Raw genomic sequence first — 55674 nt, 5'->3', positions numbered from 1 at the left:
TTCGGGTTGATTGTCCAGCGTGGCCTTTCAACGCCGATAACTGTTCCAATTGCATTGAAAGATGGGAGTGACGCTGACGCATGGCATCAAGTTGTTGACCCACACGATCACGCTGTTTTTCTTCCATTTGCTGTAACTTGCCTACGGCTTTTAACTTGGATTTCATTTCAGCCTTGTCACTCCCATTTGATTAAGCACTTTGAAAAAGCTGCGCGAGCTCGGTCAAACTAGTTGGGTAATCTACAGACTCATTGGCAGCTTGTTGTAGATATGCACGCAAGTTTGGATACATAGCAACAGATTGATCTAACTCAGGATCTTGTCCTGGTTGATAACCCCCTAATGGCAGTAACTCTTTAACCTGAAGGTAGTTGGAGTACATTTGACGGAAGTTATTCGCAATCGTGCTGTGTGCGTCCTGCGTACAAGTATTCATACAACGGCTAATAGACGCGTTGATATCTATCGCGGGATAATGCCCTTGCTCAGCTAGTTGACGCGATAAAACAACATGCCCATCTAAGATGGCGCGCGCGGAATCCACGACAGGATCTTGTTGGTCGTCCCCTTCTGCCAATACGGTGTAAATTGCCGTTAAGCTACCATGTTGATTTTCACTGTTACCCGCTCGCTCTAGGAGTTGAGGTAACACGCTGAAGACAGAAGGCGGATAACCACGAGAAGCTGGAGGCTCACCGAGCGAAAGAGCGATTTCGCGCTGTGCCATGGCGTATCGGGTTAGAGAGTCCATCAGAAGTAGAACGTCTTTGCCTTGGTCTCGGAAATACTCTGAAACGCGATGACAAAGTAGTGTCGCTCTTAACCTCATTAGCGGGGATTCATCAGCAGGAGCCGCGATAATGATCGCTTTCTTGCGCGCTTCTGGGGTTAAGTTTCTCTCGATGAACTCACGTACTTCTCTGCCTCGCTCACCGATAAGCCCGACCACAATTACATCGGCCTCCGTGTTTTTGGTGATCATCCCCATTAACACACTTTTACCGACGCCACTGCCAGCCATCAAACCAATACGTTGGCCTTTGCCTACCGTCAATAGTCCATTAATAGCACGCACGCCTACGTTGAGTGGTGTATCAACTGGGCGTCGCTTCAGTGGGTTAATCGGTTTTGGTTCAAGTGAAACTCGATCTCCCCCCTTAAGCGGTGCCCCATCATCTAACGGCTCACCTAAACCATTCAGTACGCGTCCTAACCACTGAGAGCTTAGCTGCACGGTACTGTCACCATCAAGAGGGATGACTTTTGCACCTGCAAACAGACCGCCTAAACGGCGGATAGGCATGAGGTAAGCAATAGTGTGTTCAAAACCCACAACTTGCGCTTCGATCATATCGCCTTCCGCGGTTTCTACGAGACAACGCTGCTCAAGCTTAAACCGACACCCTACGGCTTGTAACATTAGGCCGTTTACTTTTATCAATCGCCCTGTTACGCGAGCAACAGGGATTGAATCGAGCGAAGCCAAGGCTTCGCTCAAACGCTCACTTAATAGTTCATGGCTTAGGGTATTACTCATGCTCAGACTCTACCTGTGGAATACTGACTTCATCCAAAAGGTGTTGCTTTACATTGTCCATACAGGCTTCCAAGCGAGAGTCGCAGCTCGCATCCGCTTCTGCGTCATCAGTCACTAACTGACAGCCACCAATAGGAAGCTCCGTATTAGGGACCAGTTTCCAAGATTGCGGCAAATCAGCATTGATGTGAGTAATGCGCTCTAAATCTTGCGGATTTAAATGCACAGTTACTGTTTCCGCTTTACCAGGCATGGCAGACAATGTCTCGTCCACCAAAGCTAGGATCTGCTGAGGCATTAAAGTGAGCTCGGCACGAATCACTTGCTGAGCTACCTTTTGTACCAGTTCACAAATCATATGACGTTGTTGCTGCTCTTTTTCATCCTGCCAACGAGAAAGGGCGTGAAAAAGTTCATTGACAGGCTTCGCCGCCTCCAAAAAGCCTTGCTTTCCAGACTGCTCACCGGAAACAAAGCCTTTTTGGAAACCTTCTTTTTGGCCTTCCAACAGACCTTGTTGCTTGCCCTGTTCGATACCTTGGCGTAAGCCTTCCTCATGTCCTTGTTGCAAACCTTGTTGAAAACCTTCTTCAAGTTGCTGTTGGATATCAATTTGAGGTTCTTGCCAGCCTTGGTTATCTAGCCCGAATTCGTCTTCGATAGTCTTAGGTTGCGCTAAAGGAGGAAAACGGTGTAAACGATACCCGCTCGGAGGCAATCGCATAGTACTTGATTTTATCTCTAGCATGACCTTACTCCACCGTTGGCTCTTCATAGAGAAGCAGCTGAACTTCACCAGATTCATCCAGCTCACGTACCATTTGCATGATGTCTTGACGTGCTTTTTGAACTCGACTTAACGCAACAGCGCCGCGTGCGTCCATGTCATCTTCTAGCGCTTTCACCATACGTTGCGGCATTGAACGCTTAATAGCTTGTTGTAAGGTAATATCGGAACCTTTTAGCGCAACTGCCCACAACTCTAGCGGGATTTGCTGCACCAACATGTCCATAGTTTCTTCGCGTTGTCGGCCAAGAACCATAAAGTCGAACATGTTTTCTTCAATTGCATTAACAACATCTTCATCATGCAACTTCAGCATTTCCATCAATGAACCACGGTCACCTTCAAAGCGGTTAATGATATCTGCTGCTTGCTTAACACCTGATAACGGCGTGCTTTGACTTGCGGATACTTTTTCGATGCAACGCTCAACGAGTTCATGCAAATCAACGGCAACTTGATGATCGATATCTTGCAATTGAGCAATACGGAACAAGATTTCGTCATGGTAATCTTGTGGCAAGTGCTTCAATACCGCTGAAGAGCTGTCTGCTGGCAAATACGCTAGAAAAATTGCTTGCATTTGTGGGTGCTCGTTCACAATGAAACGAGCGAGAGTTTCTGCTTCCACCCACTGTAAGCGCTGCATATTGTTGCGAATTTCATCGCCATATAAGGTATTCAATAACCCTTTTGCCAAATCGTTACCCAACGCTTTACGCAATGTATTAGATAGGTATTCCTTAGAGGCTCCTCGAATACCGCTGTGCTCACGGAAATCTTCGAAGAAAGCTTGAATAACACCACGAGCAGAATCGCTCTTAATGCCATTTAACTTCGCCATTGCACGAGTCACACGCTGGGTTTCATCACGGCTAAAGTGTTGCAAAACCTTTGCTGCGGCATCCTCGCCCATGCCTAATAGCACGAGCGCGGTTTGTTCAACATAACTAAGCGTCTGCTTTGATAGAACTGTGTTCATTGATGTTTACCCATTGTTTCAGTATTTCGGCTACGCGCTCTGGCTCTTCATTAGCAATAAGCTGTAGGTGTTTCAATTGAATTTCTAATGGCGAACCTGCTGGTGGTAGCATGTCGCTGTTTACATCTAAACCTGAAGAGGCTGAGATGCCTTTTTCTGATAGGCGGCGATCAAGTACTTCTTCATGCTCGCGCTCTTCACGCGTTTGCAAGTTTTCGTAGTCAGGCTCTTCCTGAGGCTCAGCAAAATTTAGCTCAGGCACAGGTTTATCAACGCCAGTTAGGTGCATGATTAATGGACGCAGTACGAAGAAGATCATCGCCAAGCCTAACAAGCCACCAATAACGTAGCGTATTGGCTGCTGTACTGTAGGGTCTTGCCACCACGGCAGTGCAGGAGGAGCATCAATTTCGATTGGGGTGAAGTTGAAACTCATTAAACTTAAGCTGTCACCTCGTGTGGCAGAGATACCAACAGCATCCATGATCATGTTTGAGATTTGCTCTTTATCGGCTTCACTCCACGCCACACCATCTGGCGAAGCTTTGGAGTTCAACAGAACCGAGACACTAAGCTTTTCTATTTGGCCTTGTTGGTATTGAGTACGACGAACACTACTACCTACAGCATATTGACGATTCACTTCAGATCGCGCATTCGTGTTTTGGCTATCGTTCGTTTCCACTTCACCAGATCCTGTCACTGGCGGTTGGTTACTTAGAGAACCAGGAACACCCAATGCAATTTGATCAACCGAGTTGTTATGAATGGTGTGCTCATTACGCACAACCGGCGCGTTATCCAAAATTTCTTGTGTTTCTTCAACTTGGCTAAAGTCCAGATCGGCAGCGACTTGTACGCGGAAGTTACTCGGCCCCACAATCGGCGTAAGCATATCTGCTGCGCGTTGGATGATCTGTTTTTCAACACTCTTCTGGTATTCAAGATATTTCGCGTTTACTTTGCCGGCTTCCGCAGAAGCGACATCCGCACTAAGAAGACGGCCATACTGGTCAATGACAGAAACAAATTCTGGCTTCATTGCCGTGACACTACCGACCACTAGGTTAATGATCGCTTCAACTTGTTCAGGCTTTAAGTCTTCACCAGGTTTGAGCTCAAGCATGACAGATGCTGAAGGATTCTCACTGTTTTGGCGGACGAATAGAGTTTGACGAGGTATTGCTAAATGAACACGCGCGTTCGCTACTGAGTTCAAAGACATGATAGTACGTACTAACTCACCTTCTAAACCATGACGATAACGCGCTGTTTCCATAAATTGGCTCGTACCAAGAGAGCTATCTTCCTTGAGCGAATCCAAACCTGTCGGCAGCTTAGCTTTAACACCTTTTGATGCAAGCAACATGCGTACCTTCGCAACCTCACCTTCTGGTACAAGAACTTGTCCATTTTGCTCTTGCATGCGGTAGCTTACGCCTTCGCTTTCTAATACCGACACAATTTCGCCGATATCAAAACGCTCTTGTTGGCTATATAGCGGACGAAAGCTCTGCGAGGAACTCCATAGTGCAACCACAATAATCGCTGCAACAATCGCAGCTAACACCGCAGATAGCACTAAGTTTCTCTGACTGCTAGACCAGATTTGCTTCAGCTTCGTTGTCACATCGTCCATGCCGTTGGCAGTAGAAAATGTCTGTGCTGTGCCGGTAGCCATAGCTGTGTTTCCGGCGACTTGGGGGGTTAGTTCTGACATGAATTACACCGGCATCTTCATAATATCTTCAAATGAGGTCACGACTTTGTTGCGCACTTGCATCAAAGCATTAAAGGACAAGCTGGCTTTTTGGCTCGCGACCATTGCACCAACTAGGTCATCACTTTTTCCTGTTTCTACGGCCGTCATTTTTTGACTAGCCACTGATTGATGTTGATTCACTGTATCCAACACATTTGTCATCGCTTGTGAGAACGATAAAGGTGCGTTTAGTGATTGTTGATCTAAAGGATTTGCACTCACGATAAACTCTGGCGGCTGCACTTGTGCCTGCATCGCCTGCATTTTTGACAACATAAGTTGCTCTGCCGAGACCGCATGAGTAGGTTGACTTGCCATCTATTTTTTCTCCTATTAGGCAGCCGAGCCTAGTGCCGACTGTAAATCAATACCATGTTCTCGCATTGCTGCGAGCTTGTAGCGTAGCGCTCGAGTAGAGACTCCAAGCGCGTTTGCGGTTTTCGTTCGGTTTCCACCAAACTGACGTAACTTTTCCAAAATAAACTGATATTCAGCTTGCTTCTTCGCTTCTACATGACCAAAACTTGAAGTTGGCTCTGCTGTAGGAACTGACGCGACAAGCTCAATAGGCAGCATCAGGTCATGGGCTGTAATGTAATCACCATGACGCATGACCAAAGCGCGTTGAATGACATTTTCCAACTCACGAATATTGCCCGGCCAGTGATACTGACTCAGCGCACTAATCGCATCTTGGGATAAGTGACAGCGGCTGCTATCTTGATACTTTTCAATAAAGAATTGGCTAATCGGTAGAATGTCCTCTTTTCTTTCACGCAAAGGCGGCCAGTGCAGAGGCAGCACATCTAATCGATAATAAAGATCTTCACGGAACGTGCCTTTTTGAACTTCCTCACGTAAGTCTTTGTTGGTTGCCGCAATAACACGAATATCGAGCTGAACGGCTTTATGGCTACCAACACGTTCTACTTCACGCTCTTGAAGGACGCGTAACAATTTAGCTTGAACCGCAGGTGACATTTCACCAATCTCGTCAAGCAGAATCGTCCCGCCATTTGCTTCTTCAAACTTACCGCTTTGAGAATTTGTCGCTCCGGTGAACGCGCCTTTTACATGACCGAATAGCACAGCCTCTAACATTGACTCTGGAATGGCGGCGCAGTTAACCGCCACAAATGGACCATTGATACGCGGAGAGTGCTCATGCACATATCGCGCCAGCACTTCTTTACCCGTTCCCGATTCACCTGTAATAAGCACACTCGCGTTAGTACATGCTGCACGATGCGCTAATTGCAGAACTTGTTTGCTTCTCCAAGACTCCGCAACAATGTTGGCCATTGGCTTACCTAACGCTTCAACACGTTTAAGCAGATTAACCAACTGATTAGATTCAAATGGGCGTAATAGATAATCAGTAGCGCCCGCTTTCATCGTCTCAGCAGCCAAGATGCCTTGTTCTTGGTCGACAATCGCAATAACGACACCCGAATTTCGCTGCTTTTGGTGACACGCGACAAACTCACGAACACACATATCCGGCAGCGTAGAGCTCACTAAAGTGATTTCTGCTCGCTCTTCAAGCAAAGCGCCTCGACCAGTACGAGTGTGTTTCGCGGTGTAACCTGCATTTTGCAACACATCCAATACTGGTTGAGCAAGAGCTTCATTTGGCTCAACCAACAAAATTTTCGTTTTCGTCATCATTGAACCTTAACTTTCGTTTGTTGATTTTGTGATTGTAGATCTGGGTGGTGTTTCGTAGCCGTATACTCATTGTCCCTCACTAAACGCAGGGTGACACGTCGGTTTTTTGCTTGGCCATTAACCGAGTTATTGCTGGCAATTGGGTAACGCGAACCATGAGCTCGTGTTTCGATCATCGACTCGTCGACCCCAAGCTCAATCAAAGCGTTGGTGACTTGCTCTGCTCGAGTACGTGACACAGAAAGGTTCGTTAAACTTGAACCAACGTTATCGGTGTGACCGTCGATGAGGATTTTGGTCACTCGATCATCCACAGATACATAGCTATACAGCGCTTCTAGTGTTGCTTTCTGTCCACGACTTAACGTCTTCTGACCAAACTCAAATGAGAGCGCCATATCCCTTGCCTCTGAAAAAGACAATTTAGGCAATCGCGCGCGACACGCATTAAATGATTTCAATGCGTTTTGAATTTGAAGAGTAGGAATCACAATCTCTGAAACAGAGGAAGCATTACTTCCTTTAACTGACAGCGTCACCCAACTACCCGAAGCAATTGAATCCATGAATTCTTCAGCGCCTTTATTAAAGATGAAACGCTGAGACGGCTTAGTAAATTCAAGGGAACCAAATTCTTTTCTATAAAGCTCATCACTCCAAGGAGCATTTTGAGTTGTTAAAGCAATCGTTTTCCATTTATTGTTTTCATATTCTATATCGGAAATAAAATAGAATTTATTATTAGGTTCCGCTAGGAAATAAAACTTCCCATAGTCATTATTTGATTGCAACAAGTTGCATTTGAATTTATTTCCCTCATATGTCCATTTAGAGAGGTCCATAGGGATTGTTAAGACTTCTTCTGAATATGACACTTTTGAAAAAATAAAACTGATAACAATAATTGTGTTACAAATTATCAAACGGACATGATTCATGTATATCTTACATTCCCATGACTTAAACCGTTTAATTAAATATGCCACCAAGCCGAGAGAACTGGCATAGCTAATCATTTTAATTACCTATTCTGAATATTAAAATTGGTTACAAAACGCTCAAGAGAGCACGCTTAGCCTCCAATGGAAGCTTTAAGCATAAAAAACAGTATCTTATAATTTATTTATTTGAAGTTGTTGTTACGCCATAAAGGCAATTTAAAAAATCTATAACAACTAAAACGCTCAACATTGTTATTTTATTTATTAAGCGATTTATAAAGAAAACTAACTCTTTTTAAATTTCATTAAAAGATTATGACTATATGAACAAAGCAACATGTGAACTAAAGTCACAATCTTAGAGTTTGGAGCTAAAAGATCATTAAAATTTCTGTGTAGACTACACGCCATTAAGTTAAAACACTTTCGATTGTTAACGCACGGTAAAATATAAATGGAAAATAGAGTTAGCGAGCCTATTTCTGATAGTCAACTACTTGATGTAGAATTATTAGGCAAACCTATTCATATCATTCGTGAGAAGCTCGATAATTTAATTTCAGAATCTTGCTCAAACCTTACGACTGAATTACAAAATTGGCTCAGCACAGGAAAAGTGGAAGCTAGCTTAACCTCAGTAGACTTGCACCGCTTTACATCGGTTGAGATGGACAAAGAACAAACGTCGACCTATCAACATCAGGAAGGCGGCATGGTATTCATCCATGGTAACCCTCACACGCTCATAAAGTTGGCTGATAGATTTTATGGTGCAAGTGCAGAGCGCTCAGCCGCTACTCTGACGGCCAGTGACTTACGTTTACAAGAGCGCATCAGTCGAATCATCATCGGTTGGCTTGCTCCTGGTGAAATGTGGGACACGGGTGAGTATGAGACCCCTAGAGGTATTGGCATTAACGTTCAATTAAACATTGCGTTTGACGATCATCAAGGCTCAATTCATCTCAAGCTAGATGGTCATCTTATTCAAACGCTAATCGAGCAGCTTGAACTGCAGCCTGATACCGATTTGTTTCAACCTTTCTGTCGTTCTTTAGAGACGACCCCCGTTCGACTGAACGTTGTTCTAAGTAAAAAGAAGATGCCTTTAAGTGATGTGGTTGGCTTACAACCCAACGATATTTTACCTATTGAGCTTCTTAACACGGTTCCAGTAAGCATTGGCAACCAATCTCTATTTACAGGTCGTATTGCCGAGCAAGACGGCCAACTTGTTTTGATCTTTAACCCTGATAAGGAACCGCAGCGATGAGCGAAGCGCTAGAAACTAATGCATTCGACGCAGAAGAACTGAACTTTGATGATTTTCAATTAGAAGACTTTGAAGCCGAAGATACGCTCCAACAAGAACCAGCCACTGCGGAACGTGACCTTAGCTTTTTCAAAAGCATTCCTGTCACAGTCACGCTGGAAGTTGCGAGTAAGGAGATCCCACTTGGGGACTTAATGAAAGCGGGTGAAGGCACGGTTATCGAGTTGGAAAAGCTCAATGGCGAGCCTTTAGACGTGAAAGTAAACGGTTCTCTTATGGGCCACGCTGAAGTTGTCGTTGTCAATGATAAGTATGGACTTCGTCTGATCGATGTACATGACTCTGCATTGAGTGGCGTTGGTCAATAATCTTAGGTAGGCATCACAATGAAAAATCTGAGCGCTTGGCACCGTTGGTTACCTCTTTTGGTATTGGTGTCACTTTTGTTTGCTTTCCCAACAATGGCGGCTGACAACGGCTTAACTATCTTGTCCGTTTCTGATGGCGACACACAACAAGAATACAGCGTTAAACTGCAAATTCTGTTGTTGATGACGGCGCTCAGTTTTCTTCCAGCATTTATTTTGATGGCGACGAGCTTTACTCGAATTGTCGTTGTCCTTGCGATTTTGCGCCAAGCTCTTGGTCTTCAACAAAGCCCACCTAACAGAGTGTTGGTCGGGATCGCTCTCGCATTGACGTTACTGATTATGCGCCCTGTCTGGAGCGATATTTATGAAAATGCGTTTCAGCCATACGACAACGGCGAAATCACGCTAATACAGGCTTTTTCTGTTGCAGAGAAACCAGTGAGAGAGTTCATGCTGGCACAGACGCACCAAAGCTCTCTTGAACAAATGTTACGTATTGCCAATGAGCCTCTCGACCAAAACGTTGAGGATATTTCATTTGCCGTTGTCTTGCCTGCATTTGTCATTAGTGAACTAAAAACCGCCTTCCAAATTGGTTTTATGCTTTTCATCCCGTTTTTGGTCATCGACTTGGTTGTCGCCAGTGTCCTGATGGCAATGGGTATGATGATGCTATCACCTTTAATTGTCTCACTTCCCTTTAAGTTGGTGGTATTTGTACTCGTGGATGGTTGGGCAATGACAGTTGGCACCTTATCTGCCAGCTTCGGTTAACTAGGAGCAGTTATGACCCCAGAACTAACCGTAACGTTATTTTCCGATGCAGTATGGCTGATCATTTTGATGGTTGCCGTATTGGTTGTTCCAGGCTTAATTGTCGGTTTGTGTATCGCCGTATTTCAGGCTGCCACACAAATCAACGAGCAAACACTCAGCTTTTTGCCACGTTTGCTCGTTACCTTATTAATGGTGATTTTTGCAGGTCACTGGATGCTACGTAAGATCATGGAACTGTTTGATTTCTTGTTCCACAACATACCAGGGATGATTGGCTAATGGCCATCACATTTGCAGAGCTCTCGGCGATACTCGGTCAACTCTGGTGGCCGTTTTTTCGTGTGGGAGCCGTATTTATTTCAATGCCTTTCTTTGGTGATGCAATTATTCCTGTTTGGGTTCGTACTTTACTGGCCCTCTCGATCGTTGTCATTACTGGACCGTTAATGCCACCCATGCCACAAGTCGAGTTATTCTCTATGACTTCTCTGTTCCTTGCTTTTGAGCAAGCTATTTGGGGAGTAATGTTTGGGTTAATTTTGCACATGCTCTTTAACGTTTTCACCATGCTTGGTCAGGTGATTTCTCTGCAAATGGGCTTAGGTATGGCGATGATGAATGATCCTATTAACGGGCTTTCTGTCGCCATTTTGGGACGCATATTTCTGATTTTCTCAACCTTGTTGTTTCTTGCGCTAGAAGGACACTTACTCGTCATAGATATCGTGATTCAAAGCTTTGTTGTTTGGCCAGTCGGATCTGGTATCACATCGCTTTCTCTGCAAGGTGTTGTCAATATTTTCGGTTGGATGTTTGCCTCTTCACTCGCTTTGGCTTTGCCCGCTATTGTTTCCATGCTTCTAGCCAACATCAGTTTTGGTGTAATGAACCGAGCCGCACCATCACTTAATGTCTATGCGTTAGGTTTTCCTATGACGATGCTGCTGGGTCTATTCAGCGTATTAATCTCAGTTTCTGGTGTTCCTGGTCGCTACACGGCGCTCGTTCACGACACCATTAGACACTTGAGTAACTTTATGTTGGGGGGAGCATGAGCGATCAATCTTCTCAAGACAAAACTGAAAAAGCCTCACCGCAGAAGGTAAAGAAAGCCCGCCAGGAAGGACAAATTCCTCGCGCGAAAGAGTTTACTACTGCGGTAATATTTCTAGCGGTGGCGCTCTACTTTTACTCTCAGCTTAATAGTATTTGGGAAAGCATGTCGGGGATCTTTCGCTACAACATGATGCTGACACGAGCCGACCTAGAAAACCCTAAACAACTTGTCGAGCAATTGGGACAAAGTTTAGCGGTCATCATCGACATGCTATTACCATTGTTTACCGTCATTATTATCGTGACCTGTGGTAGTAGCCTTGTGTTAGGCGGTTGGATGTTCCGTCCAGCGAACGTGATGCCAAAGCTGAGCAAAATTAATCCTTTGAGCGGGATAAAGCGCATTTTTTCGACCCGCTCAGTGGTTGAGCTCTTAAAGTCGACGTTCAAAGTAGCCGTCATCTTCGGCATCTTATATGGCTACTTAGACAACCACTTACAGCCATTACTTGGCATGCAAAATCTCCCGCTCAGCCAAGGTTTTTCTCTAGTAATGTCAATTCTGTTTGAAGGCTTACTCTTAATGGGCTTTGCATTGTTGTTATTTGGGGTTATCGACATTCCTTATCAGCGTTGGGAACACCTAAAAGAACTCCGCATGACGAAACAAGAATTGAAAGAGGAATTTAAAAATAATGAAGGTCGTCCGGAAGTAAAGCAACGTATTCGTCAAATACAGCAACAGTTTGCGCGCCGTAAGATCGATAAAATGGTGCCGACGGCTGACGTGATCATCACAAACCCAACGCACTACGCAGTCGCACTGAAGTACGAGCCTTCGCTTTCTGACGCGCCCTTTGTCGTCGCAAAAGGTGTAGACGAAACCGCTATGCACATTCAACGTATCGCCCGAGAAAACAAAGTGGAAATCATTAACTCCCCGCCACTTACCCGTTCGATTTATCACACGACGGCGATTGAACAAGCAATCCCAAGCCAACTGTACATCGCAGTGGCACATATTCTTACTTACGTTTTGCAATTGAAAGCCTTTCGTAAAGGTGAGGGAAAAGAGCCAATTCCTTTACCTCATTTTTCGATTCCAAAACATTTGCAGCACTGATTAACCCGCGTTTATCCAAGGACACGAAAGTATGCTTAACCGGTTAAAACAACTTCAAACATCAACCAAAGGCTACGTTGGCATTCCAATCGTCTTGCTAATGATATTAGCAATGGTGATTCTTCCTTTGCCTCCTCTGCTACTGGATGCGCTGTTTACCTTTAATATCGTCTTAGCAATCCTAGTATTGCTGGTCAGCACAACCGCAAAGCGACCATTAGATTTCTCTGTTTTTCCAACTATTTTGCTGGTCGCAACATTATTACGTCTCACATTGAACGTGGCTTCTACGCGAATTGTACTCCTAGAAGGACATAATGGTGGTGACGCAGCGGGTAAGGTCATTCAAGCATTCGGTGAAGTCGTCATTGGCGGTAACTACGTCGTTGGTATGGTGGTGTTCGTCATCTTGATGATCATCAACTTCGTCGTAATCACCAAAGGTGGTGAACGTATTTCTGAGGTTTCAGCCCGCTTTACGTTGGATGCTTTACCAGGCAAACAAATGGCAATTGATGCCGACTTAAACGCTGGCCTTATCGATCAGGAAACGGCTCGCTTACGCCGTAAAGAAGTCGCCAACGAAGCCGATTTTCATGGTTCGATGGATGGTGCATCAAAGTTTGTGCGTGGCGATGCCATCGCAGGTTTGTTGATTCTGTTTATCAATATCATTGGTGGTATTAGTATTGGTGTCTTCGAGCATGGACTCGCTGCGTCTGACGCCTTTAAAACTTATGCCCTACTCACAATCGGTGATGGTCTAGTTGCTCAAATTCCTTCACTACTATTGGCAACGGCTGCCGCGATTATCGTTACGCGAATTAATGATAGCGATAATGGCATGTCGGAAACCATGCAAAAGCAATTACTGGCAACTCCTGCAACGCTATTTACTGTCGCAGGTATTATGGCGGTAATCGGTATGGTACCGGGTATGCCACACCTAGCCTTTTTTGCGTTTTCTGGCGCATTAGCGTTCGCAGGGTGGCGTCAAACCAAGAAGCCAGTGCAAGACTCCCAGATTGAAGAGGTCGAAGCACTTTCACAAGCGATGCAAGACGATGATACACCGCTGACATGGGATGATATTCCTCACGTCCAAACATTATCACTTGCGCTTGGTTACCGACTCGTCCATCTAGTCAACAAAGAACAAGGGGCACCTTTATCACAACGAATTCGCGGTGTGCGTCGAAACCTTTCTGAACAAGTTGGCTTTTTATTACCTGAAGTTCGTATTCGTGACAATCTGATCCTCAAGCCAAACCAATACACAATTTCTCTAAATGGCGAAGTCATTGAGCAAGGTTTTATTGAACCAGAGCGTTTAATGGCGATAGCGGTTGGCGAAACTTACGGTGAGGTAGATGGCATTTTGGGTAGCGATCCTGCTTATCAGTTGCCAGCTGTGTGGATTGAGCATCAAGATAAAGCAAAAGCACTTAATATGGGTTACCAAGTTGTCGATGATGGCACTGTTATTGCCACTCATATTAGTAAAATCATGAAGACAAACCTTGCAGAATTGTTTACGCACGACGATGTGGAAGCAATAACCCAGCGTTTGACACAACAAGCCCCGAAACTAGCAGAAGCATTAGCAGCAGCACTTAATCCAGCACAGCAGCTGAAAGTATATCGCCAGCTTTTATTGGACCAAGTGCCACTAAAAGATATTCGCACGATTGCCAACACAATGTTGGAATCCGCGGAAAATACAAAGGACCCGATCCTACTTGCATCTGATGTACGCTGTGCACTAAAGCGTACGCTTGTTAACTTAATTGCAGGACAAAAGAACGAATTAAATGTCTACGCACTGTCTGATGAGTTAGAACAAATGCTACTAACTTCACTGCAACAAGCACAATCTTCTGGTACGGTAACACTAGATAGCTTCCCAATTGAGCCAAACATTCTTGGTCAGTTCCAACAAAACTTGCCATTGATTAGACAACAGCTTAAACAACAGGGGCTACCTCCGATCCTTCTCGTTATGCCACAGCTGCGCCCTCTTCTAGCGCGTTACGCTCGCACATTTACACAAGGGCTGGCAGTATTGTCTTACAACGAAATCCCAGAAAACAAACAAATCAATGTGGTAGGAAACCTTGGTTAATCTTATTTCAACACATGCGATGTACGAACATTTGGTTGGTCTCGCAGTACAACACATCGTCACGGATGACGATCAATTAGTCTTTGATGCTTTAAAACACAATGATGTCCAACACGCATGCCAAGCAATTAGGGAAGCTCAATCAGGGGAAGTAGAATTCCAACACCTGACGTTGAGATTTGGTATGCGTGGAGAACAAAGTGTCTATCAATTCAAACTCTCTGAACAAATGCAGTACTGCCTGGATTTGTTCAGTCTTTACCTTGCACTAAGACAAACACAATTTCAGTTAGAAGCCTTTCATCACGACTTGATTAGTAATGTTGTCGTGCCGATTCGCGTGGATGCATTACTTTGGGAGCCTGGGGTTTATTTTCTCGAACAGACGATTCAATTCCACTCTTCTGCTTTTCAACATGTGATTCCTTCTCTTCAAGCTGATGAAACGTTATGTGATAGTGATAAAGTCGCCACACTCACCAAAAAGTTAAAAGAGAATGCATATTCACTTTGGTTTGAAGTCGCGACATCGCAAGTGAACTTCGAGCGCGTCGCAGACTTTAGTCCCGATATGATCAAATTGTCAGTCACACTAGAGGATAAAGAAGAAAGACACGCTTTCCTACCTATTGCTAAGTTCTTAAGAAAGCATAAATATACTTGGGTTGCCGGACGTGTAGCGAGTCAAACGGAACTTAACCGCTATCGTTTATTGGGTGCCAGTTATTATTTTGGTTATTTCAGCGATATCCCAACCTCTCTCTCCTTTCAGTCTTTTGATGAGGAATAGTTGAAACTCAACCATTTATATTTAAAACAGCACGATTTATTCGTGCTGTTTTTTTATTTATAACGGATAACCACAAGATCATTGGGCAATAGTTTCTTTAACTTAACTAAAAAATTTAGGCTTATATGATGATTTTCCCGGTTTTCATGGAATACAAATCACTAAAAATCATCAATTTTTATCTTTTTTAGAAATTTTTTAATTTTCAAATTAATCATTAAAGCCGACCGACCGCCTCTAGTTAGTGACAAGGGAATATCCCGAGGCCTGAAAGATATAGTGACTAACTAAGGAGACTAAGATGGCTTTATCAATGCACACTAACTACGCTTCGCTTGTAACTCAAAACACAATGAACACAACAAGCGGACTTCTAAACACAGCAATGGAACGTCTAAGCACAGGCTACCGTGTGAACTCAGCTGCTGATGACGCTGCTGGTCTTCAAATTGCTAACCGTCTAGAAGCGCAAACACGCGGCATGTCAGTAGCAATGCGTAACGCACAAGACGGCATCTCTATGATGCAAACTGCTGAAGGTGCGATGGATGAAATGACAAACATCGTTTACCGTATGAACGACCTTGCTACACAATCGTTGAACGGTTCAAACAGTGCAACAGACCGTGCGTCTCTTAACAAAGAGTTCACACAGCTTACTGCAGAACTAAACAACATCGTAGACAACACTAAGTTCGGTGGTCAAAACCTTCTTAAAGGCGGCGGCTTCGGTGCAGGTGACGTAACATTCCAAATCGGTGCATCTTCTGCTGAAACATTGACTGTAAGCGCAAGCGCAGGTATCGGTGAAATCACTACTATTCTTGCTGATGCAGCAATTACAGATGGTATCGATGACGCGACTAAAGCAAAAGCAGCACTAGACAAAATCAGCGGCGCTGACGGTCTAGTAGAAAAAATTGGTAGCTCTCGTGCAGACTTCGGTGCGAACATCAACCGTCTTGAGCACACTATGGCTAACCTTGGTAACATGGTAGAAAACGTTACAGCATCTAAAGGTCGTATCATGGATACAGACTTTGCAGTAGAGTCTTCAAACATGACTAAGAACCAAATGTTGATGCAAGCAGGTACAACTGTTCTGTCTCAAACTAACCAGCTTCCAAGCATGGCAATGTCACTACTACGCTAATTACTTAGTTAATAGTGCGCTTAATTTAAATCGTCTTAATTATAAAGCCTTCCTATGGAAGGCTTTATTTTTATCTACGAATATAAATAGAGCTCGTATTATCTTTGTGAGATTCAGGCACTCTGAATCCGAATTTCAACATAATATTAAATAAAACCTTATTAAACAGTTCTAATTCTATCGTCTCTAATTTGCTTCCTATTTTACTATCTCTAAGTTCAGGAAAATTGAACTTAGCTTCCTTTAAGATACTAGCTATCTCATCAGAATTGATGCTCTGTTTACTTAATAGTTTTTTGTTAATGAACTCTTCATATGCACGAGCACATTTCATCAATCGCAACGCAAATTCATTCATAACTGACATTCTTTGAAACGTAAAAAATTTAATTTTTAGTGAGAACACTTGCACTTCGCACTATCAAAAATAATATCAGAACGCAATTAATGCACTCTGTAAGAATTATCTGAATCAAGCTGAAGTAAAGGCTGAATATAACGTCCAATTAAAACATCTCTCCTAATTAGAACCGTCAATACAATTAAATATTTTCTTTGTTTAGGTCGCCTTTTCTTATAAGGAAATTACTTTTTCCATGGAGGAAGGCGGAACAAACAAGGTGGAAACACCACTTCCTCCCAAGAAAACAAAATAGCTTTAAACCTTTGTTTTAATTGAATTTAATATACGGCACGTATCTTGCCACTGATAATTAAACTAAGGCGTAGCATTCAAAGTATTCAAGCCAATAAGAGATGAGAGGAGCACACCTCATGAGTTCTTTAGACCCAGTAAAAATGGCAACCCAATTCGCACAATTGGACACAAACCCATTCAAAAACCGTTACCAAGCGCAAGCTAATGTGTACCAGTCACAACTGTCAGCTTTTAATAAAGTTGAAAGCGCACTACGTGATTTTCGTACTGCAATGAAAGAGATGAATAACAGTACAAACAGCATCATCAAAAACAGTGCGACACTCTCTCAAGAAGGTAACTTTACTGCAAACGCGGATGCTAAAGCGCTAACGGGTAACTATCAGATTTTTGTAGAAAAAGTGGCAACGGCGCATCAAGTATCTACAGGTATGCCTGCAGACCTTGAGGCAACGACAGAAGTACCAACAACTGGATCTTTAGAATTCACCATCAACGGTGAAACAATGACTCTAGACTTGTCCTCCGTTGATGTTAATGGTGACGGCACTGCAACGATCAGCGATTTAGCCAGTGCGATTAACAATCACACGGATAACCCTGGCGTTAACGCCACTCTAGTTCGCTCGAATGGTCAAACACACTTTATGCTATCGAGCACTGAGACTGGTGTCGAAAATAAGATCAACGTATCTGCATCGGGTACTGGCCAAGCGTGGTTTGAAGACGCCTTCACCAACCTCAAGCAAATCAACGCTCCGCAAGATGCGGTTATGTGGCTAGGTGCAAAAGACTCAGGCCTGAAACTAACCAACGCAAGTAATACTTTTGAAGGTGTCATCGACGGTGTTGACATTACCGTATCTAAACCGCAAGCCGCGGGAGATTCGCCAATCGGTTTAAAAATTGGAGCTGATAGCGAAGGCACTAAAGAACAACTAGATAAGTTTGTGGAAACCTACAATGCCCTTGTTTCGACTATCGATCAGTACACCCAAATTGGCGGTGAAGATCAGAAACGCGGCGTGCTCGCTAGCGACTCGACATTGCGTTCTATTGAGAGTCAGTTAACGGGGTTAATCCGAGGTGAACACAATGGTATGCGCCTAAGCGAAATCGGCGTGAGCCTAGACCGCAACGGTAAAATGAAAGTTGATCAAGAAAAGTTCAAAGAAGCTCAACAAACAAACAGCGCAGGCTTAGAGGCGTTGTTTAATGGGGATGACGCTTTGCTAGATTCTCTTGACGCGATGGTAGAGCCTTTCTTGAAGTTCTCATCAGGTACCTTCAGCACGCGTAAAGACGCAATACAGTCAAGCTTAGACCGAATCAAAGATAAACAAACCAATTTAGAGCGTAAGTACGAAATGTCGTACAACCGCTATCTCAAACAATTCACTCAAATGAATTCAATTATGACCCAAATGAACCAAACCATGTCCATGTTTAATGCTCAAAAATAAGACATTTGGTTCCAAATTTAGGAGAAATATTCATGCTTATGGATTCTGGTTACGATTCGTACCAACAAGTCGATCTCGACGCTCAAGCGGCAGCAGCAAATCCACACCAATTGGTCATCATGTTAATCGATGGCCTACTCGATGAAGTTGAACGTATTCGCGGCCACCTAGCCGCAAATCGTTTGGCCGAGAAAGGGAATGGAATCAACAAATGCATGAACATCTTGATTGGACTAACAAGTGCTCTAGATGATGAAAACGGCGGTGAAATTGCGGAAAACCTACGCCAGCTGTATGACTTCTGCCAAGTCGAACTTTATTACGCTAGCGTGCAAAACGATGCAAATCGCTTGGTTAACGTTGAGCGTGTAATGGGTAACATTCGTGAAGGTTGGATGAATTTTGGACAACAAGCATAAAGTATCGCCAGAGCGATTCCGTCATTTATCTCAGCTCATCCAGTTCGCCGCAAAAACGGCCGATTGGCATGCGCTCAAGCGGTACGACTTGCAGTTGCGAGAGCTTTTGATCAGTCACAAGCCTTTTTTGAAAGATCCTAAGCTTGCACCTGAAATCCAGCGAGCGAAAACAGTGCACGCTAATGCCTTCGCAGTATTAGAGAAGTCGACCAACGAGTTGAAAAAAGAGATGAACATGGTCAATGACCATCAAGAACGCGCTATGGCCTATCAATTAGCAATGACCATGGAGCTAACTCAATGATCATACCTTCTTCAACTCAGCACTCGGGTAATTCGCCAGCTAACAATGAGGGTCACATCAAGCAAGCGAACTCGGTACACGGCTTTTCTCATGGTTTTAAATCAGGGAACAAGCAGAATGGTGAGCAAGACTTTAACTCTGCGTCAGAGGTACCGAGTTTTCACCTTACGGCCTCTACTTTGAACAGCGCAAACAAAGTACAAAGTCATGGTTTTGATACTGATGACCGCTCAGCTTCAGATCCGGATGCCAACTTGACCAGTACACTAGGGTTAACAGAATCGACTGATCTTGCAGCGCAAGCTCAAGCTTTAACCCAGGGTATGATTACCATGGCAGAGAAGCAGGCTGAGAAACTAGGAAAAGCGTCATCTTTAATGACTGCGAGCGAAGTTAAGTCTGTTACTCAAGATTCGTCTAACGCTATGTTAAACACATCTTCAAAACAAGATGTGAAGCAAAGTCTGCCGACTTCATCGAGTTCGCGTTTGCCTATCTCCGGTGCTGAGTTTCAAACTCTTTTGAATCAACCTGTTCAAGGGCAACCAACCGCATCTCTACTTCAAGCACAAGCTCCTACAACACAACCTGCACATTCACCGGTTGCGACGAGTCATATTCAAGCTCAAGGCTCTGAGTGGGCAGCGGTGCGTGTTGATACCACTGCCGGAAAGTGGGGGGAGCAAATGATGCAAGTATTACATGATCGCGTGACGCTCCAAGCTCAACAAAATGTACAAGAAGCAAAAATCCGCCTAGACCCACCAGACTTAGGGAAATTGGATTTACTTGTACGTGTTGAAGGTGACCGATTGAGTGTCCACATCAACGCCAATGCCGCAGCAACACGAGAAGCTTTAATGCAAGTTTCGGAACGATTGCGTACTGAGTTACAAGAGCAAAACTTCGTTCATGTCGATGTCAATGTTGGCTCTGATCAAAACCGAGGTCGAAATGACCCACATGCAAACGAAGAAGACGCCAATATTTTCGCCGCACGAGAATCTGGTGCATTCCAAACCACGACAACAACTAACTATTCAGAACACTGGCTAAGCACTCAAGCTTAGTGAATCTTCGAGGAAAAAGGTTATGACCAAACAACAAATGATCGCCCTGTTTATCGCCATGATCATCACCAGTGCCCTCGTTTCGGCCGTCACAATTATGGGCGGAATCTGGTACTTAAACAAACACGCTCAAGAGTCACCTGACTCTGGTTCACTGATCGAAGACTCTCCACTGTCTTTTTTGGTCACAGAACAACCGACAAGTAAAGGTCCTAGCTTCCATCCTTTGGACAAAGTCGTTTTGACCGTTAAAGGCAAGAAACAGACTCACTTTGTGATGCTAGAACTGGCAATTGAGACACGCCGTCCAGAGCGTATCAAAGAGATCGATGAATACATGCCTATGGTACAAAACTCTCTATTAAAACTGTTTAGCGACAAAACGTTTGATCAGTTACAGCAAGCGGGTGCCATCGATATTCTGCAAGACGAAGTGAAGCAAACGCTTCTACTCGCTTTTGCTAAAACAGACATCGTCCGAGAAATCGACGATGTTTTGTTGACTAAATATGTTGTGCAATAACGGAGCACAACCATGTTAGACATGAATGTACAAGACACTTACACCACAGAAGAGGAAGTGACAACACCGTCACGACCAATTGATGAAAACGCATTGCTACAACGTCATCAGGTCATGGTAAAACGCGTAGTTAACCAGCTGCGCGTTCATGCCACTTCTCACTGTAGTATTGAAGATATGCAGCAGATAGGCCTTATCGCTCTAGTCGAGGCTGGACGCCGATATGGCGATGTTGACGATCCTCACTTTCCTGCTTTCGCCGTTTGTCGAGTTCGGGGAGCTATTTTAGACGAATTACGCCGACTAGATTGGCGTTCACGTAAGACTCGTCAACAAGCCCACGAGCTCAACGACGTGACTCGAGATCTCACTCGAACGTTAGGTCGAATGCCAACGGATGCCGAAATCATCCAGGCTTTAGGGACGAATGAGCAAGATTATTACAACCGCCAAAATGCCGCTCTCGCAGGCGAGATGCAAAGCCTTGACCAACTGATGGAGAGCAGCGGTGATAGCTACATTGGCGGGCAATACGATGGCATGGAACATGAACATATTCGTCGTAGTTTAGACAGTGCTTTGGGTAAGTTACCTAAGCGCGATCAACTGCTCCTGACTCTGTTCTATCAACATGAACTCAACTTACACGAAATAGCTCTGGTATTGGATCTGACACCACCTCGTATATGTCAGCTTCACAAACAAGCGCTGAAACAACTCAACCAATTAATGTCCTCTTAGGAGTCACAAGATGCAAAAGTTTTTTGGAGTGCTCACTATCCTGGTGTGCGTCTTCGGTGGATATATGTGGGCCGGTGGTAGCTTAGGTGCTATCTGGCAGCCAGCCGAATTCCTTATCATTATTGGCGCCGCTGCTGGTTCTTTGATCATCGGTAATCCGCCTCATGTACTGAAAGAAATGCGTCGCCAAGTGCCAGCGACCATTAAAGGTCCAACAGAAGAGCATGAGTACTACATGGAATTAATGGCACTACTCAACAACTTGCTAGAGACAGCGAGAAACCGCGGATACAAGTTTCTGGATTCTCATATTGAGGCTCCGGAGCAAAGCTCTATGTTCCTCGCTTACCCGACGATCGCCGAAGATCATCGCCTAATTTCTTTCATTACTGACAATTTACGTTTAATGGCAATGGGACAGATGTCGCCTCATGAATTAGAGGGACTGCTAGAGCAAGAAATCGAAGCAATACAGAACGAAATGCTTTTACCTTCACGCTCACTACAGCGTACAGCAGAAGCACTACCTGGCTTCGGTATTCTTGCAGCAGTTGGTGGCATCATTATCACCATGCAAGCTATTGATGGCTCAATCGCTATGATTGGTTATCACGTTGCGGCAGCTCTCGTTGGTACATTCATTGGTATTTTCGGTTGTTACTGTGGCTTAGATCCACTAAGTAACGCCATGGCTCAGCGAGTAAAACGTAATATGACTGCTTTTGAGTGCGTTCGTGCAACCTTGGTTGCCTACGTAGCGAAAAAGCCGACATTGCTCGCCATTGACGCTGGTCGTAAACATATTCAGCTAGACATCAAACCAACATTCAACCAAATGGAGAAGTGGTTAGCTGAACAGGAGGGATAATGCAAAAACAAGAGCATGTAGTGTTCAAACGTGCCAAAGTATACAGCCATGATGAGTCGTCTCATGGCGGCGCGTGGAAAGTCGCGTTTGCTGACTTCATGATCGCCCTAATGGCGCTGTTTCTTGTACTTTGGGTTATGCAGGTGGTAGACAAAGAAGAGCGTAAAGCGATTGTTGCCCACTTGCATAGTTCAAGCGTATTCGACAAGAGTTACGGCAACCCATTTGATACATCACAAAGTATTTCTCCTATCGACTTGGCACAGGACTCTTCTGTGCCAAGTAAACACAACTCCAACCATGTGGTAAGCTCTTACTTCAAAGGTGATGGGGATGGACCAGAAATTGATTCTTTGATTCCTGGTAACTTCGATACTCAAGAGCAACTTGCCGCACTAGCGAAAGTAATTGAGCAAATGACTGCCCAAATTAATGCGCAGGGAAATGTAAACGTCACGGTGACACCACAAGGTTTGCGTATCGTCCTTCAAGATGATTACAAACAGCACATGTTCAGCCGTGGTGGTGCAGAACTTACTCCTTTTTTTGAAGATTTACTGCTCGCACTAGCACCTGTATTTCATCGTGTTAACAACCCTCTGATCATCAGCGGACACACAGATGCAATTCCATTTAAAAAGCGTTTTGGTCGTCAATCTAACTGGGCGTTATCAGCCTCTCGAGCAGACGTAGCAAGAAATACGTTAGTTGAAGGCGGTATGCCGGATGATAGAGTAATGCAGGTAACGGGTATGTCAGATAGAGCGCTGCTTAATCCTGATGAGCCAGATTCTAGCGAAAACCGTCGTATTGAGCTGTTTGTTTTAACGACTCCTGCCGCTAAAGTGCTTGAGACCCTTTTTGGCAACCACCAAGAAAGTGAACTGCAAAAAGCGAAAGATAAGGCTGAATTCAACCAACCAGTCATTCGTCAAGAAGTCATCAATTACTCCGGCGATACCGCCACCAGCGAAGTAAAAATTCAAGAATTATAATCTTAAAAGGTCACCACTCTGATGGTGACCTCTCTAACCAAAGCCTCTGTTACTGTGACTTTTTAGTTGAGTTCTATATGCACATAACATCATCCGAAAAAAGAAAAAGCGACTTACTGAAGAAAGCCTTTTTATGGCTCATTGTCTTCGATTACCTTTTATTGGCGTTTTTCTTAACTCAGCTATCAAGTATGACACTAAACAGCGGAACCATGATCAGCTTGTTACTTGTTGTTTATAACGTCTTACTTGTTTCGCTATGTTTTCAACGAACCAACAAGCAGGACTCTTACATTATCTACCCTGTTTTGTCCGCAACGTTATTAGCATTTGTCTGCTTTCTTTACTTCTTTTTTTTAATTTAGCTCCCCGACTCGACCATTGATTTTATTTTTACTGCTTTTTCGAAGTGGTCGAGCTGATGAGTCTGAATCCACCACGTAGCCGCTTCCATCAACAGCTCTGGGTCGTCATTTTTATTAGCGAAAAACGCATAAAATGAGAGACCAACCAATTCACCTTTACTCGCGATCTTTTTGTCACAGACCTCTATAATTTTGTCTCTCAGCGAAGCTCTCATTTCTAATCCCTTAACCTAGTACATACTCACTAACCATACGGTTGAAAGAAATCAAATCAAACGAGCCTTTAATTTCAAAACGCACTCTTCCCACCTCACTCATGAAGAACTCGATTTCACAATCCAAATCAAAAGTACCAGAGGTCTCGATAGAAAATGCATTGATCTTACTGTAAGGCAAAGAAGTGTAATCCACTTTTGAGCCGGTAATCCCTTGCACATTTGCCGCTATCACTCGCTTGTTCGTAAACACCACTTGGTCACGAACTGTTTTAAAAGCAGCGAAAATAGTCTCACCATCAATCAAGAACTTAAGGAAGTCTTCTCTGGCATTAGAAACGTCAATCGGCTTAAGCTTAAATACAGAGGAATTGTCGAAATCAATCATAATTAATCCTTTGAGTGGGCGTTAGAACGAATTATCAACGTATCAGATAGCACCACTTTTGCCTACTCGCAACGCACGTTTCTGCTTGATTCGCCCAACAACGAAGCGTCACTCACTTCCACCCTTGCATCCATTGCTCAGAGTCTTTTAGGTCTTGCCAGTTCATCTCTCGGTCGCGTTTACTCATGACTGCCTCGATGACACATCTCACAACGTTACCATCTTCATCTAGTTCCATTTCTGTCACGACAAAATGCTTCTCTTTGTTTTTAGGTGAAATTGCCGTCCATTTACTGTGCAATAGTTTCTTAGGGTGGATTCTGTTCATCGCATTGTACCAATTTAACTACCATGTTGATGTATACGACTGAATACCAAGAGAGAATCAGATTTTGTTTTTGCAAACCGACAAAAGATAAAACCGCAAAAGAGATCACTCCCTTTCGCGGCTCTAACTACAATCCGACTAGGTCTTCTGACCATTCAGTCGAGGGTTTAGGTACTGACTTTGTAGCAACTGTAACCCTTTACCGACCAGAACAATCACTATCGCTCCAATCAGGACAGGCGTGAAGAGAAAACTCCATCCCTGCCCAGACGCCATGATCAAAATTGGATTTGCACCCGCAGGTGGATGAGTGGTCTTCGTAATCAGCATCGCAGACACACCTAGCCCCGTCGCAATCGCGAGCGTGACCGGCGTGACGTCAACATACTGGCTAAACGCAATACCGATAGAGGCCGTGATGAAGTGACCAATGATCACGTTTTTGGGTTGAGCGAGAGGGCTGCTAGGCACCCCAAACACCAACACCGCCGTAGCACCAAATGGCGCCATGAGAAGTACTACCTCAGTAAGAGATACCTCGGCGTAAGACAACACACCAATAGCCAACGTAGCGCCAAGCCCGGCAACCAACGATAAAATTAAATTATTCATAAACACCTCAAAGTAGACCGAATTGTCTACAAAATAAAATAGACAAACCTGTCTACCTTTGTCAATATGTGTTTATGGAACTTTTTGAGGACGTAGTTATGAACAAAAAGAAACAGTTATTGATCGACACAGCTTTGTCACTGTTTTACAAACAAGGCATAAACTCTATTGGCATCAATGAAGTCCTCAATGTTTCCGGCGTGGCTAAACGCACGCTATATAACCATTTTGAGAGCAAAGAAGCACTTATCATCTCCGCATTAGAACAACGCCACGAAATATTTATGGAATGGTTGGAGGAAAAGCTTTCTTCAGCACAAACGTGCGCGGAAGTGATCGATCAGTTATTTACAGCACTCAACGGCTGGTTTCATGGCTCTGAAGAAAAGTTGGGCGAGTTTCGCGGTTGCTTTTTCATCAATACGTCCGCGGAATTCAGTGACGACAGTGGCGAGATCGCAACGTATTGCCGCTACCATAAGCAGCAAGTCAGAGAGCTAATTCAACGCTATCTCAAATCAGACAACGCTTCATTACTCGATGCCATTTGCTTCATGAAAGAGGGCGCGATCACTACCGCTTACATGACGAAAGAATACGACAACGTCACGAAGAAATGCGTGACCATTTTGCACAAGCTTTAATGCGTTCAGGTATAGTCATTTGCGGATTAAGTATTCAAACCAAAGGCACCAATCGGTGCCTTTCGTTTTAGTTAGTGATTGTACTTACAGCTCGTGCTCAGTACGTGCGATGATGTCGTCTTGCGCATCTGGTGATAGCGCGGTAAAGAAGGCTGAGTAGCCTGCAACTCGCACAACAAGATCACGATATTGCTCTGGGTTCTTCTTCGCGGCTAACAAGGTCTCGCGAGAGACGATGTTGTACTGCACGTGCCAACCTTTGTGGTGGTTGAAGAAGGTGCGAATCAGCATAGAGAGCTTGAGCTTATCCCCTTCAGACTCAACCGCCGCCGGGCTTAACTTCTGGTTAAGCAGCACGCCACCAAGGATCTTATTCGCTTGGATCTTACCGACCGAGTTGTACACAGCTGTTGGACCTAAACGGTCTGAGCCAGACGACGGGCTTGCACCTTCTGCCAATGGTGTTTTCGCTTTACGACCGTCCGGCGTTGCCATGGTTGAAGCGCCGAATGGGACGTTTGCCGAGATACTTGATGTACCTGCGTAGTAACCGCCGCCAATTGGACCACGCCCATGACGCGTATTAACGAACTGTTCTAGCTCATCAATGTACACTTGGTAAGCGTCTGCCAGTAGTTGGTCTACTGCGTCATCATCGTTACCGTATTTTGGTGCAAAGTTGATAAGACGTTGGCGAAGCTGTTCGTTCTCCATGCCGTCGAAATCTTCTGCCAATGCTTTTGCCAACTCTGGTTGGGTGATTTGCGCGTCATCGAAAACAAGGTGCTTGATGGCAGCTAGGCTGTTACCCAAGTTTGCGATACCGACTTGCAAACCAGATACCCAATCGTATTTCGCGCCGCCTTCTTTCACGGTTTTACCGCGAGCCAAACAGTCATCCACTAGCGTTGAACAGAAGATGTCTTGTGCCTGCTGTTCAAGCACGCTGTCCACTACCGTATCAATCTCAATCGATTTACGGGTGTAGTAGCGGATTTGCTCTGCCCAAGAAGCTGTCACTTGCTCAAAGTTCTCAAAGTTACCTTTTGCTAATGACTTATCGTGTGGCAAGAAAGCTTTACCCGTTGTTGCATCCACACCTTCGTTCAATGAAGCTAGCAAGATACGAGCGAAGTTAATGAAGCTCATGCCCGTACAACGGTAACCCCATTTGCCCGGAACTGCGGTCTCGATACAGCCGATAGATGCGTAGTTGTAAGCGTCTTCTTTCTCTACACCAAGCTTGATGAATTCAGGAATAACAATCTCATCGTTGTTGAACGCTGGCATACCGAAGCCGCATTTAATCACTTCAATACAGCCCATTAAGAACTCTTGGTTTAAACCTTCATGGTAACGCACACTCAAGTTAGGTTGCGTCGAACGTAACTGACCACAAGATTCCAGAATCGCCCAAGAAAGTGGATTCACTGCATCTTCAGGCTCACCCTTTTCATTCAACTTCTGACCGCCGATACACACGTTTTGATACAGCGGAGAACCTGCCAATGCTTTTGAGTGTGCACCAGAGCGAATCTTGTTTACTTCAAGCAACTTCAACCAGCAGCTTTGTAAAAGCTCTAGTGCAAAGTCTTTTTCAATCGCGCCGTTTTCGATATCGCGAACATAAAACTCGTTGAGGAATTGGTCCATACGACCGAAAGAAACCGAGTGACCGTTCGATTCGATTTGTAGCATCAATTGAACAAAGTAGCTCAATTGCAGTGCTTGCCAGAAGTTTTCTGGAGCGTGGCTCGCGACATGACGACAGTTTGCCGCAATGCTTTCTAACTCAGCTTTGCGCAGCGGGCGTGTCTCTTCTAACGCCATTTTTGCCGCCAATTCAGCGTAGCTCACCATGTGATCTTGAATCGCAAGCAGTACGATTTCGACCGATTTGTAGAACTGCTCTTTCTTCAAGCCTTCAAAGGTCGAAACATCATTGTTAGCACGGTGCTGACGAACATCCTCTAACAAGCCGTTCATGCCTAGCTTCAAGATTTTCTCGTTATCCACCGCAAGGTGCGCGTCACCCGAAGTCATGTTGCCTTCAGCTTTAATGATGGTGCTGGCTAAGATTTCTTGCTGCTCATCAGTGAACAAGCCATAACAACGGTCTTGAACAGTTTTACCGCGCCAATACGGTGTGATGCTGTGGATGCTTTGCTTATCTTCTTCAGTGACCGCAAAGCCTGCACCAGGACGGTCGGCTAGCTCATCAATTTCCGCTTCAATCCAACGCACTGTGTATTCTGGGAAAATAGGCGCAGCGCGTACTTTGCTCGCTTGGTTACCGACGATTAGCTCATCGTGTTTAATCCAAATAGTACGAGTGCGTAAGTGCTCTTGCAGTGCTAGCGCACGTTGGACAATTACAGGTTTGTCTTCGTTTGCTTGATAAGCACGAGTGTATGCCTCTGCACGCTCGGTACAGACAGGTGGCGTTACGATATTTACCAGTGCCGATTTGTGCGCTTTGATACGCTCAGGAAGGTAATTCAGGTCCATAGTTAACCTCTTACAATCACGTTAAGTTGGGTGTTTTCGCTTGCGTATTGCATGGCGCTTTCTAGCAGTTCTGGTTTGTTTAGTGGCTTGTCAGAACACTCGTAAGGCATATCGAGCAAACGGTATTTATTGATGCCGAGCGTGTGGTACGGCAGCAAGTGAAGTTCTTGGCAGCTTTCTAGTGAAGCCGCAAAATCGATGATGTCTTTCAACTCTTCGATGGTGTCATTGAACCCCGGCACAACGGGAACACGAATCACAATGCGTTTCGCGATAGGTGCCAGTTTTCGGAAATTGTCTTTGATGCGTTTCAGTGAACCTTTCGCCCAGCTAAGAAACTTTTCTTCATCAGTGTGTTTTAAATCCGCCAACCAGCAATCAATATGCGGCGCGGCTTTTTCGACATTCTTCCACGGCACATGCATGCACGATTCAATGGCGGTAGAGACTTGGTTGTCATGCAGACGCTGCGCGAGTTCCGCCACTAAATCGGCTTGCATGAGTGGCTCACCACCGGAGAAGGTCACACCACCTTGGCTTTGGTCGTAGAAAGGTTTGTCTTTCATCAAGGTGTCGAACAACATGTCTGATTTCGCCTCTTCACCGCAGACAGTCAGTGCTTGCGTAGGACAGACGTCTCGCAGCGCGATCAGCTGGTCTTCTTTGATGGCTTTGCGATTGATGATGATCTGGTTGTCGATGCGTTGAATACCATCGCTCACCGTTTCACTATCCGCTCTGGATTGAGTTGTGGCTTGATAAGCAGAAACGCACAGTTGGCAACCTTCCATACAGCTTCGCTGATCAAACAACAGTGAATGTTTTTCGCTGCGACTTTCTGGGTTTTGACACCAAGGGCAAGACAAGCTGCATCCTTTAAGAAAAAGAATGGAACGAATGCCATCGCCATCATGGGTAGAGAATCGTTGGATATTGAAATACATCTCTGCTTGCCTCTTGGTCTGTGCTACCGCTGTGTACTTAATCCGTTTCTTGCTGGTTAAGTCTTATCAGCGGCTTTTCTTTGTTCGAACTGAAAGCTTCATTTGAGCGTTTACAAGTTTCACTCAACTTTCATTTAATGAAATTATTATAGTTTCAAATGAAATTTCAATTGATCAAAATCAAGATCTCGTTCGATTGTCAGATCTATAGTGATCCCATCATCAAAACGAAGATTTTGTTTAAGGTAGAAACCATGATTGAACTTTATTTAGATACTGCTGATGTGGCAGAAGTAAAACGCTTTAACCAGTGCCTACCGCTAAAAGGCGTGACGACAAACCCAAGCATTTTGGCGAAGTCAAAACAGGGACTGAATGAAACCCTAGCAGGCATGCAAGAAGCACTTGGCGGTACACCTCGCTTTCACGCTCAAGTCGTGAGTTCAACCGTCGAAGGTATGGTGGCAGAAGCGCGCCAACTGAATGAATTGCCTTACGATATAGTGGTAAAAGTGCCAGCAACAGAAACCGGCTTAGCAGCAATTAAGCTAATGAAAAAAGAGGGAATTCAGGTTCTCGCCACGGCTATCTATTCAGCTCAACAAGGTTTCCTAGCGGCACTGTGCGGTGCTGACTACCTAGCACCTTACGTAAACCGCATTGATGCGATGAACGGCAACGGTGTTGAAGTGGTCGCGGATCTTCAATTGTTGCTCGATCAAAACCAACTACCAGCGAAGATTTTGGCAGCCAGCTTCAAGAACACTCAACAAGCGATGGAAGTGATGAAACTGGGCATCGAAGCCATTACATTGCCAACCGATGTGGCGGCACAAATGTTCGCTCACCCAGCAGTAAAACCGGCGGTTGAGCAGTTCGATAAAGACTGGAAAGAGACGTTCGGCGAGAAACTTTCATTTGAAAGCTAATTAAAAGTAGCAGCTAGATGTCTTAGTTAGGGTCTATTGAACTTTCATGGTTAAATTTTGTTCGAGATAAAAGCGTTTTAATCGCGGCGAGAGGTTTACCGCCTAGTCATTCTAAGCAATTACCTCTCAACAAAGAGTAAAACGCTTTTAGCCGAACCCTTCGGGCAGCGTTTGTGGTTCATTTCTACTTCATTACCGGCTTATCAGTTACACCAACTACATTTCAAATGTCTCTGCCTCATATAAATTACCCACAAACAGCTGCAAAAATCAGCTTGAAAGCTCAATAGACCCTATTAATAAAGGGAATCTTAACTCACCCTGTGCGCCGGTGAACTTAAGGTTCCCTTTTGTATTTCATATAAACAGGTGAGGTTTACAGTAGTTCTCTATTGGTCAGTGACCAAAGGTACACGCGCTTGAGTAAACTGATTTTGATCCTTTTACGAATACCTCGTTTGGAATGGCGGAGTCGGTTTGGTAGCGCAATGGCTTTCATCTCGGTTTTCATTGCTTTTCCATCCAACAACACAGTAGACCTCCGATGCTATAAGCCAGCAGATCTTTCCAATCAAATGTGGCGCCCAAAATTACAGCCAGAGGCGATGAAGGTTCGATACCAAGCCAAGCTACGACCTGAAGCAATTGCCCCAACTCGACAGCAAACGCAATCAACACCACCAGTGAAACCAGCCAGTTAACGGGCATGGAGAACAAGCTTGCAAGAAAGTAGTAGAGCCAAACCACAACCAGAACATCACCAAATGTCGGACGAATAAAGCTGTCTCGAATATAGAGCGCAATAACGACCAATACGATAAAACACACCAAGCTTTTCAGTCCATTTTTTGCAGGAAATCGCAGGTGGATAGCGCACGTTTCTTCCACCATATCGCTTGGCTGACCAGTGAGAGTTGCTCGCTTAAATATCTTCATGATTCGCCTTTGCACTTTCTTCTTCTTTCTTATTTCGTGCGTACCAATCGATGTTGCGTGTAATGACCATAGTGAAGCTCAAAATCGCGAAACACAGTAATGTCCCCATAACCAATGCGTAGCTTTCTGCTTGTAGCAAGCCAAACAGTAATCCGTAGAGAGTGAGCAAACACACTCCGAATATCGCGCCGTGTTTGGTGTTGCTCAACATACCGCTCACGTACACACTTAAAAGCCCCGTCGATGCGACTGCCGACACCACATATGCCCAGTTAAAGCCCAGATGTTCACTCATCGAAATCAACAACAGATAGAAAAGCGCTAAAGCCAGACCAATAAAACCGTATTGCACAGGGTGAACCGGACGCGCTTGGAACAGCTCCAGTAAGAAGAAACTCGCAAACACTAATGTGATAACCAATAGTGAATAGTTCACAGCTCGGTGGGATTTCAAATAGTGGTCCACGGGATCAATCAAATCTACGCCCATTTGTCGCTGTTCAAGCTCGTGACAAGCGTGATTCGATGACAAACAGCTTTGGAACAGCTGCGCGATATTGGTAGAGAAGTTATTGCTCGCCCATTGTGCATTAAATCCATCCTCAGAGACTTCTGATGACACCGGTAAGTAATCACCGATAAAGCTTGGATGTGCCCAAGTTGAAGAGAGTTCAACCGTTGTTTGACTGCCGATTGGTGTGACTTGAAGCTGCCCCATCCCTTGTAGCAAGAAGTTAAGATCGAATGCCAAAGGTTGTGCTGGGTTTAGGTCTGCAAGTGTCAGATCACTGTGGAAGCCTTGTGGTAACTGATTTAACCCCGTTCCCGGTGCGACTTCGATATCAGAGCTCGCCATGGTCATGTCATCCAAACGAATCAATCCACGGCTGTCTTCAATGCCAACGACTAGGCTCATGTTGTCAATATCAAGCCCCTGCAATGCCGTGAGATCGTCTGCATCGAAAGTGCCTTTCAGTGCCACTTGTGCTTTGTATAAACGCGCGCGGTAAATGCCTCGGTACTTTTCAAAACTGTCCAGATTCGCGCTCATATCAAAAGTGCTAGGTAGGAGGAATTTACGACGCTCTTTAATCTGTACTTTGTCATCTCGGTAACTGGTTTCGGTGTAGTTAACCATGATGAATGGGCCAATGATGCGCTGTTCGCCGCTGCTGCTGCGTGCGATGTCGTTTCTGACTTCATCTTGGCGATATGAGCGTTCTGAGATCAGCCCTGTGACCATTGAAAGCGGGATTTGCAGTAAGACAAACAAAAACAGCACGAAGGCGAACTTCGTGCCGAGTTGGTTATTGAGGATCTTTTTCATGTTTCATTCTCCATTTGCTGATGGAAGTAATCTAAATCAGCAATTTGGAGAACGAATGGAGCTGATGTGGAGTTTCTATGGAGTTGGTAAAATCAGGGTCACTTTCACGCCAGAATCGACGTTTTCGACTTGTAACTGACCTTTGTGCAGCTTGATCACTTGCTCAACAAAATTCAGCCCGAGCCCAGTGCTCTTAACGCCATTTTCCCGAGCGAGGGAGTAGAAGCGTTCCGTCAAACGCGACATCGCGTAGTCGGGAATGTGAGGACCTGAATTGAAAATCGACAGGCACATTTTCTCTTTCGCGACCTCAGCTTTCCATTCAATGCATCCCTCCGAATCAACAAAATCCAGCGCATTGTCCATCAAGTTAAAAACGGCTTGTTTCAGTAAGAAGGCATCACCAAGCACGGCGAGATGGTCATCAATTTGGATGTTGGCAATCACCGACTTTGCACTCAAGCGCGCATCCGCCGATTCAACCACTTCATTGACCATTTGTTTTAGCGAGATAGCTTCGACTTGCTCTAGCTCGGGGCGCTTTTCAAGACGAGCCAGTTCGAGCAACTTATCAATCAATGACTGCATGCGGTCGCTTTCTCGCTCAATGTTGCCAGCAAAGCGCGTGACCTTTTCTGCAGGCAACGGCATTTGCAATATTTCACTCGCGCCTTTAATCGCTGATAACGGGCTTTTCAGCTCATGAGTCAGCGTCTGTACGTACTCTTCCACATATTGTTTACCATCGAGTTGATTGCGCATCTTCTCTAATGCGTCGCTTAGCGTGCCGTACTCATAAAAGATACGAAATGTCGGCTTAGAGACCTTTTCACCTTCACCCATTTTGGTCGCGTAGTCTTCTAGCTTGTTCAGTGCTGAGTGAATTCGCCAAGCAAACAATGCCCCTGCCAATAGCACTAAACCACTCATCCACACCATCCAAAACGGCACATTGCGTTTAGAAAGATCGATGAAGGGTTGTACTGAGCGATTGGATTTTGCCACCGTCACGCTGCCAATGATTTCACCTTTGTGGTAAATGGGCGCAGCCACGTGCATAACGGTTGAGAGCGGATCTTTCGGGTCTTCGATGGTACTGCGCGCGCCGTATTGACCACGCAACGTGAGATATACATCGTTCCATTGCGAGTAGTCTTTGCCTACGTCTTGCTGCCAAGAATCCGCAATCACAATGCCTTGTTTATCGGTAATGTAAATTCGATGGTTAATCGCTTTTTTGCCAATTTCCCAAATGCGCGCTTGAGGCTCTCGCTGCCCATAAGCCGCTAGTAGTTTGGAGAAGCGACTTTCAGACAACTTTCCGTTCGCAACATCTTCTTCTGCCAATACTGCAAGCAAGTTCGCCATATCCACCAGCGTCTCTTCGGTGGTTTGACGCACGGTTGGCTTAAGTTCTTGGACGACCGTTTTGCTCACCATGTAAGCCGTCATTCCGACTAAGATGAAGTAGAGAAAAAACAGTCTGAGTCCAAGAGGGATCTTCGGCCAGCGATTCATCATTCACCTTTAATGCAGTAAAAGTAACCAAAGCCACGCTTGGTACAGATGCGTTCAGACATCTCAAACGGCTTCAACTTATGGCGAATGGCTTTGATGTGGGTATCAATATTGCGCTCGTACGCAGCTTCCGGCGCCATGTCAGCAGCGACCATAAGTTGCTCTCGGCTCAATACATTGGAAGAGACAGAAATCAGTTTATCGAGAATCTTAAATTCGACCGCAGTTAACCCAAGCATTTGCCCGCCAACACTGTAGTCGAAGTTCTGCGCAACTAAATCATGGTTCAAATGAGGTTGTTCTGGAACAGCTACAGGCCCTGGTTTGTCCTCCATCATTGGCGCTTTAGCTTTGATTCGAAGTTTAATGCGAGCCAACATTTCGCGCGGGCTAAATGGCTTAGTCACGTAATCATCCGCGCCAATTTCCAAACCGACTACGCGATCAATTTCATCGCTTCTTGCGGTGAGAAAGATTATGGGAATATCAGAAAACTCACGGATGGTTTTGCATAATTCAAAACCATTGCCATCCGGTAAGCCTACGTCTAAGACAAGTAACGCTGCGGAGTTGTGCTGCAAAAAAGCTAAGCCCTCTCCTGCTGTTGTAAACCACTCTGCGTGGTAGCCATCCATCTCTAATACATGAATCAGGTTCTCTGCGATAGCAGATTCATCCTCGATAATAAGGACGGTGGGTTGTTCGCTCAATGTCTTAGCCTCATTGACGGTGTTTATCTTTATGTTGGTATTATCACTTAATTTGGGGCCAAGGCTAGTGGATTGATGCAGCAAAGGCGCAGTTCGTGGATAATACTAATCAAACACACTTCTATTCAGCATAATAAATTTATCACTTAGATTAATGAGTCACCATAATTGTGAATACAATGATTTCAACCATTGATATGAACAGTGTTCATTTTAAACTCAAGTTATCAATTCGATTTTATTTAAAGGACAGTCACTGATGAAAAGAGCGCTAATCCCCCTGGCTTTACTGACTTTGCTCTCAGGTTGCGCCAGCATGTCTCCGGATGAGTGCAAAACGGCAAACTGGTACAACGTAGGTTATCAAGATGGCCGAGACGGCAACGATCCAAACATTATCAATAGCTATACCGAAGACTGTGGTGAAGCGGGTGTGACACCCGACCGAGCGAAATGGAAAGAAGGCTTTGATAAAGGCACTATCCAATATTGCTCACCAGACAATGGGTACACTGTCGGTATCGAAGGCAAAGAATACTACGGTGTGTGCAGCAGCAAAGAGTTCATTGAGAACTACCAGTTAGGTCATCAAGAATATCAACGCCAGCAACGCATCCAACAAATCGATACTGAAATCTCGGTCATCGATAATCAGCTTGATGGCAATCCAGACAAAGATAATGCCAAGAGACTGAAAGAGAAGAGAAAGCGATTGGCTGACGAGCGTTCAAGCCTCTTGTCGCCAACCATCAACTTGAATCTGAATTTCTAAATCGATTGGATTTAGCTTCTAAAAATTCATGGCCCTAGCTCAGTTCTAGGGTCATGAATTGACTGTTCGGATCGAGTTCGTAATCCCCGAACTGCTCGCAGTACACAAAGCCATGCTTTTCATACAACAGGCGCGCTGGTTTAAAAAACTCCATCGAGCCCGTTTCTAAACTCAAGCGCTGCAAACCTTTTTGCTTCGCTTGCTCAATCACATGAATCAATAATTGAGATGCCACACCTTGGTTTCTTGCCGTAGGCGTGGTGCGCATGGATTTCAGCTCCGCGTGTTGGTCATCCAACTCTTTAATCGCCGCACACCCAAGCAGTTGCTCACCTTTCCATCCGGTCCAAAATGTCACTTCTGGCGCTTTGAGCTTATCTAAATCTAACGCATGCACGCTTTCTGGTGGTGACGTGGCGTACATGTCCTGTAAATGTCCTTCCAACAGCGCTATCACTTGCGACCGTTCTAAATTGTCGATTTCAATCCTCATCTTTCCATCCTTGGCTTTTAACTATCTAAGTCACCTTAAGTATATGTTTTAAAATTAAATGTCCATCCCAAAACTCAAAGATACCTAGGTTTGTACAAAACTAAGGCGATTGAATAATAGAAAAGCCCCAGCACAGATATCAAAACATCATGTGTTGGAGCTTCATTTGCATTTCTATGTAAGCCTATTCGTAAAGTTCTGGCGTACTTTGTAACTGTTCACTAAATTTGAAAATATCGTCAATCGAGTCGATTGGATGGCGGGTTTCTGTTTTAGCTTCATCAAAGAGGCCAATGTACTTTTGTTTGGTATTGAACCAAAGGCGACATAATGGCTTCCGATTGTTGTCATCAAGCAGGATACCAAAATAACTTTGCGTATCACGGGCGCACACTCGCTGTACATCAACTTGTTGTCGCAATATCGCCTTAACTACATTAAAACCCTCGATCTCTTCATCTGTCGTTTGAACTTTGGGCTTATCTTGAGCAGGTTCGACGGATTCTTCAAAGGTGTTAACGCTATCGTCTACCTTGATCGGTGCTTTATCATCTCCACCAATTGCAGATTTCAATCGAGCATTAATGCTGTCGTTCAAGAATTGTTTTAGAGCCTTCGTTGTAATATCCATGAACTGTGCTTTGACTTTTGCGGTTTGGACGCCATCGTACACTTTTGAAGTAAAGAATTTTACAAACTCCTCTTCAGGGTTCTGAAACTGTTCATGAAGTGCTTTTTTAATTTGATTGAGGTACTTGAGCTCACCGGCAGCATCAACTACAGACTCAACATCAAAAGAAGACTTGGTAAGCTTTTTCACTTCGGGAATTACGTGCTCATCAAGATTGGCAAGATCCAAAGTCAAAAACGGCTTTTCATCCATTTTATTTGGAGCGTCTAAGTCCGTAAAAAACTGATATTCAGATCCATTAGTTAAAATCGCAATACGAGCATTGGTTACTGAAAAATACCGAAACAATTGATTAGCATGTTTAGTGGCCAATGGCTCACCAAATTTTTTACACTCGATAAGAATTTGTACAACCCCATCTTTAATGAGTGCGTAATCTACTTTTTCTCCCTTCTTCGTAGCAATGTCAGCAGTAAACTCAGGGATAACCTCATTTGGATTAAAGACATCATAACCTAATACAGAGTGCAAAAATGGCATTACTAATGCGTTTTTTGTTGCTTCTTCTGTAGCTAAACTCGCTGATACTTGGGGAATTTTTTTGGAAAGAGCTTGAACTCGTTCTATAAAATCCATAAGACACTCCATCATATTGTTCATTTAAACACTTAAAGTATATATGACACTGGTATCTTAAAATGTTGTGTAGTTAAAAGTTTGAATGCCATATGCAAACACTCACCCAACAGCGAACTTAAAGCGGTTGTCTCATAATGTGCTGCGGTCCAACGGGGCCGCCGTGGTAAAGCTCATTGGTATCTTCAAACCCTGATTTTAAATAGCACTGATAAGCGGGTATGTTGCGGCAATTCACGGTGAGATAAAGCGCATCAAACTCGGGATAATGGCGTTTGGCGAAATCGGCAAACTGTTGAATGGCTTGCTTGGCGATGCCTTTGCCTTGATGACGGTGATCCACCAGCAAAGCACGCACGCCTAAACTGTTTTTCGGGCAAAAATCGTATTTCTCGCTGTAAGCTGCATCAAATAGAAAAAAGCCAACCACGTCATCGTCTGCCAAAATCAGATGCGGAAGTTCTGTGGGTTCAAGACGTGTAAGCATTTCACCCACATCCGCGACCGTAAACTGCGATTGCTCTTCTAGCACGCTAAGTTCGCAAGTGTGTTCATGTCGCTCAGGCGAATACTTTTCAATAGTAATCATAATCTTCCTTGTTGTTTTTATGCTCAATTCATACAGGGTATGTCGTAAATAGAAATACCTAGTGTCGTATTTCCCACTCGCAGGCAAACGTTTAGCACTCTATTATCCTCACCATTCGATAGAGAGGTTTCCATGTCCCGTTTTTTACTTTGTAGTTTTGCACTCGTTTTACTCTACCCTACTGCCATTGATTTGTATCTTGTTGGTTTGCCTCAAATTGCGTCAGATCTCAATGCCAGTGAATCTCAGTTGCATATTGCATTTTCGATCTATTTAGCTGGCATGGCTACCACCATGTTATTCGCGGGGAAAATTGCAGACTCTGTGGGACGAAAGCCTGTTGCCGTCGTCGGCGCGATGATCTTCGTGCTCGCGTCTTTTCTCGGCGGAATGGCTGAACAACCAAACGCTTTCTTGATTGCTCGCTTTTGCCAAGGCATCGGTGCTGGATCTTGCTATGTCGTCGCGTTCGCGATTTTACGCGACACGTTAGACGATGAACGCCGCGCGAAAGTATTGTCGATGCTCAATGGCATCACCTGTATCATTCCAGTGATCGCACCCGTGATTGGTCACTTGATTATGCTGAAATTTCCTTGGCCGAGTTTGTTTACCACGATGGCAGGAATGGGCATTCTCGTCAGTGTATTGGCCATTTTTGTTCTCAAGGAATCACTACCCAGCCAACAATGTGAAGAACAGACAACGCCAGAGAGCCATCAAGAGACTTTCTTCGAGCGATTTTTTATCAGTAGGCTGATCATTACTGCACTTGGAGTGACCACCATCCTGACCTTTGTTAACGCTTCACCAATTGTTGTGATGAGTATGCTTGGTTTTGATCGCGGTGGCTATTCTTCCATCATGGCGGGGACTGCGACGATCAGTATGTTGATTTCGTTCTTGGCGCCATTGGCATTGGGGATTTTCAAGCAGCGAACCTTAATGATGAGCTCTCAAGGATTGCTCGTTTGTTCAGCCATCGTGCTCAGTGCAGCCCATTTCCATGATGGACAACCTTTTTACTATGTTTTCGGACTTGGGCTGATTTGCGCAGGCTTCGCTTGTGGCTTTGGCGTGGCCATGAGCCAAGCGCTCAGCCCATTCTCTCAACAAGCTGGCGTGGCAAGCTCGTTACTGGGCATTGCTCAAGTTTGTAGTTCCGCGTTCTATATTTGGTTTATGGGTTTCATCGGCGTTACTGCACTGAATATGTTGGTGTTTATCTTAGTGCTAGGTAGCGTAATCAGCCTTGCTCTAATACTATTGATTCCAAAGCCTGTTCACGATACCCATTATGAAGAAATCCCTAGCGCGACTTGATTTAAACTTACTGTTCACTCTGCAATTATTGTTGCAAGAGCAAAGCGTCTCGAAAGCCTCGAAAAAGCTGAACGTTACGCCCTCTACCGTAAGTAAGTCGCTCAACAAACTTCGTCATTGGTTCGATGATCCTTTGTTTGTCAAAACACCTAAAGGTCTTGCGCCAACGCCCTTGGCGCAAAGCATGGAGCAAGATCTTGCAGAATGGCTGCAAATTGGCTGCCAGATTGCAGAAAAACGCAGCGATATTACGCCTAAAGGAGTGCGTTTTGATATCACGATTGAGTCGCCATTAGTGCTCACAATGCTGGACAGAGTCATCGTCGCTATCCACCAGCGATACCCTGAAGCGAAAGTAAAAACCAGTAACTGGGATTACGATTCACTCGACGCCATCATTCGGGGCGAGGCGGATATCGGTTTTACCGGCCGAGAAAGCCACCCTAGATCGAAAGAGTCGTTGGATCTTCTGCCTTATTTCTTGGATTTTGAGATTCTATTTTATGACCTGCCGATGGTGTATTTACATAAAGATCATCCGGCATTACAGCAAGAGTGGAATCTCGAGACCTTTCTGAGCTACCAACACATCAATATTGTTTGGGAAAAAAGTGAAACTTGGGCGTTGGATGAAGTATTAGCGGAACTAGGGCTACAGCGCTCTATCGGGCTGACGATGTCCAACTTTGAGCAATCCCTTTTTATGGCAGCGCAGCCGACGCATGATATGATCACCACCGCGCCGCACTATTGCAAAAGTTACACAGAAAAGCTGCATCTCGATTTGGTGTGCTTGCCAATTCCATTAGACCAAGCTCAACAAGACAAATTACTGATTCCATTTACCATGATTTGGCATAAACGCAATGCGTACAATCCCAAATTGCTATGGTTGAAAAACACCATTGAGTCATTGTACAAACAACCTTTCCAACCACAGTAAGACTCAGGCTAAGGTCAGGTTTTCTCTGGTTATTTTTAATGACTTTCTTGCTCTGATAGCTATAACTAATCACTTTATCAACTAATAAAAATGTTCTTTTGGATCTACACTAGCTGTTCATTTACACGCTAAGGATCAAGGATGTCGACCTTCTTACTCACTGCTATTGCAATGCTGGCGTTCGCTGCCAATTCATTATTGTGCCGACTTGCCTTGGCAGAAGGGTTAATTGATGCAGGAAGCTTCACGCTCGTTCGATTGATATCTGGCGCGATTACCTTAATCGCAATGCTTGTCGTGAGAGGTCAGTGGAAAACCGATCGGCCAACTTCTCGCTTTCGCTTTTTTGCTGGCGTGGCGTTATTTGGTTACGCTGCCCTTTTCTCTTTCGCGTACTTACAACTGGCGACAGGAACTGGTGCTTTGCTTTTGTTTGGTGCCGTGCAACTTACATTACTGGCGATCTATTGGTTGCAAGGTGAGCGCTTTCAGTTTCTCGAAATCATCGGTATCGGCCTTTCAATTGTTGGATTTGTTTGGTTGATGTTGCCATCTGCCACTCGCCCCGATATTAGCTCTGCACTTCTCATGTTGATTTCTGGCGTTTGTTGGGCTGCGTTTACTGCGCTCGGTAAACAAGCGCCTTCTCCAAGTAGTGGCATCACGTGGGGATTCATCGCTGCATCAATAATTGGCGTGCTCCTTTCGCCATTAATCTTGTCCTCAATCCACCTTTCTTTGAGCGGAGTGTTGCTCGCTATCGCATCTGGTGCCATTGCATCTGGCCTTGGGTATACGCTTTGGTATCAAGTCATGCGTAAGCTCTCTTTACTTCAAGCCGCCGTCAGCCAACTTTCCGTGCCAGCCATTGCTTTGCTACTCGGCAGCATCGTACTCCACGAGCCTCTTTCACTGCATACTCTTTTAACCAGCGGCATCATTCTTGGTGGGATCGCTTTGGTTTTTTTATCTCGATCCAAAAAAACAAACGAACAATCGGCAAGCCGATAAAAAGTAATAACTTTCCCTCTCAAGTACCCATTCATCATCTATGCTTTTTAAAGCAGTAAAGCTCATTGCAGATGGTATAAGTGGTCTGCTTTGGTACCAGGCGAAGAATATAAGGTGAGCATTGGCTCACACAATGCAACGATTTTGTTTCATAAGTGAGAATCATCACAGATCGCGAATTTGCTCGTTTTAGGCGTTTCACCAATAACGCCAAGGGCTAGCACGAGATCAAGCCAAATACGCACTTTTTGTTTTGACAAAGGGTTTACAAAGCACACTTTTTCACCCGCTATATTCCGCCCCCCGAATTTATTCAGAACAAGATTCTGATTATTCATATAAGAAATTCATCAACTTATAACGATAAGCCTGAGCAAACTTTGACACTATGAACGACAAAATAAAATTCGCTATTAAAGTATCGCTTAGCCTGACTCTGGCTTATCTGATCCCGTTTGCCATGGGTTGGCCGCAAGCATCGACGGCCGCAACTACTGTAATGCTGATTGCATCGACAGGCAGTCGTCGTGAATCACTCGCCAAAGGTACCTTACGCGTGTTAGGTACATTGGTTGGTGCCGTGGTTGGCTTGTTACTGGTGGGGTTGTTTGCTCAAGACCGCTTGCTGTACATGCTGAGCGTGTCGGTTGTGGTCTCATTCATTTTTTACTTCCGTAATGCCTATCAAAAAGATCCTACGCTACTCATGCTGACCGGTGTGATGACGTTGATGATGTCCAATGGCGGTGACGCAGAAGGTGCGTTCCTTTATGGCGTTGACCGCGCCTATATGACGGTGTTTGGGGTGGTGGTTTACACACTCGTGGGAACTTTCTTACTCCCGACCAAAACAGAACAAAACCTAAGACAGCTCATCGAACAACTCAACCAAGCACAACGCGCGTTGTTCACCGCTATCTTGCAAAATTTCGAGCAAAAATCGGCAGGGCAAATCTCTCCTCAAGAAGGCGGAGAAGAAAATCCAGAAGCGGAAGAGCCACAACCTCCTAGCGTGGACACTCTCATCGAACAGATGTTTGCCGCTCAAAATGCGCTCGAACAGCGTTTTTCCACGGTCAGTGTGGAATGCAGTGACGTGTCGGCCTACATGAAAGAGTGGCGCTTGGCAGTTCATTTGAACAAGCAGGTAACGCAACAATTGACCGTCGCGGCGCACAGCCACTTTAGCCACCAGCAAGACCGTGAAAGCATCAGCAACTTTGATCAAGCCGTGGCGGAAATTGACGCGCTATTTGATACCTGCCAACAAGTCTGGGACGAAAAAGAACCCGCTTATCGTGCTCAGGAATTCAAAGTCAAATACAACCAAGCGTTGCTAGAAGACGCAGCGCACCTAGAGAAAGGCTCTGCGCTTACGCTTGGTCACCTGTTGGAACTGATGCATCAAAATTTGTCGCGTTTAGCGGAGAGCATTAGCTGTATTGACTCTGTGACGAACAATGTCTCCTTTGACGTGCCGCTGCCGAAACCGAAAGGCAAGTTTCTATGGTGGGACGCAGAAAACTTTAAAACCGCGGTCAAAACCTTTGTCACTTATTGGGTTGCAGGACTGATTTGGATTTATTTCAATCCACCAGGCGGCTACTCGTTCGTGGTCTTCTCGACCATGTTTATGTCTTTGCTGTCGTTCGTGCCTGTGCACCCGATTTTGTTGCTAGTGCTTTTCACTTTCGGCTTCTTGTTCGCGGTGCCTTCTTACGTCTTCATTCTTCCGCAATTGGATCTCGGGTTAGAGCTTGGCCTGTTTATCTTTATCTACACCTTTATCGGTTTTTATCTGTTTAACGGGCCAGTGACGATTTTCTATATGATTGGCTTGTTTGTTCTCGGTTTAGACAACAACATGTTTTATCACTTCGGGATCCTCATGACGATCATGCTGTTGTTCTACATGGTGGTGTTCATGATTATTTTCGCGCACTACTTCCCGTTTAGCTCACGACCAGAACACCTCTTTTTGACCATAAAAGAACGCTACTTCCGACATACCCGAGAGCTGTTCACTACCTATCAACAGCAGTCTAGCTCGGTTATTACGCCGCTCAAACGGGCCTTACACTTGGTGACGCTCAATGTCTCATCGAAAAAGCTCAAAGTCTGGGGTTCGAAAATCAACCACAAACACTTTGATAAAACCACGCCAGAAGCGATTGGCGCGTTTAGCAAAGCGTGTGATGTACTCAGTAATCACATCAACATCTTAATGGCCGCCGAGAAAAAGTTGATGACCAATCCACTAATTACTCAGCTTCGCCAACAGCACCGCGATTCCATCATTCCTTTGATGGCGGGCGCTTTAGCCAGCCATCAAGCAACACAAGAACTCGACTCCGTATTCGACCAATACAGTCAAGATTACCAAACATTCGAAGATAAACTGGAAGATTTTTTTAGTGAGTTGGATTTATCTGACTACGCTTATTCAGAGATAGCCGGTTTTTATATCTTGCTGAATTTAAAACGGAACGTGTTCGAAGCAATCAAGCATTGCAAGCAAACCTACGAGGATATCGATTGGGTGAACTTACAACAGAAGCGTTTTTAAAGGTGGGGATATGATGCTTCCAAAACTAACCAAACCAAGCCTCGCCATACTTTCTTTGCTCGGACTCAGTGCGTGTACCACGGTAGGACCAGATTATGTTCATCCAAAGCAGGCGCCACTGCCAAGTGACTGGTCGGTGCAAAAAACAGCAGCCAAAGATACGCAGCAATCAGAGCAACAGCTACAACAATGGTGGCAGCAATTTAATGACTCAACTCTTAATCAGCTGGTTGAGTTGGCGAGCAAACAAAACCTCGATTTAGAAGCCGCAGGGCTACGAATTGTTCAAGCACGTTCATTCCTTGGTATTTCGACTGGCTTGCAATACCCACAAGTTCAAACCGTGTCAGGAAACCTAGCGCGTGCCTACGTAAATGATCAGGGCGTGAATAACGCCACTTTGTCGTTTGATGCTGCTTGGGAAATGGATGTTTGGGGCAAGTATGCTCGCGGAATTGAGTCGGCAGAAGCGGGTTACTACGCATCCATCGCATCGTATCACGACATCATGGTCACCATAACCGCCGAAGTGGCGCGCAATTACATCAACTATCGCACATTCCAAGAACGTATTTTGCTGTCTCGCCGCAATATCGAGATTCAAGAGCGTGTCGTCCGCATTACACAGGTGCAGTTCGACTCTGGCAACGTTACAGAATTGGACGTTCAACAAGCTAAAAACCAACTCTACACCACCAAAGCAGCGCTACCGAGCCTCGAAGTGGCAATGAAGCAATCACGTACTGTGTTGGCTTTGCTACTGGGTCTGTTACCAGAAGAAGTAGATGGACTGCTACAGTCGGATGGGATGCACAAGCAAATCGCTGAGTACGAAGCCCAGTTCAAATCAACGGGCAGAAAATCGGCGCTATCGGGCACCGACGAGCGCTCCATTGTGCCACGTCCACCGCTTTTGGATACGCAAGTGGATGCTAACTTAGTGATGCGACGTCCGGATTTGCAAGTCTCTGAGATGCAAGCTCGCGCGCAAAGTGCGCAGATTGGCGTGGCAGAAACCGCTCTGTACCCAAGCTTTTCGTTGTTCGGTTCCATCGGTATCGACAGTACGGTTCCCGATGGCAGCAGTTTCAGTTTTAGCGATTCGCTCACCATGGTGGTTGGCCCAACGTTCAGTTGGAACATTTTCCAATACGGACGCGTGAAAAATAACATTCGTTTCGAAGATGCTCGCTTCCAAGAAACGCTGACGAACTACAACAAAAAGGTACTGCAAGCCGTTAATGAAGTCACCAATGCAATCGAAGCGTATGACCTGTATTTGCAGCAAAAAGATTTACGCTTGCAATCGGTCAACTCTTCCATTCGTGCGTTCAACATATCCATGACACAGTACGAAAACGGACAAATTTCATTCGAACGTCTGCTTAACTCGGTAGAAAAAATGACCCGCGCAGAAGACAGCTACGCAACGATCAAAGGTAATGTTGCGAACCAAGTTGTCGCGCTCTACAAAGCCCTCGGTGGAGGCTGGCAAACCCAAACAGGCAAGCCTTTCATCAGTGAATCGATTGCCACGCAGATGACAGAGCGCACTGACTGGGGAAGTTATTTAAATGAAGAAAACCGCGTATTGCCGCCTTTGCGACTCGAAACTCCGGCTGAGACCAGTGATGAAAACAAAACGGAGGATCGGTAATGCCTCATGAACTCTCTTGGGGAGACGTTTACTTTTCTCCTACGCTACTCGTGCTCTTTCTCGCCGTCACGGCCACGTGGATAACGGTGATGATATTGAACAAGACACGTTTGTCTCGCTTCATCGCTTTTCCGTCTCTGACGTTTATTGCCATCATGGTCGGTTATGTGGTGGCCATCGACAGCTTTTATATTCAATTTTAGGTGCCAAACAAGATGAAAAAACTATTCGTAATCGCACTCAATCTTGTCATTCTTGGTGGCGCAGCTTGGCTCGGCTATCAAAAGTTTGAGGAATACTTTAATAACCCATGGACACGAGATGGGCAAGTGCGTGCTAACGTCATCAAAGTGGCTCCTCGCGTATCAGGCCCAATTGTAAATGTCGCGGTGCAAGACAACCAAGAAGTAAAAACGGGGGATTTACTGTTTGAAATCGACCCTGCGACTTACCAGGTTGCGTTATCTCAAGCCGAAGTAGCACTGGAGCGCTCCATTGTTAGCTCTCGCGGTAAAAAAATCGAATATGACCGCTTAAAAGACATTCGTGCCAAAGACCGTGGCGCGGTTTCTCACAAGGATCTGATTCGTCGTGAAATCGCTTACGAAGAGTCGCTACTGCAAATCAAATCTGCAGAAGAGCAACTAAAATCAGCACGCCTTAATCTCAGCTTTACCAAAGTTTATGCGACCGTCGATGGTTTTGTATCTAACCTCGATATTAGAAACGGTACGCAAGCGGTCGCAAACCAACCACTGCTCGCACTGATCGACAAAAACAGCTTTTGGGTATTTGGTTTCTTCCGTGAAAACCAACTTGCGCAAATCGAACCTGGCAGCCAAGCGCGTGTCACTTTGATGTCTCACCCAGACACGCCAATTGACGCGACGGTTGACTCGATTGGTTGGGGTATTGCGCCCAAAGACGGCACGGTCGGCTACAACCTTCTTCCAAACGTAAACCCTGTTTTTCAGTGGATTCGCTTAGCACAACGTATTCCGGTGCGAATCTCCCTACAAGAACTTCCTGAAGATGTTGATCTTCGATTCGGGCTTTCTGCGTCCATCATGGTGATGAAAGAGTCATCCGCAGAAAGTGAACAATAACTAAGTGAGAAGAGCCATGGTCATTGGTAAAAACCTCAAAAATATTAATGAAGAAAACAACTTCTTCTATCTAACCTTAGCACTAGTGATTTTGTTGCTAGGGAGTGCGATGGCACAAGTCGTAGGTGAAGGGACGATTGAACACATACTTCAGGCTTTCACGGTTCTGACGTTTATCGTCTGTTTTGCGAGCCTTCGCTTTGACAAAACCTGGTCTCGTTTCCTCTACAGCCTGTTTGGTATTTGGGTTCTTGTGATTGTGATCAAGACCGTTTTCGACATCAGAGAGATGAATGTGGTGATGCTTGCCCTCACCTTTGCGTTCTTTTTCGGCACTTTTAAATCCATCGCAAGACAGATTCTTTTCACCGGCCATGTCAACAGCAACAAAGTCATTGGCTCGGTCGCGCTTTTCTTGCTGCTTGGTCTGATGTGGGCGATTGCCTACCTCATTCTGCTTGAGTTTTCGCCTGAAGCCTTTACCGGTATGGAAGCGATTTCTTGGGGGCAGAACTTCTCCAATGCAGCGTATTTCAGTTTCGTTACCTTAACCACGCTCGGTTATGGCGACATTAGTCCTCTAACACCACTGGCTCAAGTCGTGGTGTATTTAGAGGCCATCACAGGTGTTTTTTATATGGCGATTGTTGTTTCAAGTCTCGTCAGTTCTAACATTGATCATCAGGTAAACAAAAATGGATAAACAATCGGTAAAAATCGACAGTAAGCTTTTCATCAGTAATATGGTGGAATCGGCAATACGCATTGGCTTGATCTTTGTCTTGCTGATGTTTACGTACGACATCATCAAACCCTTCATCCTTCCGGTTATTTGGGGCGCTATTATAGCCGTCGCTTTAATGCCGCTTACCCAAAAATTGCAGCGTGTATATGGTGGTCGCAGAGGTCTGGCAGCCACAACCATTGCTTTACTTGGTATTGCCCTCCTTGTCACGCCACTTGTTATGGTATCAGGCTCCATTGTGGATGGTGCAACGCACGCGCTTGAAGTACTACAAAATGGACAAGTGAAAATACCAGGGCCAAAACCTTCCGTAGCGGATTGGCCTATCGTGGGTGATAAGCTCTACGAAGTGTGGACCCTATTCGCTACTAATCTTGAGCAAGCGATTCAAACCTTTATGCCACAAATAAAGGCAGGACTCACATCTTTACTGGGTACACTTGGGGGCGTATTGGGAAGTTTACTGCTTTCAATCTTGTCACTTGCGATTGCAGCAGGTTTCATGACGTACTCTGAATCTGCAGCATCAGGCTTAAGAACCATCGCGATTCGAACCGCTGGTGAAAACGCAAAAAGCTGGACCACGCTTATCGCTGCGACAATTAAAAGCGTACTGCTTGGCGTAGTCGGTGTAGCGGCGATTCAAGCACTGTTGATCGGTGCTGGTTTCTTCGTATTTGGCGTTCCGGCAGCAGGTTTACTCACACTGCTTCTAATGATTTTATGTATCGCTCAGCTCCCGGCGTTGCTCGCAGTGCTACCTGTGATTGGCTTCATGTACATGACCCAAGACACCTCAACAGCAACCATGTTTACTGTTTGGGTCGTAGTTGCGGCTCTTTCTGAAAACCTGTTCAAACCAATGTTAATGGGACGTGGCGTCGACGTGCCAATGCCTGTGATTCTGCTCGGTGCCATCGGTGGTATGCTTTTCTACGGCATCGTTGGTCTGTTCTTAGGTGCCGTTATCCTAGCAATTTGGTATGAGTTATTTGTTTGGTGGTTAAGCATTGAGAAAGCACAACAGCAAGAAGAAATGGCAGAACAACAAGACGCTTCTAATGACCAATCAGAACCTGGACACGGTGCAGGCATATAATAAATCAATAAGTTAGAAATAAATTTAATCTATAACTTATGATATCAAACCGCTGCATTTCAGCGGTTTGATTCTATTTGGATCACAGTTTCGTCGTAATAAATGCGATAAAAATGACGTTCTTGTTAAATTTTCATACTTATTACACTTGGGAGTTGCAATCGGGCAATGAACGATGCACTCTCGATGACCACTAATTTGCTTAGGATAAAAACAATGAAATTGATCAAGCCTTTAACTTGTGCGCTTGCTCTCGCAATGAGTGGCATGGCATTCGCAGATGTAACCGTGAGTGTTCCTGACAACGTTTCAGTATTAGCGGCTAACGGTGAAAAAGCAGATCTTTCGGGTGGTTTTTTCGCCTCTGAAAGAACACTGACGTTACCTGATGGCCTTAACCAAGTCGTATTTCGTTTCGCCCCTTACTTCAACCAAGGTAATGACCGTTTAAGTGTTGAAAGCGATGTTATCGTTACACGATTTGACGCGACCAATACCGAACTCACTCTACAAATGCCAGAATACCGCAACCTACGTGATGCGGAAGAGAAGATCAAAGACTTAGATTGGAAACTGGTTGATGATTCTGGCAACGCAATCGCGGTTGCCCAGGACAAGTTGCTCAAACCGGGTATGCAAATCGGTCGTGATTACGTACGTGAAATCGAAGATTACAACCAGGCTGGCGGTGCAGCAGCCGTGGCTTTTGCTGGCGCAGCGACCATGCAGCCAGTCACGCTTCCTGCAAAGGTTCCTGCGGATATGAAGCAAGTGAGAGCAACTGCGGTTAAAGCGGATTCGACAGCTGAAGAGATGCTGCACTTCTGGTACCAAAAAGCAGACGCAGAAACCAAAGCTCGCTTTAAGAAATATGTTAATCAACAGTAAATCTGGTTAACTTTATCGATATTAAAAAAGCCACTTCACGTGGCTTTTTCGATCAAAAAATTAGGAAACTTGGACAACTTTAGTATTGGCGATCAAGTCATGCAACAAACGTCGCTCCGGATGAAAGAACAACAATGCCAAATTTACCAACGGGATCCCCGGAATGAGCATCTCCAGTAAGTAGCTAATAACAAGCCTTAACCCTGCTGTAACTTTCGTTGCCTTACTATCATTTTTCATTACAACTTTAATACCAATCATGCGCATACCAATGGTTTGCCCATGACTCAATGCATTCCAGTTGATCATTAAAACCGTTGGTAAAGAAAGCAAGTAAAACGCCTGAGTTTCACGAACAAGCGTGAGGTTATCTGCTAAAGAGAGCTGAAAGTCGTTAAGAAAAGAGTTAATACTCAATGCGATGATTAACACGACCACCATCGCAAAGAGCAGGTCGATAAAACCAGCAATGATTCTCTGTTGCTTGCTCGCGATAAAAGCATACATGGACTTCAGTCACCTCAATGTAATTGGTTAAGCGAGAATGACTGAGTGTACAGACGCGCAATGGTGAGCGCAGTTTAGGTATTGCCAACATAATATTCAACTAAGAACATACTAAATCGCGATCGTATCTCAAAAGTAATCATTACATCTTGAGCATAACCGTATCAATTTAACAAAACGCTACCAGTAACGTTCGTAAATGATATTTCCCCCAGTTTGATGGCGATACTTTTCCAAGCCTAGCTCTTGTAAAACGGGCACGGTATCTTTGATCATTTGCGGATTCCCACACATCATGACAAAGCTACGCTGAGCTGAGAATGGCGCATCAGCGGCGTTGGACAGTAAACCCGATTCGATGAGTTCAGGAATTCGGCCTTGTAATTTACCATCAACCACTTCCCTGCTGACTATCGGTATATACTTTAATCTGCCTTCATATCGTTGCTGAAGCTGTTCAATTAGGTATTTATAAACCAGATCTTTTTCGAAACGAACGGCATGAACCAGCACAATGCGCTCATTGTGAGGCGGTAAGTTTATATCATCCAGCAGCGATAAAAACGGTCCAATCCCCGTACCTGTAGATAGCAGCCACAGGTCATGAGCCTGTTTAGGAATAGAGTCATGGATTAAATCGCCATGTGCGGTGGCACCGACATAAATGCTATCACCAGATTTAAGCTTTTGGAGCCGTGGAGAAAGTTGTCCTTGAGGGTCGGCTACTATTAGAAATTCCAACCAATCGAATTGCTCGCTTGGCGCATTAACCACAGAGTAAGCACGGCTGATCGGCTTACCTTCATCATCAAGCAAAGCAAGCTTGGTGAATTGGCCAGCTTTAAATGAAAGAGGCGCGCCAGATATTCTCAAACTGAACAGCTCACCTGTCCAATCAATGCGTTTCTCAACTCTTGCGAGGTTGAAACCTTTGAGTTCAATCATGAGACACCTCCTATCTGGTTACTCTTAGTTAAACTTACGCCTTCAACTCGATTATGTAAAGTTTCTAGTTTACATAATCAAACCACTATTTCATTTCACATTTTAAAAACAATTTTATTACATATTAAATGATTACATCTAGAATAAATGCTCAAAGTGATAAGTCGCGTCGCAATTTGTGGCAAAGCAGATGAAAAAGGAGCAATAAAAATGGACACACTGTTAAAGGACTTTCCCGTTATCACAGAGATAAAAGTCGCATGGGGTGAAATGGATGCTCTGCAACACGTTAATAACGTGGTCTATTTTCGCTACTTCGAGACCGCACGTTTAGATTACTTCAACAAAATTAACCTGCTGGTCAACCTGCAGACCTCGCAAATTGGACCAGTACTGAGCGAGACTCAATGCCGCTACAAATTGCCTGTTACTTACCCAGACACGCTATTAGTCGGTTCTCGCGTAATCGACATGCAAGAAGATCGCATCACGATGGAGTACCAAGTGCTGAGTAAGAAGTGGGGTAAAATTGCGACCATCGCGACCGCCACTGGTGTGATGTTTGATTTTAAGAACAACGTTAAAGCTGCGATTCCAGATCACGTTCGCCAGTCGATTTTAGACTTGGAAGGAACCGTGGGTAGTACGCATCATTTGGAGTAGCAAGAAACGAGAGATTAAAGGCGAGGTTCCCGACTGCGCTTCTTCATCGCTATCGGGAATGATGCTGAGGTACCATTCCAACTTACGCAATAAGAAAACTAGCGTCATTCTAATGAGCCTAAAGCGAATCATTCGAAACCTCGCTAAACGTAACAGTAGAGCGACTCTTTCAGCCTACGCGATAAGAAAAGCTACGTCATTCTAGCGAGCCATAGCGAGACTAAGAATCTACTTACCGCTTGCAGCAGACCATAAAGCCATGAATAAACTCAATACAATCTGAGAGTAGATTCTGAATCACGCTCGTTCCTCGCTGTTCAGAATGACAGTTCGAGATTGGCTCTGACCCCTACAAAACCATCTAAAAAAGCGATTCCAGACAAGCCTAAGTGACCATCCGGAATCTCGCTTTAGACGCATCAGCAGCGCGACTCTTCCAGCCTACGCGATAAGAAAAGCTGCGTCATTCTAGCGAGACTAAGAATCTACTTGCCGCTTGCTGCAGACCATAGAACCATGAATAAACTCAATACAATCTGAGGGTAGATTCTGAATCACGCTCGTTCCTCGCTGTTCAGAATGACGGTTCGAGTTTGGCTCTGACCTCTACAAAACCATCTAAAAAAGCGATTCCAGAAGAACCTAAGTGAGTCACTCGGAATCTCGCTTTAGACGTATCAGCAGAGCGACTCTTCCAGCCTACGCGATAAGAAAAGCTGCGTCATTCTAGCGAGACTAAGAATCTACTTGCCGCTTGCTGCAGACCATAGAACCATGAATAAACTCAATACAATCTGAGGGTAAATTCTGAATCACGCTCGTTCCTCTCGGTTCAGAATAACAGTTCGAGTTTGGCTCTGAGCTCTACAAAACCATCTAAAAAAACGATTCCAGACAAACCTAAGTAACCATCCGGAATCTCGCTTTAGACGCATCAGCAGCGCGACTCTTCCAGCCTACGCGATAAGAAAAGCTACGTCATTCTAGCGAGCCAAAGCGAGACTAAGAATCTACTTGCCGCTTGCTGCAGACCATAAAGCCATGAATAAACTCAATACAATCTGAAGGTAGATTCTGATTCACGCTCGTTCCTCGCAGTTCAGAATGACGGTTCGAGTTTGGCTCTGACCTCTACAAAACCATCTAAAAAAGCGATTCCAGATAAGCCTAAGTGACCATCCGGAATCTCGCTTTAGACGCATCAGCAGAGCGACTCTTTCAGCCTACGCGATAAGAAAAGCTACGTCATTCTAGCGAGCCATAGCGAGACTAAGAATCTACTTACCGCTGCTGTAGGCCCATAGAGCTATGAATAGACTCAATACAAGCCTGAGGGTAGATTCTGAATCACGCTTTAAACGTAACAGCAGAGCGACTCTTCTAGCCTACGCGATAAGAAAAGCTACGTCATTCTAGCGAGCCATAGCGAGACTAAGAATCTACTTGCCGCTTGCTGCAGACTATAGAGCGGTTAGCAGAATGTCTCGATGTACAGCGCTTCGACTTTGTCTCTTGCCCATTGCGTTTTACGCAAAAACTTCAGAGAAGATTTGATCGACGGATCTTTCTTAAAACAGTTCACTCGAATGCGCTCATACAGGCCATTCCAACCAAAGTGTTCAACTAGTCGGGTGACGATTTTTTCTAAACTCAACCCGTGAAGTGGGTTATTCGGCTGCTGTTGGCTCATGCTATTGATCCGGTAAAGTGAAGTTTCGCGCTAATCTAACTCAAACTCGCCGTGCAACCTAATGTTTTAACCTTGAATTGGCCTACGACTCTCCCCTATAGTAGCCCAAACTTCTTAAAAGCCCTTTTCATTATGAAAGCCCTCAACGACCTCAATATTTTTGTCGAAACCGCGCGCCAAGGCAGCTTTTCAAAAGCCGCTAACAGCATGGACATGACACCTGCCGCCATTAGCGCATCGATTAAGCGTCTTGAAGGGCAAATCGGTTTCCCACTGTTTGTGCGTTCCACCCGAAGCCTGCGTTTAACCTCAGAGGGCGAACTGTTTTTAGACAAAACCACGCAAGCGTTGGCAACATTGCAAGAGGGGTTGGATCAGATCTCAAGTGCGCGCGGGGAGTTGTCTGGTCAGCTGCACATTACTGCACCCTCCGATTTTGGTCGCAATATGTTGCTCGATTGGGTGGATGAGTTCATCGATCTCTACCCAAATGTTTCCATTAAACTAGAGCTGTCCGATAGCTTGACGGATATGTATACCAAGCCTGTCGATATTGCGATTCGCTACGGCGAACCGGCCGACTCCAATCTGGTCGTATTGGCATTGTGTGGGTCAAACGAACGGATATTATGTGCATCGCCAGAGTACGTAGCTACACATCCAGAACTCACCTCTCCTGCCGATTTAACGCAACACAATTGCTTGTGCTACATGGTCGCGGATTCGGTCTACAACAAATGGACGCTCACGCGTGGCAGCGAGAAAGAACAAATCGTGGTCAGCGGTAACTTGTTGAGCAACGATAGTGACTTGCCACACCGGTTAGCGATCAAAGGCAAAGGCATTGCGAATAAATCATTGATGGACATTAGCCGAGACTTAATCGAGGGAAGATTGGTGCGAGTGTTACCAGAGTGGGATTGCGGCCCAGTGCCGCTCTACATGGTATGTGCCGATCGTCGATTATTGACGCCAACGATTCGGACTTTCCGCGACTTTATCCAACAAAAATGCTGCCAGCAACGCGCCAACGTGCTGGCAACCTTCTGTCATTAGGCGATAAATCGAAGAGGACGAATCTGGGTATATTCAACCCAATCATTCTCTTCCAATGTTTCAAGAAACGTCGCCATATGCGGGCTTTGCAAATGCTTATCCAAGGCCTCTTGCGATGCCCAGATTTCTTGGAACATAAATAGGCCATCAACTTTTTCGTCGAGATACAACTCGTATTGGCAACAGCCTTCTTCTTTACGAGTTGGCTCTAGTAAACCAGCAAGCAAATTCACCACCTGATCCTTACTATCTGGATAGGCTTTCACTTCTGCGACTAAGTGGATCATCGTTTTATCACTCTTTTGCGATTTATATATTGATTACGGGGTTCTACGTCACCTGTAAGTAAGCTCGAATTAGATCTCGGTGAATACGGTTTCTGCGTCCCAGCGAGACTTTGGCGTTTTCGCGTTGAAGTCATCTTCCGCGTGGTAGCCAAGCGGCACGATCACAACACTGGTATAACCTTTTTCACGCAAGCCAAATTCTTCATCCAGCACTTTTGGATCAAACCCTTCAATTGGTACTGCATCGATTTCTAACGTCGAAGCACCCAACAGCAACGTACCCACGTTGAGGTAAACTTGTTTCTCCATCCAATGGTTTGCATCTTTCAAATCAAAACGGTGCATGTTCACAAAGTAGCTACGACCACCGCGCACAGCCGCTTTCGCTTCTTCAGTTGGGAATCGACCATCTTTTTCTTCTTGCACCATTAGCGCTTCAATGTAGTCGTTATCAATGCCTGTTTTTGCACAAAACACCAATACGTGAGAAGCGTTGAGAATCTTCGCCGCGTTAAACGCGTAATTCTCTTGCGCCGCTTTAGCGATGCGCTGCTTGCCTTCTTCTGTGCTTGCCAGAATGAAATGCCAAGGCTGGGAGTTCACACTCGATGGACTAAAACGAATCAGCTCTTTAACTGCGTCGATTTTTTCTTGAGGTAGCTTGCGCGTTGGGTCAAACACTTTCGTTGAGTAACGAGATTTTGCAGCTTGTACGATATCCATGAGGTTCTCCAATTAATGAATTTAAGCTGTGTAACAGCATAACCTCATGAGATAAAGGGAAAAACCGATTTCGATTAAAAACATTTTCAAAATAAATTTGAAAATAAAACGATAAGAAAGGCTTTGAGCGTTCTCACTGAACTTCTTCATCTTTTCAGCAATAATGCATGTTTGCTCGCAACCAAACTCAACTCATGCTGCCTCAAGATAACGTTATTACATCCTTTCTGTGCAAAAAGCTCGGTCACAATCACCTTCGAATTGCCGGCGAATATTGGCACATTGAGAAGTTGGTGGCCTTGCAATGCATGATGTTGAAAGAAGCGCCTAACCTCCAAGAAGGGCTGCTTTGGTGGAGCAAAAGTGTCTCATTATTCGACCGCCGTTTGTACGTCACATTGCAACATGGTGATGCCCAAATCCATCTGCAAGTAGAATGCAGAACAGCCGATATGCCAAATTGGGCGGAGTCGGTGTTTGGCTTGCTCAAAATGCAGTTGGAGACGCTTGAGCTAAGCGAATCAATACAAGTACAAGTTC

62 protein-coding genes (2 of these 62 only partly in view) are annotated in these 55674 nt (G+C 45.0%); 34 read left to right on the top strand and 28 right to left on the bottom strand.

Annotated elements, in window-relative coordinates; all coding sequences use genetic code 11:
- The 8 genes in view from fliJ to R7P80_RS11410 are tightly spaced (at most 24 nt apart) and all read right to left on the bottom strand, a layout consistent with a single transcriptional unit that may run on beyond the window.
- A protein-coding gene (fliJ, locus tag R7P80_RS11445; RefSeq protein WP_005384016.1) for a flagellar export protein FliJ crosses the window boundary here: on the bottom strand, positions 1-166 show its beginning. Its footprint begins 275 nt before the window's first position; only the first 166 of its 441 coding nucleotides appear in the window; its start codon is at positions 164-166; its stop codon lies beyond the left edge, outside the window.
- A gap of 24 nt (positions 167-190) precedes the next feature.
- Positions 191-1537: a flagellar protein export ATPase FliI gene (gene fliI / locus R7P80_RS11440; RefSeq protein ID WP_005375057.1), complete on the bottom strand. Its 1347-nt coding sequence runs from the start codon at positions 1535-1537 to the stop codon at positions 191-193.
- Positions 1530-2285: a flagellar assembly protein FliH gene (gene fliH, locus R7P80_RS11435; RefSeq protein WP_064354936.1), complete on the bottom strand. Its 756-nt coding sequence runs from the start codon at positions 2283-2285 to the stop codon at positions 1530-1532. The genes fliI and fliH overlap by 8 nt, the downstream gene beginning before the upstream one ends.
- A 4-nt stretch (positions 2286-2289) precedes the next feature.
- Positions 2290-3303: a flagellar motor switch protein FliG gene (locus R7P80_RS11430; protein ID WP_054702013.1), complete on the bottom strand. Its 1014-nt coding sequence runs from the start codon at positions 3301-3303 to the stop codon at positions 2290-2292.
- The gene (gene fliF / locus R7P80_RS11425) at positions 3272-5023 is read right to left on the bottom strand and encodes a flagellar basal-body MS-ring/collar protein FliF (RefSeq protein ID WP_005384024.1); all 1752 of its coding nucleotides are present in this window, start codon (positions 5021-5023) and stop codon (positions 3272-3274) included. The genes R7P80_RS11430 and fliF overlap by 32 nt, the downstream gene beginning before the upstream one ends.
- A gap of 3 nt (positions 5024-5026) precedes the next feature.
- On the bottom strand, positions 5027-5383 hold the full coding sequence (gene fliE / locus R7P80_RS11420) for a flagellar hook-basal body complex protein FliE (RefSeq protein ID WP_005375045.1): 357 nt from the start codon (positions 5381-5383) through the stop codon (positions 5027-5029).
- Between the two features lie 15 nt (positions 5384-5398).
- Positions 5399-6730 carry a sigma-54 interaction domain-containing protein gene (locus tag R7P80_RS11415; protein ID WP_031778880.1) on the bottom strand — a complete coding sequence of 444 codons (1332 nt, stop codon included), beginning with the start codon at positions 6728-6730 and terminating at the stop codon, positions 5399-5401.
- Positions 6730-7749, bottom strand: coding sequence for an OmpA family protein (locus R7P80_RS11410; RefSeq protein ID WP_170897363.1), 1020 nt, complete (start codon positions 7747-7749; stop codon positions 6730-6732). The genes R7P80_RS11415 and R7P80_RS11410 overlap by 1 nt, the downstream gene beginning before the upstream one ends.
- Positions 7750-8128: 379 nt before the next feature.
- Between R7P80_RS11410 and R7P80_RS11405 the strand changes: the two genes are divergently transcribed.
- The 9 genes from R7P80_RS11405 to lafA all read left to right on the top strand — a co-directional run bounded on the left by R7P80_RS11405 (position 8129) and on the right by lafA (position 16339).
- Complete coding sequence (locus R7P80_RS11405; RefSeq protein ID WP_005375039.1) at positions 8129-8947, top strand: FliM/FliN family flagellar motor switch protein; 819 nt, start codon at positions 8129-8131, stop codon at positions 8945-8947.
- Positions 8944-9315, top strand: coding sequence for a flagellar motor switch protein FliN (gene fliN, locus R7P80_RS11400; protein WP_005375038.1), 372 nt, complete (start codon positions 8944-8946; stop codon positions 9313-9315). The genes R7P80_RS11405 and fliN overlap by 4 nt, the downstream gene beginning before the upstream one ends.
- Before the next feature lie 18 nt (positions 9316-9333).
- Positions 9334-10092, top strand: coding sequence for a flagellar type III secretion system pore protein FliP (gene fliP / locus R7P80_RS11395; protein ID WP_005375037.1), 759 nt, complete (start codon positions 9334-9336; stop codon positions 10090-10092).
- Positions 10093-10104: 12 nt separating this feature from the next.
- The gene (fliQ, locus tag R7P80_RS11390; RefSeq protein WP_005375036.1) at positions 10105-10374 is read left to right on the top strand and encodes a flagellar biosynthesis protein FliQ; all 270 of its coding nucleotides are present in this window, start codon (positions 10105-10107) and stop codon (positions 10372-10374) included.
- Positions 10374-11150, top strand: coding sequence for a flagellar biosynthetic protein FliR (gene fliR, locus R7P80_RS11385; RefSeq protein WP_005375027.1), 777 nt, complete (start codon positions 10374-10376; stop codon positions 11148-11150). The genes fliQ and fliR overlap by 1 nt, the downstream gene beginning before the upstream one ends.
- Positions 11147-12274 (top strand): flagellar biosynthesis protein FlhB, encoded by a 1128-nt coding sequence (gene flhB, locus R7P80_RS11380; protein WP_005375025.1) that lies wholly within the window; start codon positions 11147-11149, stop codon positions 12272-12274. Before fliR ends, flhB begins: the two co-directional genes overlap by 4 nt.
- Positions 12275-12305: 31 nt before the next feature.
- Complete coding sequence (gene flhA, locus R7P80_RS11375) at positions 12306-14396, top strand: flagellar biosynthesis protein FlhA (RefSeq protein ID WP_225491624.1); 2091 nt, start codon at positions 12306-12308, stop codon at positions 14394-14396.
- A gap of 19 nt (positions 14397-14415) precedes the next feature.
- Entirely contained in the window at positions 14416-15186 is a 771-nt protein-coding gene (locus tag R7P80_RS11370) for an EAL domain-containing protein (protein WP_017633491.1), read from the top strand.
- A gap of 301 nt (positions 15187-15487) precedes the next feature.
- Positions 15488-16339, top strand: coding sequence for a lateral flagellin LafA (lafA, locus tag R7P80_RS11365; RefSeq protein ID WP_005375019.1), 852 nt, complete (start codon positions 15488-15490; stop codon positions 16337-16339).
- A gap of 70 nt (positions 16340-16409) precedes the next feature.
- Here the strand turns inward: lafA and R7P80_RS11360 are convergent, their stop codons facing one another.
- Positions 16410-16697, bottom strand: a complete 288-nt coding sequence (locus R7P80_RS11360; RefSeq protein WP_005375016.1) for a hypothetical protein — start codon at positions 16695-16697, stop codon at positions 16410-16412.
- Between the two features lie 416 nt (positions 16698-17113).
- On the opposite strand from R7P80_RS11360, the gene fliD reads away from it, so the two are divergent.
- The 9 genes from fliD (at position 17114) to R7P80_RS11315 (ending at position 23745) form a co-directional block, all read left to right on the top strand.
- Positions 17114-18460: a flagellar filament capping protein FliD gene (gene fliD, locus R7P80_RS11355; protein WP_005375015.1), complete on the top strand. Its 1347-nt coding sequence runs from the start codon at positions 17114-17116 to the stop codon at positions 18458-18460.
- 32 nt (positions 18461-18492) lie between these two features.
- The gene (gene fliS / locus R7P80_RS11350) at positions 18493-18879 is read left to right on the top strand and encodes a flagellar export chaperone FliS (RefSeq protein WP_005375014.1); all 387 of its coding nucleotides are present in this window, start codon (positions 18493-18495) and stop codon (positions 18877-18879) included.
- Positions 18863-19183, top strand: coding sequence for a hypothetical protein (locus R7P80_RS11345; protein ID WP_005375013.1), 321 nt, complete (start codon positions 18863-18865; stop codon positions 19181-19183). The genes fliS and R7P80_RS11345 overlap by 17 nt, the downstream gene beginning before the upstream one ends.
- Complete coding sequence (locus R7P80_RS11340; RefSeq protein WP_170897364.1) at positions 19180-20253, top strand: flagellar hook-length control protein FliK; 1074 nt, start codon at positions 19180-19182, stop codon at positions 20251-20253. The genes R7P80_RS11345 and R7P80_RS11340 overlap by 4 nt, the downstream gene beginning before the upstream one ends.
- A 22-nt stretch (positions 20254-20275) precedes the next feature.
- Positions 20276-20776, top strand: coding sequence for a flagellar basal body-associated protein FliL (gene fliL, locus R7P80_RS11335; RefSeq protein ID WP_005375011.1), 501 nt, complete (start codon positions 20276-20278; stop codon positions 20774-20776).
- A 12-nt stretch (positions 20777-20788) separates the two neighbouring features.
- Entirely contained in the window at positions 20789-21517 is a 729-nt protein-coding gene (locus R7P80_RS11330) for a FliA/WhiG family RNA polymerase sigma factor (RefSeq protein WP_005375008.1), read from the top strand.
- A gap of 10 nt (positions 21518-21527) precedes the next feature.
- Entirely contained in the window at positions 21528-22385 is an 858-nt protein-coding gene (motA, locus tag R7P80_RS11325) for a flagellar motor stator protein MotA (RefSeq protein WP_005375006.1), read from the top strand.
- The gene (locus R7P80_RS11320; protein ID WP_005375003.1) at positions 22385-23380 is read left to right on the top strand and encodes a flagellar motor protein MotB; all 996 of its coding nucleotides are present in this window, start codon (positions 22385-22387) and stop codon (positions 23378-23380) included. The genes motA and R7P80_RS11320 overlap by 1 nt, the downstream gene beginning before the upstream one ends.
- A 77-nt stretch (positions 23381-23457) precedes the next feature.
- Entirely contained in the window at positions 23458-23745 is a 288-nt protein-coding gene (locus tag R7P80_RS11315) for a hypothetical protein (RefSeq protein ID WP_005375002.1), read from the top strand.
- On the opposite strand, the gene R7P80_RS11310 is transcribed toward R7P80_RS11315, so the two are convergent.
- From R7P80_RS11310 to R7P80_RS11295, 4 genes are all read right to left on the bottom strand, one after another.
- Positions 23742-23960: a DUF6500 family protein gene (locus tag R7P80_RS11310; protein WP_017634431.1), complete on the bottom strand. Its 219-nt coding sequence runs from the start codon at positions 23958-23960 to the stop codon at positions 23742-23744. The genes R7P80_RS11315 and R7P80_RS11310 overlap by 4 nt on opposite strands.
- A 10-nt stretch (positions 23961-23970) precedes the next feature.
- Positions 23971-24348, bottom strand: coding sequence for a PH domain-containing protein (locus R7P80_RS11305; protein WP_005386881.1), 378 nt, complete (start codon positions 24346-24348; stop codon positions 23971-23973).
- Positions 24349-24460: 112 nt separating this feature from the next.
- Entirely contained in the window at positions 24461-24676 is a 216-nt protein-coding gene (locus R7P80_RS11300) for a TIGR02450 family Trp-rich protein (protein ID WP_005374999.1), read from the bottom strand.
- Positions 24677-24814: 138 nt separating this feature from the next.
- Positions 24815-25288 carry an HPP family protein gene (locus tag R7P80_RS11295; RefSeq protein WP_017634430.1) on the bottom strand — a complete coding sequence of 158 codons (474 nt, stop codon included), beginning with the start codon at positions 25286-25288 and terminating at the stop codon, positions 24815-24817.
- Between the two features lie 98 nt (positions 25289-25386).
- On the opposite strand from R7P80_RS11295, the gene R7P80_RS11290 reads away from it, so the two are divergent.
- The gene (locus tag R7P80_RS11290; protein ID WP_017634429.1) at positions 25387-25932 is read left to right on the top strand and encodes a TetR/AcrR family transcriptional regulator; all 546 of its coding nucleotides are present in this window, start codon (positions 25387-25389) and stop codon (positions 25930-25932) included.
- A gap of 84 nt (positions 25933-26016) precedes the next feature.
- Here the strand turns inward: R7P80_RS11290 and R7P80_RS11285 are convergent, their stop codons facing one another.
- Together R7P80_RS11285 and R7P80_RS11280 are read right to left on the bottom strand one after the other, a co-directional pair.
- Positions 26017-28440, bottom strand: coding sequence for a formate C-acetyltransferase/glycerol dehydratase family glycyl radical enzyme (locus tag R7P80_RS11285; protein ID WP_225491623.1), 2424 nt, complete (start codon positions 28438-28440; stop codon positions 26017-26019).
- A 2-nt stretch (positions 28441-28442) separates the two neighbouring features.
- Positions 28443-29384 (bottom strand): glycyl-radical enzyme activating protein, encoded by a 942-nt coding sequence (locus R7P80_RS11280; protein WP_025768602.1) that lies wholly within the window; start codon positions 29382-29384, stop codon positions 28443-28445.
- A 254-nt stretch (positions 29385-29638) separates the two neighbouring features.
- Between R7P80_RS11280 and R7P80_RS11275 the strand changes: the two genes are divergently transcribed.
- Positions 29639-30313, top strand: a complete 675-nt coding sequence (locus R7P80_RS11275; protein WP_025768603.1) for a fructose-6-phosphate aldolase — start codon at positions 29639-29641, stop codon at positions 30311-30313.
- A 376-nt stretch (positions 30314-30689) separates the two neighbouring features.
- Here R7P80_RS11275 and R7P80_RS11270 read toward each other — a convergent pair whose 3' ends face one another.
- The 5 genes from R7P80_RS11270 to R7P80_RS11250 form a co-directional block, all read right to left on the bottom strand.
- Complete coding sequence (locus R7P80_RS11270) at positions 30690-30824, bottom strand: hypothetical protein (RefSeq protein WP_017189656.1); 135 nt, start codon at positions 30822-30824, stop codon at positions 30690-30692.
- Complete coding sequence (locus tag R7P80_RS11265; protein WP_054702002.1) at positions 30821-31249, bottom strand: DUF2809 domain-containing protein; 429 nt, start codon at positions 31247-31249, stop codon at positions 30821-30823. The genes R7P80_RS11270 and R7P80_RS11265 overlap by 4 nt, the downstream gene beginning before the upstream one ends.
- On the bottom strand, positions 31236-32576 hold the full coding sequence (gene creD, locus R7P80_RS11260; RefSeq protein WP_025768605.1) for a cell envelope integrity protein CreD: 1341 nt from the start codon (positions 32574-32576) through the stop codon (positions 31236-31238). The genes R7P80_RS11265 and creD overlap by 14 nt, the downstream gene beginning before the upstream one ends.
- A 75-nt stretch (positions 32577-32651) precedes the next feature.
- Positions 32652-34094, bottom strand: a complete 1443-nt coding sequence (gene creC / locus R7P80_RS11255) for a two-component system sensor histidine kinase CreC (RefSeq protein WP_225491644.1) — start codon at positions 34092-34094, stop codon at positions 32652-32654.
- Positions 34094-34804: a response regulator gene (locus R7P80_RS11250; protein ID WP_225491622.1), complete on the bottom strand. Its 711-nt coding sequence runs from the start codon at positions 34802-34804 to the stop codon at positions 34094-34096. Before R7P80_RS11250 ends, creC begins: the two co-directional genes overlap by 1 nt.
- A gap of 259 nt (positions 34805-35063) precedes the next feature.
- Here R7P80_RS11250 and R7P80_RS11245 point away from each other — a divergent pair, with 259 nt between their 5' ends.
- Complete coding sequence (locus R7P80_RS11245) at positions 35064-35576, top strand: DUF2799 domain-containing protein (protein WP_005374970.1); 513 nt, start codon at positions 35064-35066, stop codon at positions 35574-35576.
- Positions 35577-35610: 34 nt separating this feature from the next.
- Here R7P80_RS11245 and R7P80_RS11240 read toward each other — a convergent pair whose 3' ends face one another.
- The 3 genes from R7P80_RS11240 to R7P80_RS11230 form a co-directional block, all read right to left on the bottom strand.
- Positions 35611-36069: a GNAT family N-acetyltransferase gene (locus R7P80_RS11240; RefSeq protein WP_225491621.1), complete on the bottom strand. Its 459-nt coding sequence runs from the start codon at positions 36067-36069 to the stop codon at positions 35611-35613.
- 184 nt (positions 36070-36253) lie between these two features.
- Positions 36254-37336, bottom strand: a complete 1083-nt coding sequence (locus R7P80_RS11235) for a type I restriction endonuclease (protein WP_053303885.1) — start codon at positions 37334-37336, stop codon at positions 36254-36256.
- A gap of 118 nt (positions 37337-37454) precedes the next feature.
- A complete protein-coding gene (locus tag R7P80_RS11230; RefSeq protein WP_017820545.1) occupies positions 37455-37925 on the bottom strand; it encodes a GNAT family N-acetyltransferase in 471 nt (156 codons plus the stop codon).
- A 132-nt stretch (positions 37926-38057) separates the two neighbouring features.
- Between R7P80_RS11230 and R7P80_RS11225 the strand changes: the two genes are divergently transcribed.
- From R7P80_RS11225 to R7P80_RS11180, 10 genes are all read left to right on the top strand, one after another.
- Entirely contained in the window at positions 38058-39248 is a 1191-nt protein-coding gene (locus R7P80_RS11225) for an MFS transporter (protein WP_104980180.1), read from the top strand.
- Positions 39223-40191 (top strand): HTH-type transcriptional regulator YidZ, encoded by a 969-nt coding sequence (gene yidZ, locus R7P80_RS11220; protein WP_053303886.1) that lies wholly within the window; start codon positions 39223-39225, stop codon positions 40189-40191. The genes R7P80_RS11225 and yidZ overlap by 26 nt, the downstream gene beginning before the upstream one ends.
- Positions 40192-40332: 141 nt before the next feature.
- A complete protein-coding gene (locus tag R7P80_RS11215; RefSeq protein ID WP_053303887.1) occupies positions 40333-41202 on the top strand; it encodes a DMT family transporter in 870 nt (289 codons plus the stop codon).
- A gap of 388 nt (positions 41203-41590) precedes the next feature.
- Positions 41591-43768 carry an FUSC family protein gene (locus tag R7P80_RS11210; RefSeq protein WP_104976418.1) on the top strand — a complete coding sequence of 726 codons (2178 nt, stop codon included), beginning with the start codon at positions 41591-41593 and terminating at the stop codon, positions 43766-43768.
- 10 nt (positions 43769-43778) lie between these two features.
- Complete coding sequence (locus R7P80_RS11205; protein ID WP_104976417.1) at positions 43779-45425, top strand: TolC family protein; 1647 nt, start codon at positions 43779-43781, stop codon at positions 45423-45425.
- Positions 45425-45628 carry a DUF1656 domain-containing protein gene (locus tag R7P80_RS11200; protein ID WP_005374946.1) on the top strand — a complete coding sequence of 68 codons (204 nt, stop codon included), beginning with the start codon at positions 45425-45427 and terminating at the stop codon, positions 45626-45628. The genes R7P80_RS11205 and R7P80_RS11200 overlap by 1 nt, the downstream gene beginning before the upstream one ends.
- 12 nt (positions 45629-45640) lie before the next feature.
- The gene (locus tag R7P80_RS11195; RefSeq protein ID WP_033906681.1) at positions 45641-46531 is read left to right on the top strand and encodes an HlyD family secretion protein; all 891 of its coding nucleotides are present in this window, start codon (positions 45641-45643) and stop codon (positions 46529-46531) included.
- A gap of 16 nt (positions 46532-46547) precedes the next feature.
- The gene (locus tag R7P80_RS11190) at positions 46548-47234 is read left to right on the top strand and encodes a potassium channel family protein (protein WP_005374942.1); all 687 of its coding nucleotides are present in this window, start codon (positions 46548-46550) and stop codon (positions 47232-47234) included.
- On the top strand, positions 47227-48375 hold the full coding sequence (locus R7P80_RS11185; RefSeq protein WP_054574891.1) for an AI-2E family transporter: 1149 nt from the start codon (positions 47227-47229) through the stop codon (positions 48373-48375). The genes R7P80_RS11190 and R7P80_RS11185 overlap by 8 nt, the downstream gene beginning before the upstream one ends.
- Before the next feature lie 216 nt (positions 48376-48591).
- On the top strand, positions 48592-49263 hold the full coding sequence (locus R7P80_RS11180; RefSeq protein WP_054701997.1) for a DUF2057 domain-containing protein: 672 nt from the start codon (positions 48592-48594) through the stop codon (positions 49261-49263).
- A gap of 60 nt (positions 49264-49323) precedes the next feature.
- On the opposite strand, the gene R7P80_RS11175 is transcribed toward R7P80_RS11180, so the two are convergent.
- Complete coding sequence (locus tag R7P80_RS11175) at positions 49324-49770, bottom strand: RDD family protein (protein WP_017634410.1); 447 nt, start codon at positions 49768-49770, stop codon at positions 49324-49326.
- A gap of 180 nt (positions 49771-49950) precedes the next feature.
- Positions 49951-50715: a ferredoxin--NADP reductase gene (locus tag R7P80_RS11170; RefSeq protein ID WP_005374935.1), complete on the bottom strand. Its 765-nt coding sequence runs from the start codon at positions 50713-50715 to the stop codon at positions 49951-49953.
- Positions 50716-50925: 210 nt separating this feature from the next.
- Here R7P80_RS11170 and R7P80_RS11165 point away from each other — a divergent pair, with 210 nt between their 5' ends.
- Positions 50926-51378, top strand: coding sequence for an acyl-CoA thioesterase (locus tag R7P80_RS11165; protein WP_054701994.1), 453 nt, complete (start codon positions 50926-50928; stop codon positions 51376-51378).
- Between the two features lie 1471 nt (positions 51379-52849).
- Here the strand turns inward: R7P80_RS11165 and R7P80_RS11160 are convergent.
- Positions 52850-53068, bottom strand: a complete 219-nt coding sequence (locus R7P80_RS11160) for a VF530 family DNA-binding protein (RefSeq protein WP_025768615.1) — start codon at positions 53066-53068, stop codon at positions 52850-52852.
- Between the two features lie 132 nt (positions 53069-53200).
- Between R7P80_RS11160 and R7P80_RS11155 the strand changes: the two genes are divergently transcribed.
- Entirely contained in the window at positions 53201-54124 is a 924-nt protein-coding gene (locus tag R7P80_RS11155; RefSeq protein ID WP_025768616.1) for a LysR family transcriptional regulator, read from the top strand.
- Here R7P80_RS11155 and R7P80_RS11150 read toward each other — a convergent pair.
- Together R7P80_RS11150 and R7P80_RS11145 are read right to left on the bottom strand one after the other, a co-directional pair.
- Positions 54121-54411 (bottom strand): putative quinol monooxygenase, encoded by a 291-nt coding sequence (locus R7P80_RS11150; protein WP_005374925.1) that lies wholly within the window; start codon positions 54409-54411, stop codon positions 54121-54123. The genes R7P80_RS11155 and R7P80_RS11150 overlap by 4 nt on opposite strands.
- A 69-nt stretch (positions 54412-54480) precedes the next feature.
- A complete protein-coding gene (locus R7P80_RS11145) occupies positions 54481-55134 on the bottom strand; it encodes an oxygen-insensitive NAD(P)H-dependent nitroreductase NfsB (RefSeq protein WP_005374924.1) in 654 nt (217 codons plus the stop codon).
- 167 nt (positions 55135-55301) lie between these two features.
- Here R7P80_RS11145 and R7P80_RS11140 point away from each other — a divergent pair, with 167 nt between their 5' ends.
- Positions 55302-55674, top strand: the start of a protein-coding gene (locus R7P80_RS11140) for a helix-turn-helix domain-containing protein (RefSeq protein WP_186585076.1). It continues 1091 nt past the right edge of the window; 373 of the gene's 1464 nt are visible here — the first part of the coding sequence; the start codon lies at positions 55302-55304; its stop codon lies beyond the right edge, outside the window.

The sequence above is a fragment of the Vibrio sp. 2092 genome, assembly GCF_033339635.1.
GTDB classification, from domain to species: Bacteria; Pseudomonadota; Gammaproteobacteria; order Enterobacterales; family Vibrionaceae; genus Vibrio; species Vibrio alginolyticus.
This window is presented reverse-complemented; position numbering and strand designations above follow the sequence as displayed.

What these genes read in the sequence shown, in the direction of transcription:
- R7P80_RS11200 (WP_005374946.1), top strand. Translation starts at nt 45,425, where the DNA reads ATGCCTCATGAACTCTCTTGGGGAGACGTTTACTTTTCTCCTACGCTA.
- R7P80_RS11175 (WP_017634410.1), bottom strand. Translation starts at nt 49,770, where the DNA reads ATGTATGCTTTTATCGCGAGCAAGCAACAGAGAATCATTGCTGGTTTT.
- lafA (WP_005375019.1), top strand. Translation starts at nt 15,488, where the DNA reads ATGGCTTTATCAATGCACACTAACTACGCTTCGCTTGTAACTCAAAAC.
- R7P80_RS11370 (WP_017633491.1), top strand. Translation starts at nt 14,416, where the DNA reads ATGTACGAACATTTGGTTGGTCTCGCAGTACAACACATCGTCACGGAT.
- R7P80_RS11285 (WP_225491623.1), bottom strand. Translation starts at nt 28,440, where the DNA reads ATGGACCTGAATTACCTTCCTGAGCGTATCAAAGCGCACAAATCGGCA.
- R7P80_RS11205 (WP_104976417.1), top strand. Translation starts at nt 43,779, where the DNA reads ATGATGCTTCCAAAACTAACCAAACCAAGCCTCGCCATACTTTCTTTG.
- R7P80_RS11405 (WP_005375039.1), top strand. Translation starts at nt 8,129, where the DNA reads ATGGAAAATAGAGTTAGCGAGCCTATTTCTGATAGTCAACTACTTGAT.
- R7P80_RS11275 (WP_025768603.1), top strand. Translation starts at nt 29,639, where the DNA reads ATGATTGAACTTTATTTAGATACTGCTGATGTGGCAGAAGTAAAACGC.
- R7P80_RS11180 (WP_054701997.1), top strand. Translation starts at nt 48,592, where the DNA reads ATGAAATTGATCAAGCCTTTAACTTGTGCGCTTGCTCTCGCAATGAGT.
- R7P80_RS11315 (WP_005375002.1), top strand. Translation starts at nt 23,458, where the DNA reads ATGCACATAACATCATCCGAAAAAAGAAAAAGCGACTTACTGAAGAAA.
- R7P80_RS11340 (WP_170897364.1), top strand. Translation starts at nt 19,180, where the DNA reads ATGATCATACCTTCTTCAACTCAGCACTCGGGTAATTCGCCAGCTAAC.
- R7P80_RS11310 (WP_017634431.1), bottom strand. Translation starts at nt 23,960, where the DNA reads ATGAGAGCTTCGCTGAGAGACAAAATTATAGAGGTCTGTGACAAAAAG.
- motA (WP_005375006.1), top strand. Translation starts at nt 21,528, where the DNA reads ATGCAAAAGTTTTTTGGAGTGCTCACTATCCTGGTGTGCGTCTTCGGT.
- R7P80_RS11210 (WP_104976418.1), top strand. Translation starts at nt 41,591, where the DNA reads ATGAACGACAAAATAAAATTCGCTATTAAAGTATCGCTTAGCCTGACT.
- R7P80_RS11320 (WP_005375003.1), top strand. Translation starts at nt 22,385, where the DNA reads ATGCAAAAACAAGAGCATGTAGTGTTCAAACGTGCCAAAGTATACAGC.
- fliH (WP_064354936.1), bottom strand. Translation starts at nt 2,285, where the DNA reads ATGCTAGAGATAAAATCAAGTACTATGCGATTGCCTCCGAGCGGGTAT.
- R7P80_RS11165 (WP_054701994.1), top strand. Translation starts at nt 50,926, where the DNA reads ATGGACACACTGTTAAAGGACTTTCCCGTTATCACAGAGATAAAAGTC.
- R7P80_RS11330 (WP_005375008.1), top strand. Translation starts at nt 20,789, where the DNA reads ATGTTAGACATGAATGTACAAGACACTTACACCACAGAAGAGGAAGTG.
- fliN (WP_005375038.1), top strand. Translation starts at nt 8,944, where the DNA reads ATGAGCGAAGCGCTAGAAACTAATGCATTCGACGCAGAAGAACTGAAC.
- R7P80_RS11360 (WP_005375016.1), bottom strand. Translation starts at nt 16,697, where the DNA reads ATGAATGAATTTGCGTTGCGATTGATGAAATGTGCTCGTGCATATGAA.
- R7P80_RS11295 (WP_017634430.1), bottom strand. Translation starts at nt 25,288, where the DNA reads ATGAATAATTTAATTTTATCGTTGGTTGCCGGGCTTGGCGCTACGTTG.
- R7P80_RS11185 (WP_054574891.1), top strand. Translation starts at nt 47,227, where the DNA reads ATGGATAAACAATCGGTAAAAATCGACAGTAAGCTTTTCATCAGTAAT.
- fliF (WP_005384024.1), bottom strand. Translation starts at nt 5,023, where the DNA reads ATGTCAGAACTAACCCCCCAAGTCGCCGGAAACACAGCTATGGCTACC.
- R7P80_RS11290 (WP_017634429.1), top strand. Translation starts at nt 25,387, where the DNA reads ATGAACAAAAAGAAACAGTTATTGATCGACACAGCTTTGTCACTGTTT.
- fliL (WP_005375011.1), top strand. Translation starts at nt 20,276, where the DNA reads ATGACCAAACAACAAATGATCGCCCTGTTTATCGCCATGATCATCACC.
- R7P80_RS11195 (WP_033906681.1), top strand. Translation starts at nt 45,641, where the DNA reads ATGAAAAAACTATTCGTAATCGCACTCAATCTTGTCATTCTTGGTGGC.
- fliR (WP_005375027.1), top strand. Translation starts at nt 10,374, where the DNA reads ATGGCCATCACATTTGCAGAGCTCTCGGCGATACTCGGTCAACTCTGG.
- R7P80_RS11235 (WP_053303885.1), bottom strand. Translation starts at nt 37,336, where the DNA reads ATGGATTTTATAGAACGAGTTCAAGCTCTTTCCAAAAAAATTCCCCAA.
- fliD (WP_005375015.1), top strand. Translation starts at nt 17,114, where the DNA reads ATGAGTTCTTTAGACCCAGTAAAAATGGCAACCCAATTCGCACAATTG.
- R7P80_RS11225 (WP_104980180.1), top strand. Translation starts at nt 38,058, where the DNA reads ATGTCCCGTTTTTTACTTTGTAGTTTTGCACTCGTTTTACTCTACCCT.
- creD (WP_025768605.1), bottom strand. Translation starts at nt 32,576, where the DNA reads ATGAAAAAGATCCTCAATAACCAACTCGGCACGAAGTTCGCCTTCGTG.
- R7P80_RS11265 (WP_054702002.1), bottom strand. Translation starts at nt 31,249, where the DNA reads ATGAAGATATTTAAGCGAGCAACTCTCACTGGTCAGCCAAGCGATATG.
- R7P80_RS11300 (WP_005374999.1), bottom strand. Translation starts at nt 24,676, where the DNA reads ATGAACAGAATCCACCCTAAGAAACTATTGCACAGTAAATGGACGGCA.
- fliS (WP_005375014.1), top strand. Translation starts at nt 18,493, where the DNA reads ATGCTTATGGATTCTGGTTACGATTCGTACCAACAAGTCGATCTCGAC.
- R7P80_RS11160 (WP_025768615.1), bottom strand. Translation starts at nt 53,068, where the DNA reads ATGAGCCAACAGCAGCCGAATAACCCACTTCACGGGTTGAGTTTAGAA.
- R7P80_RS11170 (WP_005374935.1), bottom strand. Translation starts at nt 50,715, where the DNA reads ATGATTGAACTCAAAGGTTTCAACCTCGCAAGAGTTGAGAAACGCATT.
- yidZ (WP_053303886.1), top strand. Translation starts at nt 39,223, where the DNA reads ATGAAGAAATCCCTAGCGCGACTTGATTTAAACTTACTGTTCACTCTG.
- flhB (WP_005375025.1), top strand. Translation starts at nt 11,147, where the DNA reads ATGAGCGATCAATCTTCTCAAGACAAAACTGAAAAAGCCTCACCGCAG.
- R7P80_RS11155 (WP_025768616.1), top strand. Translation starts at nt 53,201, where the DNA reads ATGAAAGCCCTCAACGACCTCAATATTTTTGTCGAAACCGCGCGCCAA.
- R7P80_RS11410 (WP_170897363.1), bottom strand. Translation starts at nt 7,749, where the DNA reads ATGATTAGCTATGCCAGTTCTCTCGGCTTGGTGGCATATTTAATTAAA.
- R7P80_RS11230 (WP_017820545.1), bottom strand. Translation starts at nt 37,925, where the DNA reads ATGATTACTATTGAAAAGTATTCGCCTGAGCGACATGAACACACTTGC.
- fliQ (WP_005375036.1), top strand. Translation starts at nt 10,105, where the DNA reads ATGACCCCAGAACTAACCGTAACGTTATTTTCCGATGCAGTATGGCTG.
- R7P80_RS11415 (WP_031778880.1), bottom strand. Translation starts at nt 6,730, where the DNA reads ATGACGAAAACGAAAATTTTGTTGGTTGAGCCAAATGAAGCTCTTGCT.
- fliP (WP_005375037.1), top strand. Translation starts at nt 9,334, where the DNA reads ATGAAAAATCTGAGCGCTTGGCACCGTTGGTTACCTCTTTTGGTATTG.
- R7P80_RS11215 (WP_053303887.1), top strand. Translation starts at nt 40,333, where the DNA reads ATGTCGACCTTCTTACTCACTGCTATTGCAATGCTGGCGTTCGCTGCC.
- R7P80_RS11280 (WP_025768602.1), bottom strand. Translation starts at nt 29,384, where the DNA reads ATGTATTTCAATATCCAACGATTCTCTACCCATGATGGCGATGGCATT.
- R7P80_RS11150 (WP_005374925.1), bottom strand. Translation starts at nt 54,411, where the DNA reads ATGATCCACTTAGTCGCAGAAGTGAAAGCCTATCCAGATAGTAAGGAT.
- R7P80_RS11240 (WP_225491621.1), bottom strand. Translation starts at nt 36,069, where the DNA reads ATGAGGATTGAAATCGACAATTTAGAACGGTCGCAAGTGATAGCGCTG.
- R7P80_RS11430 (WP_054702013.1), bottom strand. Translation starts at nt 3,303, where the DNA reads ATGAACACAGTTCTATCAAAGCAGACGCTTAGTTATGTTGAACAAACC.
- R7P80_RS11190 (WP_005374942.1), top strand. Translation starts at nt 46,548, where the DNA reads ATGGTCATTGGTAAAAACCTCAAAAATATTAATGAAGAAAACAACTTC.
- R7P80_RS11245 (WP_005374970.1), top strand. Translation starts at nt 35,064, where the DNA reads ATGAAAAGAGCGCTAATCCCCCTGGCTTTACTGACTTTGCTCTCAGGT.
- fliI (WP_005375057.1), bottom strand. Translation starts at nt 1,537, where the DNA reads ATGAGTAATACCCTAAGCCATGAACTATTAAGTGAGCGTTTGAGCGAA.
- R7P80_RS11270 (WP_017189656.1), bottom strand. Translation starts at nt 30,824, where the DNA reads ATGAAAACCGAGATGAAAGCCATTGCGCTACCAAACCGACTCCGCCAT.
- R7P80_RS11305 (WP_005386881.1), bottom strand. Translation starts at nt 24,348, where the DNA reads ATGATTGATTTCGACAATTCCTCTGTATTTAAGCTTAAGCCGATTGAC.
- fliE (WP_005375045.1), bottom strand. Translation starts at nt 5,383, where the DNA reads ATGGCAAGTCAACCTACTCATGCGGTCTCGGCAGAGCAACTTATGTTG.
- creC (WP_225491644.1), bottom strand. Translation starts at nt 34,094, where the DNA reads ATGAATCGCTGGCCGAAGATCCCTCTTGGACTCAGACTGTTTTTTCTC.
- R7P80_RS11145 (WP_005374924.1), bottom strand. Translation starts at nt 55,134, where the DNA reads ATGGATATCGTACAAGCTGCAAAATCTCGTTACTCAACGAAAGTGTTT.
- flhA (WP_225491624.1), top strand. Translation starts at nt 12,306, where the DNA reads ATGCTTAACCGGTTAAAACAACTTCAAACATCAACCAAAGGCTACGTT.